The sequence below is a fragment of the bacterium genome (assembly GCA_016786595.1).
Lineage (GTDB): Bacteria > Bdellovibrionota_C > UBA2361 > SZUA-149 > JAEUWB01 > JAEUWB01.
The window spans coordinates 1-45,650 of the sequence record JAEUWB010000028.1; the positions used below are offsets into that span (position 1 = coordinate 1).

Consider the following 45,650-nt stretch of genomic DNA (forward strand, 5'->3'; position numbering starts at 1 on the left):
ACTCAACCGCATTCATAACTTAAGCCCCAGGTCCAAATACACGGGCCAGGTTTTTAAGCGAACGTGAGATCTATAACAGAAAGCCGTGCGGGTAAAAATGATAAAAGTTTAATTTTAGTTGAATAAATTATCGAATCACACATGGACTTAATAGGAATATCGTGAACTAACTGTTGCTATTCGGCTGATTCAATTTATATTTTGCAGTATACAATAGTATTCAAATAGTAAATTATAAATATTAAATTATATGACAGATTTTATATTCAAAACTGACGATCAAACCCTCAAAGACCTATCTTCAAGCGTGCAGAGATTCTCAGAAAGCACAATCAAAGGTGGTCAGTTTAAGCGAGAAGAATTTCAAGCGATGGCCAGCCTCGGACTTACTGGGGCAAGTATTACTGAAAATCATGATGGTTCCGATCTATCAGCTTTAGCAATCGCAACTATCATCCAAGAGTTGGCACGCGTAGACTTAGGCCCTGCAATTTATTTGTCAGTGCATCTGATGGTTGCAAAATTAATCGAACGCGGAGATGTCCACGGAAAACATGCACAGACAATTTCTGCAATGGCACGTGGTGAGTTACTTGGTACCTTTTGCTTAACTGAGGCTCAAGCTGGATCAGATGCGCGTGCGCTCCAAACCCAAGCAAGCAAAAGCGGGAATGACTGGGTTTTACGTGGAGAGAAGATTTATATCACCAGCGCTGGATTTGCCGATATTTACCTTGTCTTTGCAAAAACAGCCGGCGGGATTTCCGCTTTCGTCGTCGAGAAAAACTCTCCAGGAATATCATTCGGACCACCCGAGAAAAAGATGGGTTGCGAGGGGTCACCAATTGCGGTTGTGACATTCGAAGAATGTCGCATTCCAGATTCAGCGCTCCTCGGAGAATTAGATCAAGGCTTTAAGCTAGCAATGACTGGATTAAATGGTGGGCGTATTAATATTGCAGCTGCAGCTTGTGGGGTTGCAGCAAGTGCAATTGAAATCGCTCGCAAGCACCTACTCGAACGTAAGCAATTTGGTAAAGCATTAGCCGAGTTTCAGGGATTGCAATTTATGCTCGCTGAAATGCTAACTAAGCAACGCGCTGCAGTCCTACTAACTCGCGATGCCGCGCAAGCACTCGATCGCAATGAACGCGCTAACACTCCTGCGGGGATGGCTAAATATTTCGCTTCAGATGCGGCGATGTCGATTACAACTGATGCCGTGCAATTACTTGGTGGCGCTGGATATCTAGCAGATTACAAAGTTGAAAAACTAATGCGCGATGCCAAAATGCTACAAATCGTAGAAGGTACAAATCAAGTACAACGGATGCTAATCGCGCGCGAAGCCTTAGATTTTTAAGTCAAAAAGGGAGGCAAGTTTCCCTGCCTCCGGCACTCAGTCTAATTGTGATTGAATTCAATCAATTCGGTACCCACGCCCGCTTTGTTAATTTCCAGTATTTTGCCGACACCGGGAGCGTAATATTTTGTCTCAACACTCTCGGGATCAAGTGGCGTAAAATCCTTTGTAACCAAGCATGTTCCCTGACAGGTCGCGCCTGGAGTAATCTCACTGCCAGTAATACTTAAAACTTTAGCTACATCTTCTGCGTCAGTATATTTGATTTCTTGACGATAGGTTTGACCAACCACGGGACTGCGGTACATCAATATACCGGGCAATGCTCTGTAAGCTCTGACCACGATCCGCTGTATTCAGCTTCAAGCAGCAACGCGAGTTCTAGTCCAGGGGAAAGTTCGTGAGCTCGCTCCGGTCCACGGCGTTTTTCTTCAGGCGTTCGATAGCCGCGCACTATGTTCGATTGCTCAACCTGCTCTTCTGCAAAGGCTCCTAGTGGGAAAAAACATGAAAAGAAAAAGTATCCAAGTAAAATTTGGAATCTACAATTCACTGCACGTTTACTTATGAACTAAGCGTTCACGCCAGTTGAGGTAGCCCTGAGGATTTGTCCACTGCGAACGTCCCCAATTCGTATCGAGGCAATAACTGAAAATCCTTTCACCGTAATTTGAAAATTGCGGCGAAAGATTTCCAAGCGCTACCTGAGTTCCATCAACTGCAAAACGAGGATTGCTCGTCATGTAAGGGACCATACAGCGCAATCTACGGATAAGTTGAAAGTCTCCCCGCACGAACTTACCGATATTTTTCTTGGTTTCTTCAAAAGCCATTGAGGCTAAATCCATAATTTGCGGCACATCCAGTGGAACAAAGGGCGGAATCACGACACTGCCTGCCCCATGTTTACGGTAATTCTGTAGCGCTTGCACCGCAAGATTTAGGATTTCTTTCGGTGTGGTTTCTCGTCCAACCCCAGAGCAAAGATGAAAAAATTCTTCGGGGTTACCGTCCCTGGCACTCAGCTTGGTGATACCATCTGCAACATAATCAACTGGAACAACGTCAAAGGGCGTATGCGGGATACCCGGGACCACGTTCAGCAAACCTTGAACGAGCAACCGCGCAGGAATATAGATCACATTAAATGCCGAAGTCTCACCAGTAACACTGTCTCCGACAATCATGCTCGGGCGATAAATTTTTAATTTCAAATACTCCCGCGCTGCAAGTACGTGCTCTTCCGCACGGGCTTTGGATTCTTCGTAGCCATTACGAAAAAGCCCTTTCAAGTAGAGATAGGAAGGTTGCACAGTATCTTTAGTATCCCCTGCAACATAAGCTGTGGAAATATGATGAAAAGCAATGCGCGAACCTTGAAGCTCTGCAGCATTTTTTGCCAAGTCAATGACGTGGTCTGTGCCAGCAACGTTTGTTTTCCATGCTGCATGGAGCGTTTGCGCAAGCGAAGTTGAAGCCGCGCAGTGAAAAATCTCCCTCGTTTCTCGAGCTAAATCTGCAAATTGCGACTCTGACAAACCAAAGCGGTTACGCGATAAATCGCCTTCAATAATCCGAATGCGCCCTTTCCATTGTCGGGTGTCGGCTGACCGCATCGCCGATTGCAATATTGTCTCGACTCGCTTTACAGCGGGTTCACGCTTTGAAGACCGCACCAGCAATGCAAATTCTTGGTCCGGGCGTGAGACAAGTAGCCTACCGATGAGCTCTCGCCCTAAAAATCCAGTTGAACCAGTAAAAAAAATCATAATGCGATATCTACTTAGGAGTTGGCCCTTGATATGGCTCACTTGGTTCTTCGCCGAGATAGCGCTCGTTCCAGGGTTTGGTTTCTTGTTGTCCGAGAATTGATTCTTCTGTTTGCTTTCGTCGAAGCTCATCAATCTCGATCTGCTCCGCTGTTGGGCCTTGTGGGCTTCTCACGACAATCACGCGGGGCTTAGGACTCGAACAAGCTAAACAAAAAAAGACTAGGATTAGGGGAAAAATAATTTTATGCATTTGGCCTCTATGAACAAACTATGCATTAAGTTAGTGTGCAAATCAATATACTAAATGAATCGAGCATGATGATGAAATTTCTTAAAACATTTTGGCTCTTGTTCCTGATTTTAACTGCATTTTCCTGTCATAGACAGTATCAACTTCCCCCGGAGGAAAGCATTCTAATTGACCACAATTTTCAACCGATGCAAAGCAATCGAGACGAATCTGAGTTTAAATTTATGTATGCCGGCAAAGTATATGGAGTAAAGCCGCAGGCGCATTACGAACTTCGCGGGTTGATCGTCACTACAAATAACATTTATGCCTTTGATGACATATATCATGACGAAACTTCAGTTGACCTCAAAGATATCTGTGTCGTGTGGGGAACAAATCTACGTGAAAAATTATATAAGGGAATAGAATTTTGGAGTGAACCCTGGACTTGTAATTGGAAAACGAAGGACGACGATTTATACGCTGAATTTCGCGGAGATATGATTTCTAATAATCACCTGCTTGCAAGCGACCCTGCAGTTCAAGAAAAAATTCGCTCACTAGGTTTCGGCGATCAAGTTAAAGTAACTGGGAAACTTGTTGACTATTATCCTGCCGGACAACCTGACAGAGCTAGAAAGTCGAGCTTAATTCGCACCGATGAGGGTAACGGCGCATGTGAGGTATTTTTTGTAGAAAATATTGAAATTTTAAAAGCCCCAAATGAGATCTGGAGAAAACTTTTTAAACTCGGTCAGTGGGGATCAATCGCCACACTACTTGCAATTGTCGCACTATTTATAAAAAATCCAGGATAGCTTACTGCCAAATCCGCTGGTAAACGCTCCACTTGCCCTCAGAAAATAATGGCAAGAGGCGCTCTGTATATTTACGGTCTTTAGTATCGAGCATAGCTTTTAATTTCTGCCGATCTCTTTGTTTTACGAGTACATACTCTGGGTGTGAAGCAACAGTTTCAGAAATAATTTCGTCAAAAGAAGATTCCAAGACATAGCTATTTTGCAAGTGCACCGAGGCGGGCGATCCGAAAGGGAAATTGAGCTCTATGCGCCCACCAGGTGAGTTTTTCGCTGCATATTCATGGATACGAAGCATCGCTGTTTCTAGCGATGCAGCAGAATTCAGATGGGGTAGAGCTAAAAGCGAGAAAATCAATAAGGCGCTAACGCTTGAAGATGCAAAATAAAAAAATTGCCGTCGGCTTAAGTGTTCTAAGCTCAGCGCCAAAAGGACAGCTAACGCTGGTATTCCGGGCAATACGTAGGCAATTAAAATATTTCGCGAAAACGTAAAAAAACATAGCGGCACAATTGCGCAAATAACACAAAAAGTGATGAAGGGGGGCTGCGCCCTTAACTGTTGCAATAATTGTAGAGATAAAACACTGCCCCACTTCGGCATGCTTTGTATTAATTTAATTCCCGCAATCAATCCCCAGGGAAGTGAAGCAATTAAAGCATAAAGCCAAATTGTGCCATACCAATGCGGATGTCCCGTGCCATAGCGGTCACCATATTGGGAGTTTAAAAAACGCCCTAAGTTCTCTTGTAAGATAAAATATTTCACGGCCCCATGAAATCGCAGTTCTAAGAGAGTAAACCAGGGAATAATAATTAGTCCGGCAGTTAGACTTAGAAGTGGCCAGTGTATTCGTCTGAGAACCGAGTAATCAGACCGTATAAAAAACCAAAGCCCCAAGATCATCATTAGTAGTGCGGCAATCAAAGGTCCCTTAGTTAAAAAACCCAAGCCCGTAAATAATCCGAGCAAGGCACTAAGAGTTTTTTCAAGATGACTTGGAGTTTTAATTTGTAGCAAAGTAAAGAGGATCAAACTCGCGCTAAAATAAAAGAATGTTAGCAACATATCAATTTGGCAAGCGCGGCTAAATCCATAGAATAATCCCATTGAAGATAAGATTATCACGCTACGCATTGCAGTTTGCCGATCGCAATAAGACTTAACAGTCACAAAGGTAACCAATAGCGTAAGCGCTGTAACTAAAATACTTGGTAGGCGGCTTGTAAAATTCGAGAATCCAAAGGCTTCATAGTAGAATGAGTTCAGCCAGAAAAAAAGCGGTGGCTTTGCTAAAAAAGGCTCAACTTTGCCGTGTGGTGAAATGATCTGCGGAAGCACATAGTCATTACTCTCAGACATCAATTTTGAAACGAGCGCATAGCGACTTTCACTCGGGTCGAGCAAGGGCCAAAGTGCAGCGATAATTAGATGGCTAATAAAAATAGCAACTAATAATAGTGCAAGATTATAATTACGAAAAAATTTAATGGGCCCTAGTAACAAAAGTTCACCGGAGTTGATTCAAGCATAAAGTTATTGATTGATAGCTCTACGATAACTGTTCATCAGACGCCACTCAGGAGATTTGTATTCAAAGTAGCTGTAGCGATGAAAAATATCAGACTTCAATCTGTAGTTTTGCACTTAAGTTGCAATTAAACGTGAGAGATAACGCGCGATTACATCGATCTCGATATTTACAAAGTCACCAAGCCGTAGCTCAGACAATGTTGTTTCTCGGAAAGTATGTGGAATAATATAAACGGAAAAACGATCTGTGCCGACATTTCCAATCGTCAAACTAATCCCATCGATTGCAATTGATCCTTTAGTGGCGACATACTTTGCGTGGCTATGAGGAAGGCTAAAGACCAACTCCGTGGTGTGATTCGCTAAATCTTTGCGTTCAAGCAATTGCGATAATAGATCGACATGCCCAAGCACAAAGTGGCCATGTAAACCATCGCCTAGCTTCAATGCCAATTCAAGATTTACTCGATCTCCCGCTTTGAGCCTGGCCAGTGTGGTGAGACGTAAAGTTTCCTCTCCAAGATCAAAGGACACATAGCAATCGCTGACTTCAATTACAGTCAGACAAACACCGGAAATTGCAATTGAGTCGCCAAGCTTACAATTTCCGACAAATAAATCAGCACGAACCTCCAACCTACCCTGTCGCTGAGTAACTACTTCGCCAACACCTTGAATAATTCCTGAAAACATTAGTCCTGAACCCATCCCTGCTCTACAGTTTTTTGCAGACAAATAAAAGCGATCTGACAAAAAATGCACACAAATTTTGGATAATTTCGCTTAAAGCAGTCCAGATCAGACAAATCATGACGTTCGATTGTTGGCACGGAGATTGCTTAGTCATAGTTGTTCCTAGGCAAAAATAAGAGAATCTATTAAGAGAAAAAGAATGCAAGCAATCCTCAGTCAGCTCTACTCAAAATTTGGAATACTGCTCCTGACTCTCCTGCTAAGTTCGAACTTAGCCTCTGCAACCCCTTCACCAATAGCGATCACCGAGCAAAACCTTACACAATTTCGACTGATTCGGGACCTTGCTCCATTTTACACTTGCTTTGATGAATCCCTATCACTGTCAACACTAGGATCAATTAATAGTCTACCACTTAGCGCTGGCAAAGTCTGGAAAATAGTATCGATCTCAAGCCTAGAGAAGAAAAAACGTGAGCTTGAAAAGAAACTCAAAAAATATAACAAAAACAAGCGCCGCAATAAAAAGAAAATAAAATCTACCAAGAAAGATATTGCAAACATCAAAACTCAGCTTGCCAGCGCCAAACTTTACATTAATCAATGCACACGAAGCTCTGGACCAGAATTTTCTGGAGACCCGAACAACATTGCCCCGTATCACGAAATTCTTACAGCCAATGAAGTCGATCACCTCTTAAGAAAGGCAGCCTTCGGTGGCACAGCAGAGTTAAGGCAAATAGGTCTCAATCAGGGCTTAACTCCATTGGTCAATGCTTTAGTTGATGGCGTAATGAGCACTGCAGAGCGCGAAGCCTTGCAAAATCAACTGGCGTTTTGGGTTGCCCAAGGTTGGTATTACGACGAAGGCGACCCTGAATATGCCAATATTCGCATTTGGACAACTCACGCAGCTCAGTGGGGACAAATCTATGCGGCCGTTTATTCTCGTGAGCCCTTGCGCGAACTCATGACACTAATACTTAGTGCGCATTTTGCAGTGAATCTTGATCGCGTTGATTTCTCATATAGTCGCTACGGACATCTTGGCATTGAAAAATATTGGTCTGTGATTCGCAATCAGTCATTGGGTAATTTTCGCGAACTTGCTTGGGCCATGTTTTACGACCCAGCCATGAACGTTTGGCTTGATAACAAAGATAACCACGCCGGAAATCCAAATCAGAACTTTGCACGTGAGCTACTTGAATTATTTATTCTCGGCGCAATCGACCCAGTTTCAAAGTTACCCAACTACGACGAGCGCAGCATTGTCCCAGCGACAGCATTTGTGAGCGGATTTTACGAAGATATAGCTTTCGACCCACTCTATGGAAAAATGGTGATGGGCATTAACTATGAAAATTTAATCCACGACCAGAGTATTTACGAAATATTCCCCGGGGTGGCTGGCGCCTGGGCGAATCAGAGTTTCACCCCACGGGGTTTTCTGGATCACGTCCTCTTCAACCATCCAGGCTCGAAGCGCTACATCGCGGAACGCATCGCTGGTCAATTACTCTACCCAGGCTTACCAGAAACTGTCGTGGGACCACTCAGTGAAACATTAAAAAACTCAAACTACGATCTCAAGGCCCTACTTAAACAAACGCTCAAATCAAGCGCAATGTTTTCCACCGCGGCAAAAGATCCCTGCATCACTTCGCCACTAATTCAGTTTATTAGCTTAGCTCGCAGACTCTACCCGCAACAGTTGGCACAAACCGGGGAGAACTTAGATAAATCTCGTTGGCTCTTACAAGGTTTAGTCGAAATGGCTGGCCAGGCTGGACAATACCTTTTCGAGCCACCTTCGGTTTTTGCCTGGAAAGGTAGTTGTAATATCAATCGCGCTGGATCGATCTCACGCGGAGAAGGTTGGATTAGTTCACAAAAAGTTCTCAACCGCTCACGCGCCTGCGGCGAGATGATCGATTCCCTCAACTGGTATGATGCAGACCTCAGACAAACCCTCGGCCTGACGCTAAATATGTCCCCACTAGAAGTAGTCAGGAAAGTTGCCACTACGGTTTATGGCATTAGCTTATTACCCCAAGAAGAGGCGCAGTTAACGCGCTATTTAACAATCTGGGTTAACGATCAAGGACAAGAAGAGCCGCTCGATTTAATGCTCGATGAGGAATGGTACATCAGGAGCAAGATCGCTCGATTGGTTTGTCTACTTGGAGAATTGAAGGAGAGTAATTTAAGATAATGGCAGCATATAAGACTTTGCAAAAAAATCTCCCGATGCTTTCTCGGAGAAGCTTCCTCCAAGCTTCAAGTGCTCTTACGCTCGGAGCAGCACTTTGCCCACGCTTACTCCTGGCACAAAGTAACGGTGGGGGCACTGGCAAGAATGTCATTGTGATCAACCTCTATGGTGGGATCGATGGTGTTGGAGCATTCCCCTTCTATGAAGGGCAGAATGCAAATTTACTGCGTGATGTCCTACGACCGACCTTGCATACCCCACTCGATCAGATTATCCCCCACGTTGGACAAAATGGGCTGGCAAATAAAATCGGCTTTCACCCGGCTTGGCAAGAGTTGACTAATGTTGCCTCAACACGATCCGCAATTATTCAAGCATACGGGATACCGGGCGACCCAGGTCGCAGTCATGATACTTGTCAGGTACTAATGAGTTTAGGCGCCACTCAAATTCAAGGTGCCGAAATGGTGGGCTTCTTGGCCCGCTTAATGGACTCACAAGATTGGGAATCACTACAATACTGGGCGCTGATGACTGAAAACCCATCTGATACGAATACCCAGAAAAAACCACCACTGATAGTCAGCGATATGGCAAATTTTTCGTTACCACGCGTTGGTTGGGAAAGCGAACAAGAAACCTTACATGCATTAAGAGTGGCACGTGCCCTTGTTGAAGTACGGACACCGCAGAATTCAGTTCAAACAAACTATCGTGATGGCTTGCGTTTAATGCATGATACAGTTGCAGTCGTGCGTGATGAAATCTACTCACAACTTGTCGGCAACAATAGCGCAGGTGACTACCTGGGTAACTGGGGAGTTGGCGCCAGTTTAAGGGATGCTGCAAAAATTATTAAATCTAAAGCTGGGTCACCGCGTGCTAATCAAGACACACTCATTCTACTTGGACAAGGCGGCCATGATACGCATAGTGATCAAATTCAATCCCTACCTGATAATATTGGCTTCCTGGCGCACAATCTTGCGGTTTTCTATCGCGATCTAGAACTGATCGGGGCACTGAATGATACAGTAATCGTTCTCTATTCAGAGTTTGGACGCACTTGCTACGAGAATGGCACTCCAAACACACAAACTGTGGGGACCGACCATGGACACGGTAGCAACACGATTGTGCTGGGTGGACCAGTGCGATCAGGAGTTTACGGCGATGCCCCCAGTAGTCAGGAACTGACAGATTCGAACTATAACGCACTTCGCCCGAAAATAGATTTTCGTGATGTCTTTTCTGAAATCTTTGCCTGGATGGGTATCGATGCTAGACGGGTCTTCGACGACCCGAATTTTAATCCCTCGAGAATTGGTTTTTTAGTCTGATCTGATGTGTCTAGATCTGTTGGAATCCTAGAAAAACTGCTTGAATTTATTCGATAATAGTCCGAGAATCTATTAAGGATTTTTCGCAACGCGATTCGTCGCAAGGCATCTACTCTCTATAATATATGAAGCAGAGATAGCTGTTCTTCGGATAAGACAATATAGGTTTTATAAAGGTTGTTATGCAAAAAGTAGTTCAAAGTGTAGCACTAAGCTTCATAATTTTTTTACATTTTTTTATTCTCACTTCCTCAGCAACTGCTGCAAGCTACGATAAAGGCATTGTTTTTTCGAGCGGGAAAACTAGCTGTGCCAATTCAAGCTCTGGTACTGCAGTACGTGTTTGGCTACTAAAAAAAGTTAGTAGCTCAAAATACTACGACAAAGATTCTGCTCTTAAAGCACTCAAGAAAAGCAAGAAATATAAAAGCAAAGAGAAAACAAAACTTACAAAAGATATTAAAAAAGCCAACAAGCTTTGCAAGCTACCACCAATTATAAATCTAACGACTGTCAGCGCTCCAGAAGGGGCTGTACGTAATTTAAGCGCAGCTGAACTTGTAAAAAATCCCGCTGGCGTAGCGTTTTCGGTTATTCAACATCCTGCCAATGGAGAACTGAACCCTGCAGGAAATCTCGTAGTCTGGAACGCAAATCATAGCATCGGATCTGCTCAGGGAATTATTGCTGCCAGTAATCAATATGGAACTTCGCACTTAGCAATTCTCTTTAGCACTGGCTATCAGGAGAATTCTGCTGGACGCACTTTACGCCCTTATCATGATCAACTAACACCTAGCGAGGCTGCTCATCTTTCACGCGCACTTTTTAATGATCCTGGAGTTGACACGGCGCTCATCACTCAAGGTTTAAATACGACAATTGAAGCTGGTACAAATCAAAGCCATGGGGGAACTGCGATATCAAATCCAACATGCGATCCCACCCAAATTGAAAATGCTGCCCTTACAAGTGCCGCACGTTATTTTGGCTCGTACTGCGATGGCAACCATCGCTGTTTCAGAGACTTCTGGGATACTCGTATCAATCGCTCACTATGGACTCAAGAAGCGGTGCGTGCTTATTTTCTTTATAAATTTCGTTACGGCTGCAATCCACTTAAAGAAACAATGGCCTTATTCTGGCATGAGCATTTTTCAACTAGCGTTTTAGAGGCAAATTCGGATCGTCATCGACATCAATGGATTAAAAGCCACATTGATAAGTTCTACCAGTACTCTTTCGATTTCAGAACGTTATTAAGTTCAATGCATGGAGATGGCTTAATGCTCAAGTGGCTTGATAATGAAAACAATTACATGCAATTTACAAGCAACAAACGTGTACATAAAGCGAATGAAAATTATGCCCGTGAAGTAATGGAGCTATTTACAATGGGCACGACCGACGTTGTAACCAACCAAGCGAACTATAATGATTTACATATCAAGAAACTTGCTGAAGCTTTGACCGGATGGCAAACAAAAGTAGCTCGGCAAACATCAAAAGAATCCTGTGAGTGCCCATGCCCCGGTGGAGATATTAATGCTTGCGATACGGCCTGTCGCGCAAATCCTGGACTATTAACAAATTGCGCAGTTGACGTCTATGATGTTCATGAGCCGTTTTTTGAAGATAAGCGTTGGATGCCAGGGCCGAGCAATGGAATCTTAATGACAAACATCACGTTATTCGAAGGCCTGTTGTCGCTAAATCCAATCCCCTATGGATCATCAAATACTCACAACATGACAATTCCTCCAGAATACGCCAAAGATACTGTTACAAACGCGCTCCTTGCACATCCAGCAACCGCCAGATACTTAGCGCAAAAACTATATGCGCGCTTTATCAATGCTAAGATTACAGCAGAGGATCTCGGCAATATCGAAGAACTTGCGCAGATGATTCGCGAAGACAACTATGATATTACTCGTGCTGTCCAAACAATCTTTAAATCTGAAGCTTTCTTCCATTTTAAATCAACTGGCGCTAAATCTCCCCTAGAATCTTTTATTGGAACCTTACGACGCTTTAATTTACCGCTCGATATCTCTAATGCTGTCTGGGATCCAAACAATCCAAATAGCACAAAAATCGATCTAGTGGGTTCTATCGGATGGTGGATGAACCAAATTGGTCATCAACCTGGCACGCCTCCTTCAGTATTTGGCTTCAACGAACGAGGAGCGATTCATGGCAATAAGGTTCTAGATGGAACTAAGTTTATCAACATGGGCACAATGCTGAACCAGCGCAATGCCTTAGTAGAATACTTGACCTATATCACAGAAAAACCTCAATTATGGAATTTTGATTGGAACGATTTCTTACCTGAAGATACTTTACAACGTAATGACCCAGAGATCGTCGTTGATCGAATGGTTAATCTATCTGGGCTAACGTTAAACACGGCGCAAAAGCAAGAGCTTGTCAAATATCTTACAAGCATAAAAGTCGCTCCACAGGACCCAGCTCAAGCATACCCCTGGAATCCTTATGACCCAGTTTATGTTAAGACCAAGTTATCAGGATTAATTTCTATACTAGCTGAGCTTGACGCCTCTCGGGTATACTAAAGTAAAAAGACTGGAGAAAACCATGGCAAACAATATAACTCGCCGCTCATTTCTAAAAACTTCTAGTCTTGGGGCGGCAGGGCTGGCACTCAGCCCCTTTCTTCGACCCTTAGTTAGCGTTGCTGCTGGGTCTTGCCAAACTGCAGGCAATGGCAAAATTGCGTTAATGATCAACTGCCTAGGTGGCTATGATGGCTACTTTAAGCATGGCGTGGTCTCAGGCCCCGCTCAGCCAATCTTTCAATCACGACGGCCCACACTTTACAACACTGCCGATTTGAGAGTTCACCATGGAGGACAATCAGGTAATATTATCGGCGTGCACAAACACTATGACCGGCTGTTAGCTCAAGTGCCTGCAAATCAAATGCGCATCTTATTAAATTGCGGAATCACTCAAAACTATAGTCGTTCGCACGACGAAGCTCAGACGATGTGGAGTCTAGCATCAACAAACACTACTCAGTATGATTCCGGTTGGCAGGGACGCTTGATCGATCTATGCGGCCAAGACTCATTCCAGCTTTTTGGTTTATTCGGATCTGCGGGAAGAATTGACTTTAACACAACAGACATTAGTCCAATCGTTGGATATAACCCAAACAGCTTGGTAACCAAAGATCGCTGGGGAACGGGCTTTCATTGTCACTTCTGCGCCCCAAACTCCTTAGATCCTAACGATCGTTGGTTTGGCCCATTTGAGGATGAATATCACGCCCGAGAAGTTTTAAAGAAAGTAAATCAGTTATCAAACGATACCAGTCAAACTGCAAATGCATATGTACGTACTAAAGATGCTGTGGAATCAACAGTAAATACGATTAAAAACGAGGTAAATATTATTAACCTCGCAGGTGAGTATCGCACACAATCTCAGATTGATACTAACTACAATGGTGGACTCGATCCCTTTCAACTCTCTTGTCAATTTGCCGCTAAGATCGCCAAATGGATTGCCAGCAAGCCTGACAGGAATAGTAAATCGCATATTTTGCAAATCGGCCAAGGTGGCTATGACACGCACTCATATCAGCCAGGAACTTTACAAAACCTACTCACAATTCAGGCCGCTGGCCTAGCTGGATTTTGGGCTGATATTAAAGCAGCGGGACTACAGAATCGTGTTGTTGTTTTTATTTATTCAGAGTTTGGCCGTTCTGTTAACCAAAATGGAACTCCCGACGGATCGGTTGGCTCAGAACACGGCATTACCAATCATTTAATGGCCTTTGGTGGCAACGTTGCAGGTGGTGTAACTGGAATTCATTCTTCAACCAACGATTTACAGAATCTAGAATATATTCCTCCCGTAACTAGTCTTTACGATCCACTTGGCGACATTGTCTCCTGGCTTGGTTTCGACAAGACGCTAGTCTTCAATGAAAATCTACCAAGTAATGGCTATGTGAGGTTGTTTACTTAAGTGTCTGCAATAGCTCTAGCGCATTCGCTTAGGCTTGAACTTATACTTAATCTTATCCTTCCCCTTTTCCTTTCCCTTTTCCAATTAGGTGTGGACTCTATTCAGGACGGGACACAGGAGAGGACAAAAAGAGGAAGGTTAAGGAGAAGAATTAAGGTTAAGGAGAAGTATAAGTTCAAGCCTAAGACGAATCGGTTATAGATCAAAGCAAATTCCCCTAGTCACACACTAATCCAGTTGACAAAGCAATTAATAATCCGCAAGACTTTGCGAAAAGTAATTCGCTTGAAAAAAATTATTCACTTCACATTAATTCTAAGTCTTGCCAGTGCCCTTCTCTTCTGGCGCCTTGATGCTACGCCATTTCGTGTCAGCGACGAGAGCTTACATGTTAAAGCTGCGCAGAGTATTTTCCAGGGAGGTTCTTGGTTAATTCCAACCGTTGACGGCAAGCCGTATTTAAATAAGCCACCTTTAAAAATGTGGATCACGCAAATTCCGCTTAACATTTTAGGTGAATCGACCTTTAGTTACCGAGTAGTTGATGCCGTTTTTGGAATTGGGACGATTTTACTAACTTGGTATGCCGGAATATTAATTTTCAACTCAAGTCTAGTTGGCCTGATTGCTGGGTGCGCGTTACTAGGCTGTCGCTATTTTTTACTATATCACTGCGCAAGGAACGCAGTGCAGGATAGCGCCCTAACTTTTTTCATCACAGCTGCGATGCTAGCAGGGTATCAAGCAATTGTTTTACGCGAGAAAAAGATCGCTCTACTTTTCTGGATCTTCCATGGAGTCTTTCTCGCAGCAGGTGTCTTGACCAAGAGTGTTGCAGGTTTTTTGCCATTTTTTCTCGTTGTTGGCTTTACTCTCTGTTACCGCACACTTTGGCATAAGTGGGAGAGAAAAACTCTGCGGCGCATGTTCGAGCATTTAGCCTTAAGTTATTTTCTCGTTGGCATAGTTCTCGGCACTTACCTACTAGCTCTCGTTAATGCCCTGCCAAATGCACTAGATCAGATGTTGAGTAATGAGGTCGTCAAACGGTTTGAACAAGGACTGCATAACTCAGGGGATTTCTTCTTTTACTTGAAAGGGCTTTTTTACTATAGCGCGGGACCGCAGCCGGTTTTACTGGCACTGGCACTGCTAACTGGGGGATATTTATTTTTAAAAACAAGAAGTAAACAGCTTGGCTTTACATTATTTTGGGGCATCGCTCCGCTTGTGATTTATAGCCTGATGGATTCACGCATGCCCTGGTATATTGTTCCAACTTTTCCAGCACTAGCTTTACTGATTGGCTACACGGTAAAGCATCTTTTAGCTTTAATTTCGGCCTCAAATTCTTCGATTGAAGCTAAGTTTTCAGCCCACGCACTAGTTAGTGTCCTGGTCGCAATGCTAGTAGTGCATCAATATGCACAGATCATCACTGAAATCGGGCTTCCGCCTCGTCCGCATTTGCCCAACTATCAATTGAATAAATTCGTGCAGCCAAAAGAGCTCTATAAAATCCTCCCCTATCTCGGCACGGGTAATTTTGTTTCTCACGCAATTCCAATGCAAAGTGTTGCTACTGAATTAGCAAAGATAAATACGGCAAGCGCGCAGAGTCCCGCTCCGATCTTGACTTACTTACCTGAGAAGCTCGCGCAGCATGAAAGTATTTACTTTGAGATGTTAAAGCCAAGACCAAGGGAGCTTACTCAAATAAAAGACCTAAACAATCAGCGTTATTCTGCCCTAGTTGTCCCAAGTAAAAATTTAAATGAAGTGCTTGAGTTAACGCCAACCAAGCCTCTGGGCTATTTACCACTACCCCCCGAGAATCGTTTCTCTCAGTTTGATTGGCACCGACGCCTAACTCCACTAGTAGTGCTCTTCTGGGCGCCGGGAGGCAAACAACAATCTGTCTTCGATTTTACCGAGCTTGAGCTAAAATCTCTTTACGGACTTCACCCACCGGAGAAAACAAAGCAGGGGTTTAGCTTTCAGCGCTCAAAGGGGGCGCGTAGCGCATTCACTGTAACGCTAGATTACGTCTTTTCCCAACATGGTGGCGAGCTAGAGCTTAGTCTTGGATTAATTTCAGCTTTAAAAACCGGTCAGGTATTAGAACTTAGCTTGCGGTTAAATGACCAAGATTTGGGTAAAGTTGCTCCGACATCCAAGCAAGTTTCTGCTTTTAAATTCCTGGCTCCAGCTCCGATGTTTAACTCGGGAGTAAATCTCTTAACCGTAGAATACTCGTTCTGGGATGGAGCTGAGATCAGCCCTAGTCAAAATTTAATAATTTGGGATTCGGTTACATTCAAGCCCTCCTTCCTCAAATAGCTAGGAGTATTTGTTATTTAGACGCCACGTCGCCGCTAAATAACTCGTCACCTACTCGAGATGACAAAGCCGTCAATCTGATTAAGAGCACATCTTCTCCCCCTAAGCCCATAACATCAGTAGGGGTTTAAGGTTTTTATGAAGCAATTTTTAATTCTATTTCTTGTCTTAGTTTTTTCGACAAACATTTCTTTGGCTGCTACCAATGCCTGCGGCGTAAAGCCGATTAAAGATGAAACCGGACGAATTGCTGCACCCGGCCAACACAAAAAAGATTCCTGTTACGACCTACTTCAAGGCTCAAAGGTATGGGAAAAATGCGCTGGTGCCCCTGGCGGAGATACCGCTCAGTATAACTGCTGTGTGGCAAGTTGCATAAACATTTGCGGCGAAATAACGACCGGAGACATTGTCCTTACCTGCCAAAATGCCTGCATGTGCTTTACTGACGAGGGCACAGTTGATGTAACTGCAGAAACAGGCAATTTAATCGATTTAATTGAAGAATTGGGGCTATAATTCCGCACGATTTCCGCAATAAAATAACGGTTTAGTTCAAACTAATCCCGACCGATATAGCTAACTGAGAGTAGGTTTTTAGAGGTTAGCATATGGACACGTCATTTCCGATAGAATCGATCGACGGCAAACCACTAATTCATTTAGTGGGTGACCTGGATACGAATGAATCATCACAAAAGCTCAAGGAAGTGATCGGATCAGTCGAAACTACCAATCAGACTGCTTTTTACACATTCGACCTGAGCGCAGTGGGCATCATTGATACAGGTGCAATTGGAACACTGCTTTGCTTAAGTCAAAAGTGTCGCAGCAAGGGGGGGCTGGTCTGCCTTAAAGGTGCAAACGGCTACGTAAAACAGCTACTGCAGATGCTTAAGCTCGAAACATTTTTTGCGATTGAAGAATAATTTTGAGGAATAATTTTGTGGCAATTAAATTTCGCTTAAAAGGACTGGCTGAAACCTTTATCGACACACTCAAATGCCCATGCTGTGGCTGTGTTGCCAGCGAGAATGGTGACCAGCAATTTCGCACCGATCTTAGTAAGGTGACAACGGTCGGTATCGTTGTAGTCGTGCAATGTTTAAAGTGCTCTGAGATTTTTGTTCCGGGCAATCAACGCCGGGGCATTGTTAACTCTAAGGAATTACATACTGCTGTCGAAGTCGACTGTAAACGTACTGGCGAGAAAGTAATTACCTCAGTTGATGCTGTCGTAGCAGAAGCTGAAAGGCTTAATGCCCAGCGTCACAATCAAGTCCATTAATTCTTTTATTTTCGGTTGAAGACTGCGTTAAGGAAATTTTCTCTGGGATTCCTTTCATTCAGAGTCGAAAGATGCCTGTAAGCGGAAAACAAACCAAATCGGCTGAGTCAGTCCAACAGTCTCAAACTAATAGAACTATAATTTACTACTGCAAGTCAGAGACGGTTAGACCCATGTCACGCAGCGTTGCGGAGAGGCCCTTCTTGTCGATAGTTTTAAGCACACGGGCTGAAACTTTAATCGATACCCACTTACCTGTTTCAGAATCAAATAATCTACGCGGACGTAAATTTACTTCCCAAACTTTCTTGCGCTTATTGTTAGCGTGACTAACTTTATTGCCAACTTGGCGACGCTTTGATGTGACTGAACAAATTCTGCTCATAGGAAAACTCTTTTCTATAAAATTATATCTTCATGGGTCCCAATTCAGATCATGAAATCAGGGCCAAGCTCAAATTACGAGAGGGTGCATTTAAAGACTAAACTAGGGAAAAAATCAACAATTATGAATAAATGCGCAGAAAAGCTGGCTTTTTGCCAACTTCCCTGCGCAACATATTTCTACATTATGTGTGTTTCCTCAAGCAAACTGCATGCGTAGCCAAAACACTTTTTACTCTAATCACTGACAGCAACTCTAAGTTTACTCTCAGAGCTACTTACTGGAATACCAGAACTTTCCAAGATCAATTTTCTAACCTCTGCATAAATGTCTGGATTATCTTGCAGAAACTTTTTACTGTTTTCACGACCTTGTCCGAGACGCTCATTCTTAAAAGAATACCAAGCACCGATCTTATCAATCACACCCTTCTCTGCTCCGATATCAACTAGCTCGCCAGCTTGAGAAATACCTTCATTATAAATGATATCGAATTCAACTTCTTTAAACGGTGCGGCAACCTTATTTTTCACAATCTTTACACGAGTTCTATTGCCCATGACTTCTTCCCCATCCTTCACAGCGCCGATACGACGGATATCCATGCGCACTGAAGAGTAAAATTTCAGCGCATTGCCGCCAGCAGTAGTCTCCGGCGAGCCAAACATCACCCCAATCTTCATGCGAATCTGGTTAATAAAAATAACTGTAGTATTTGTGCGTGAAACAGCTCCCGTCAGTTTGCGCAGTGCTTGACTCATCAAGCGCGCCTGTAACCCAGGCAGTTGATCGCCCATTTCGCCGTCCAATTCAGCCTGTGGAACTAACGCCGCTACAGAGTCAATCACAACGAGATCGACACTATTAGAGCGCACTAACGTTTCTGTAATATTTAGTGCCTGCTCACCTGAATCAGGTTGACTAATTAAAAGCTTGGTTGTGTCAACTCCGAGCCGCTGCGCATAATTAAGATCGAGCGCATGTTCCGCATCAACAAATACAACGGTGCCGCCACGCTTTTGCGTTTCAGCTGCGATATGTAGCGTTAAAGTTGTTTTACCCGAAGACTCTGGACCATAAATTTCGACCACGCGACCACGTGGAATGCCGCCAATTCCAAGCGCAATATCAAGTCCGATACTTCCTGTAGGAATAGCCTCAATTGGTTCATGCGTTTTTCCCTCATTCAGGCGCATAATCGCACCTTCACCATAATCTTTACGTAGCGTCGACAATGCAGCTTCTAGGGCCTTCTGTTTTTCGCTATCAACACGAGATAATTGAGCAGTTTTTTGTAGCATCGCCTTTGGGGCAACTGGCTTTTCCGTTACTACCTTTTCTGTTGCCACTCTCTCTGGCACTGCTTTGATGATCTTAGCTTTTTCAGCATTTGCTTTTTCTGTGTTTGTATTTTCCATTATCTTTTCCATATATGCAGTTACATCCTATTCTCTAAGTTTATATCTATATATTCGTCCGTTTGCGATCTACATTTCACGCAGTAGTCCAATCATTTTTCCACGGATCTCAACATTATCGACAATAATCGGACTCATCGTGGGGTTGTGTGGTAATAGCGAAATCTTACCACCTTTGAGGCGACGAAAGGTTTTCAGTGTTGCGCAGCCATCATCAAGTACCGCAACTACAATATCTCCATCGTTGGCATTCTGCTGCTTGCGAATTACCACGATATCTCCATCCATAATATGCGCATCAATCATCGAATCCCCGGCAACTTGTAGGCAGTAAACTTCTCCGCGAGTAGTAATAAACTGGGGTGGAACATCGACTGTCACATTGCGGTCTTCGATTGCCTCAATCGGGGACCCGGCCGCAATCACGCCAGCAAGTGGCACGCTCCAGGGACTCTGCTCAACGGTGATTTCATCGCGCTCAACAAGTAAAATTGAGCCGTCTTCGCCGCGGCGAATAAATCCCTTGTCCTCAAGGCGTGTTAGGTGAAAATGCGCAGTTGACGGGGATTTAACCCCGATTGCTTGGGAAATATCTTTTAGTGTTGGACCAAATCCGTGTTCTGCAATAAAACCTCGGAGGTATTCCAAAGTGCGACGTTGCACAGGAGCAAGCGAATGGCTGCGATAGGCGGTTTCTAGTTGCGAATTACTGTGGTGCGAATTTGATTTATTATTTGTTGTCATAAGCATTATTAACTCTTTATACGATATATATAGCATATGGAAAATTTATCGAAAGAAAAATCTTCATTAATTATAAAAATCAAGGAATCTCAGCATGTTACATCAATTATATTGAACGATCCGGATAAGCTAAATGCCATGGGAGAGGCTATGGCCGAACAATTTAGTGAGGCCATCCAGCAAGTCAGACAAGATCAAACCTGTCGGGTCCTAGTAATTAAGGGCTCTGGAAAGGCGTTCTCTGCTGGTGGCGATCTAGACATGTTGCAACATAAGACCACTCTCACTCCACAAGAAAACCAAGTTGGGATGTTAAAATTTTATCGTAGTTTTCTTGCGCTATTACAAGTTGAAATTCCTGTAGTTGCGGCAATTAATGGACACGCGGTTGGTGCTGGACTCTGCGTTGCAGTTGCTTGCGATATGCGCATTGCTTCAACCGCAGCAAAACTTGGATTTAATTTTGTGCGCCTTGGACTTCATCCTGGCATGGGCATCACGCACACACTGCCAAATCTAATCGGCCCTGCGCATGCTGCTGAGTTACTCTACACGGGTCGGATTATTTCCGCAGCAGAAGCGCAACGCATTGGCTTAGTTAATCATATTGTGGATGCAGAAAAATTCGATGAAGCAGCTTTGGGAATCGCTAACGAAATTGCAACGGCTGGCCCGCATGCCGTGCGCGACCTTAAGCATTCACTCAAGCAAATGGCTTCGCGCACATTGAATGAGTGTTTGGCGCGAGAAGCTGAAGCTCAATCAAAAAGTTACGCGGGACAAGAATTCAAAACAGGCTTGGCGGCGATTCGCGAAAAGCGCGACCCACAGTTCTAAACTTTAGCGGGTAGTGGCACTGCACTAACAACAGCAAGCAAGCTATTGACGCTCTCTCAAGAAATAAATTGTCGACACGGCAGTTACAATCAACAAGGCTTCGGTGATCCAAAACTCATGCCACAAATTGTGCTCAAGTGCGATTTGTGCAAGCCGCACAGTCAAAATCGCAACAAGTATACACGCTAAAAATGCTAATTTCTTCGTACCCATAGAACTACCTATTTGTAGTCAAAAAATATTTTTTTGTCCCCTGACTTGACTTTCCCCTGGAAACAGAGCTACTACTTTAACGTGTTTAAACGCAAACTTAGTTAAACTAAAGTTTGGTTAAAGCTGTTTTTCTGCTGGTATTTTAGGTGGATAAGACAGTGGCAGCGAATAAAATGCAGTTGTTGGGCATAAAGCGCTGTACAAACTGTTTAGATTAGATTAAGTTAGTTGAAACAGTGTGGATATTTAGGAACCTTCAGTTTTGAATGACAAAAATTAGCCACAAGCAACTTGTTAGTAGTGATTACAATCAATCAAGTTTAATCAACTTGGTTAGAAACTAATCGCGAGAGTGGCTGTCGTTTGAAGTTGAGGGTTTTTTATTTCCTGTGATCTTTGAAAGTAGATTATTGAGGAGGGCTAGTTTCGAATATGTCTACCGCAACACGTGTTCGTCCAGGAAGTTTCGAAGAAAGTGAAGATTCATCAGTCTCCTATCGTATTAAGCCAGAAAGAAATCTATTAGCAGCAGTTTTAGCTCGAGCAATTTGCGATGCCTTTGGTTCAGCGCAATGCGACAGACACGTAGTACGGTCTGCGCGGCAATGGCTCTTTGGCAAACTGACTCCTACCCGTGCGTTTAGTTTTGCTTGGGTGGCACAGCATTTAGATCTCGATCCGGCCCAACTACAGGTGACCCTAAAGGGCTATGAAGGTAACCCAGAAATGGTTGAAGAACGCTTGAGTTTACTTAGGTAATAGTTGCAAGCTTCTGACTACCAGTCGCAGACAACCGGCGTTAAGTCCTACTTAACGCCGGTTGTTTTTTATGCGCTCTGCTATTTCTTTCTCTTCAGTTATATCGCCATCATTCAGGGATTGTTGCCACTTTACTTTCAAACCCGCGACATTTCCAACTCATCCTACTCAATCATCAGCCTGCTGGGGATTGTAACTTGGGTTTTTGGAGGACCTGTAACGCAAAACCTGGCGCATCGATACTTCTCAGTAAGAAGTTTGATGCTTGCTGCCGGGATTTGTTATGTGATTTCAATTGCTGGACTATCGATTTCTTCCGCACCCTCATTATTGGGTTTGTTTTTTGCAATTTCGATGTTTAGCTTTGCAGCCGCCGTATCGCTGATTGACACAGAAACTCTCCATAGCGACAAAACTGTTCCTTATGAAAAAATCCGACTTTGGGGTTCGCTTGGATTTATCGTTACAGCGTTTGGAACAGGCATGAGTGCTGGGCAGCTTGGCGCGACGATTGCCACGCAGCTTGGCATGCTCATCCCGGCTGTGTGTTTTTTAATTCTCGTCTATCAAAATCGAGCTCTATTCCCCGATCTTGCACGCTATAAGTTTATGCCGACTCAACGTCAGCATTGGGCTTGGAGAGCGCTGCCGCAGCAATACTTTTTAATTTTGGCAATCGTCTTTTTGAATTGGGTCTCACATCAAACACTTTACATCTACCTATCGATTCATCTCAGCGACTTAGGCTGGTCCGCACGAGGCATCACTCAAGCTTGGATGCTGGGAGTATGTTCTGAATTGGTGATGTTTCTACTGCTACCAAAGATTTTTCAGCATGTTTCTTTTCGCGCATGTATTATTTTATCGATGTTAATTACCTGTATCCGTTGGACCGCATTTTCGCTCTCTACCGATACGAACATAATTTTATTACTTCAGGTTTTACATGCTTTTACTTTCAGCATGTTTTATATCAGCTCAGTAAAATTAAGTTATCGAATTTTGCCGCCAGAATTTCGCGACCGCGGACAAGGCTACTTAACGGCGGCAGGTTCTGGGGCAGGCTCAGTTGTGGCGCGCCTCTTGTTAGCAGTTTGGACAATTTATCATCCAGACAACTTACACGTGCAATTCTTGTTTTTTATTTCGGCGGTAGTAGCAGTAATCGGCTCATGCATGGCGTTAGCATTGCGGGAACACTTACCGAATTGATCGATCCCGGGTCCGGCATTGAATTACGGGGTTGGCAGTAGGTACAGGGTCACGGCCATTAAGATAAGGAAAGCAGGTAAGTCCTCGTCATTTCGAGCGAAACGAAGTGCAGTCGAGAAATCTCCAAATTTCTCCAGTAAATGCAGTTGGGGATCTTTCGACTTGCTCTTGCTGGACACACTCACGATGACTAAAAAATCCTTATCTTAATAGCCGTGGGTACAGGGTTACTTTCAGCGACTGCGGCAATCAACAAATCATTGATATTTCAAACACTTATCTGTTCCCACTAAATGAATTAGCAGCAACTTTAAGGAATCAGCGCTGCCCTAAGCGGCATCCTAAGATCGGTTCTAAAATATCTAAGGTCTATCTAGAATGCGAAAAACATGTCTTTTTGTTGCATGCTTCGTCTTTGCGTTTCAAGCACACGCAGACACGCCCGCATCATCTGGTCACGTTGGATCTTCCAGTAGCAACTCCTCAAGCTCATCTTCTGCCTCAACCAGCTCAACCTCAGGTCAACCTGATCCATGTGATGAGTTTCACAACAACAACTGCTGCGAGGAATTATCAACCGAAGTAGGCGCAGGCAAAGAAGAACCCGTGGTCTCTTTATTTTGCGAAGAAAATCGCGAATTATTTAATGAATGTTGCGGATCTAGTTCCAGTAGTTCGGCTTCCAGCAGTTCTGCAAGCTCATCAACAAGTTCTAGCACTTCAAGCACAAGCTCAACTGGATCAGGCTCAAGTTCCTCAACGTCAAGCAGCTCTTCTTCAGGTAGCACCTCTTCTACCTCTTCAAGCACATCAACAAGCTCAGGAAGCACAAGCTCCGGGTCAACTAGTTCTGGTTCAACCAGTTCGGGCTCGACTAGCTCCGGAAGCACTAGTTCAAGTGGCAGTACTTCATCAAGTGGGTCTACATCTTCTGGCGGGACAAGCACCTCGACATCCTCGGGCGGATCTATCGAAGCGTTAAGACCTTGTGATGGTCACGATTTTCGCTTGTTAAAGACTACCCTAGATCTACCAATTAGTTCCGAAATCATTAGTGGTTCAATTCAGGGCAAAGTTAAGGTCTCGGCCTGCTATTGTATTGATCAAGGCGCTAGTGGCTGCTCAAATTGTCCTCCAAACGATGTGCGCCCGCTCTGCCAGCAAGGTTATCAAACCGCCCGTTCGAATCTCGAATCTATCGTTAGCACCCATTTCGTTGCACCAGAAACTAGCCACGACCTTGCTACTGCTTACGATGGTACCTGGGTTTCACCACTCGTTAGAGTTTATACCCTAGCGTGGGATACAACTACAGTTCCAAATGGGAATTACACAGTCTACGGCGAAGCAAGGTTTGCAAATGGCCCACTTTTACGTAGTCGAAACTCAATCAAGGTAGCTGTTGCAAATATCTCAAACGACACGAGCTGGATACCAAATGCACCTTGCAAAAAAGTTACTCTCAAAGTTACGGGCATTAACGGCGAAAAATTCCCTGATGGCGAGCAACAAATTTGTTACGACGAAAATACGCGCTTCTTCTACCCCGAGGTGTGTAAACCTAAAGACGACGCAGAACCATGTCGCGCATTTAAGGAATCACCAACTGACTCCATGCTCGACCGCGTCACCAGATTCGATTCAATTAACCCAGCCTCAGGAATTTGTATTACTCTTGGCGGTTCACCCCGTGAAGTTGAATTTAATTGGCCCGGCGCAGCTGGCGCTGTGCTTGTCCAGGGCGAACAATGCGTTTTTCTCGAGGAAAATATCAACGCCGAGCATACATACTTTGGAAGTTCTGGATTTTATTTAATCCATCGCGAAAGACTTTCTACTAAACGCGGGCTTCCGTCTGCAGGCGCAGGCATTCCACTGCCTGAAACTGGAAGTTTTTGCGAAGCCGGTGACCCTCGCTGCGAAATCCCTGAAGTTTGTAAAAACGGCACAAATCCTCAGCGCTGCTTTTTTAGGCAACCCGACCCAAACTGCTTAAATCAGCACGAACGGGTCGGCACTTGTCAGAAAATTAGCGATTGGAGCGAAGTTCGCTACGAGCCAGGTGAATTTGTGCATACCTACAATGAGCGCTCTTATCCATCTGGAGCCCCCTTTCCTAGCACCTGTTGGGCAGAAGTCAGCGTGACCTGCACGGGAACGCCAGACCCAATTCGATCCTGGCATGGGCCAGCTCCGACTCAAGAATGCCAAACTGCAATTATTAATCGTGACCGCAGTCAGTGCAATCAATGTAAAACTGCCTGCCTCAGCGAATGCAGAAACAGTGAGTATGGATCCTGCACACACGAATACCTCGGATTTGGTGAAATGTGTGGAACATGTGAGTATCAATGTGAATGGAGCTATGCAGCGTGTTTAAATTAATTAAAAAATTTAAAGGTTTTACGCAGCTAGTATTAATTACAACACTGCTCTCACCTGCTGCTTTAGCCCAAGATTTGCTGCTACCTGGGTCGACCGAGAAAATACGCGACCAAGGCTGGACAGGGACGTGCTATGCTCACGCAGCAAGCGAGTTATTAGATGCCTGGTATGCAGAGCGACTCAGACCAAGCTTAACGGCCCCCTACGTGGTTGCCTTCTATTACAATCGCCTCATCGAGTTAGAAACTATCAGCGCGAAAGAAATCTATTCTCCAATGGATAATGCATCTGCCCGTTTCTTGGATGGCGGGGTTGTGGATTATGCCATAAAGGCAACTTTAAAACCGCTGCCGGGAGCCGCAACAGCAGTTGGTATGTGTCGCGAAGAAAAATTTCCGATCAGCGAGTCAACATTCTCAAACCTCTTTATTTACACGGCACTAGTTCAACCGATCATTAACGATCTCGTGACGATTCGTAAGAACGGCGACAGAAAACTAACTTCTGCTGCTGCGCGATTAAAAATCGAAGAGATTTTCAACCGCCTACGCGATACTGTGGTCAACGGCGACATGTCGCAGTGCCGCGCGTGGTGCAAAACTAAAATGCTTAGCCTCGGAATGAGCGGTGATGACTGCTGGCAGCTTTGCCATGACTTAAAAACTTATTTTACTTCTACCAATAGTGGCCCTGACGGATTTGACATGGCAAAAGTTGACCGCTGGGTAAAACTTGTGATCGACCATCCAAGCAGCATGCGTGAAACATATAACTATCATGGCGCGATTAAGAAATATGTAAAAAATAACGCATGGAATTCAGAACCTGTGTTTTCCCGCCGTCGAATCTTATCTACCGCACACGAAGCAGTAATCCGCGAGGAGTGTAAACCTTTTCTTGCCCCGGACCCGGGGAGTCCTCAATACTTTCCGCAGCTTTTCTATACTGGCTCTGCCACATACCCTTCAGATCGAGCTTGGGGCAAGAAGCTAGAGAGCTTTCTTGATTGGTCATTGAAGTATCGCCAGCCAGTCGCCATTGGAATTGTAACCGAAGGATTAATTGAACCTGCGGGTGCGCCGAATTTAGGACTACATGGATTTCATGCTGTCGTTGTCATTGGTCGCACAAAAATCAATGGTGAAAAATATTATATTGTCAAAAATTCCTGGGGACCAGGGTGGCTGCCAGAAACAAAAGGTATTCTCGCTAAGCGTGTTATGAAAAATGGCAAACCCGTTGGAGGACTTTTTGCGCTACCTGCCTCGACTTTAGATGACATTGTAAAAATTAGAGAAGAAGAGACTCCTACGCGCGGTTCCAAATCATATAACTCTGCTCGGATTGATTCGGCAGATTCACTAAGTAAAATTTATTTTAAATCTGACGAGTATGGCGGACGTGGAGATGGTGGGCCAAATACTCCGACACGCACAGGCGCTAATCCTACAAATGACGTCGGTTCTGAACTAGGCAAAGAATACTAGTCTATCTCCGGCTAACTACTGTCATCTCGCCTTCGACTCAAGCTCAAGCCGACATGCCTCCTGTCACACTGAAAAGTCCAGCACTTATTTCTTGGCGCGGGGGACGGGCGTTGCTGCAATGCAGCAACTGACTCGCAGCTTCCTCTCTGCTCGCCCTGCTCGCACGGGGTTCGAGTCCCGGGCTTACATTACTCACCAAAATTTGGAGCGGGGGACGGGACTCGAACCCGCGGCGTCAAGCTTGGGAAGCTTGCATTCTACCACTGAATTACCCCCGCGCTACCAGGCGGTTTATTGTTATTCCCCTAGATAGTCAACCTCCCAGAAAGAACTGTTATAAATGAATTGGGCCAAGTAGAACTTGGAATAAATTTAACTGCCCTCTGACCCTCTTGAAGAGCAATAACTTAATGTTTTGATAATTTGTCATTTTATTAGATACATCTAACAATCTCATTAGATACAACTCACAAATCGCAATATAAGCTATAACTATATATAAATATTAAGTTTATTTAGAATCGACGTGGTTTACTTTTCCCGTAAAAATGTGACTACAGAGACAATTTATTAATATCCCTCTATCCCATAGTTGTAGTCTGCTGGATTGGAGGCTTTGTTGCTTTGGTCATTAAGAGAAAGTAACTCTATACATCTATGCCACATTTCATTTTAGAGTGTTCACAATCATTTGCAAAATTAAAATGCTCGATAACTGTTGAAATCAGAGAACTTGATAAAAAGAGCTATGTAAAGAGTTTCGGTGGGAAGGCTCACGCAATAAAGTAAGACTGAACACCTAAGTTAGTAAAGTAACTATGACTGACGATAACGAAGATAATCCATGGGATACTGTCGACAAAATATTTGAATTTTCACTTCGTTACGAGCAAGAAGGAAAACCTACACCAGAAGTAGTCGAAGTTGCTAAATCGATTAGCTCTGATGAAGACGAATATTGGGGAATAATTTGTGCCCTACGTCATCGATCCACAGATGACGATTTTAATTATGTAAAAAGCCTCATTCAATCATCTATCGATAAAGAGCGTGAGATAGGAGCAGATATTTTAGGTATTTTTGGTTCGCCCAAACCAATCCGCCATGACGAATGTGTAGATTTATTAGTGCCATTACTAGACGATCTATCATCTGACGTCGTAGACGCTGCTTTAATGTCTCTGGGCCATCTCAGCGACATTAAAGCAATGGACAAAGTTCTTACATTTATAAATGATCCAGATCCCGGAAGAAGGCAATCTGTATCACATGCTATCGGCTCTCTCGAGGATCAACGAGCTATTAACAGCTTAATAATTTTAACTCGAGATGAAAACCGTGATGTTAGAAATTGGGCAACTTTTCATTTAGGATTCTATTCGTCTGAACACGAAGCTTTCAAAAATAAAAATACTCCTGAAGTACAACAAGCACTTTTGGACCGTACTACTGAAGAAGATGAAGAAATACGTGGAGAAGCAATCCTAGGCTTAGCTTCGAGAAAGCATCCGTTGGCTCGAGAGTTAATTTTGAAGGAATTACAAACTGATGAAATTATGACGTACGCTTTTGAGGCTGCTGAAGAGCTCGGTGACACAACTCTCATACCCGCATTAGAAGCATACCGGGCAAGACATACCCCTGAGCAATTGAGCGGTTACTACGTTGATTGCTTGGGCAACGCGATCAAGGCGCTGAAGGAACAAGAAGAAATTCAGAAAAAGTAACTCAACACACTAACAAAGCAAAAATTAAATTACTCATAGACGAACTAGATCTAATTGCTCCTAAAGAAGCCGCGAAAGTCCAAATTCGCATATTTGGTAGCGAAGGTGAAATCTCAGACATGCGTAGGAATACGAACGGTTACTTGAGTGGCACACTAGAAATCCTGGAAAGCGCTACAAGTTACGAACCTGGTAATACTTTAAAAGTTAACGAAGATTTACCTCGACTGCTCTAAACATGTCATTATCAAGCGTCAACTTATTACGCGCAGGATCCACTGCAACCATATCTGGCACAGAAACAGATGAAGCAAGAAGACTAAAAGTAATTACGGACAAAACATTTAGTTTCATACAGTATCTCCTTCAAATTGGCTCGGTTACAGCCCAGTTTGAATGAATGTGGAGAATTATAGAATTATAAGGTGCTAATTCACCGGGTTATTTATTAGCAAATTAAGTGCCTAATGGAGATGTATCATCCTTCTAGACCCAATATATTGAGAGTGCTATTTCTGAAGCCATGTCACGAATCAATTCAACCCTCAACACCTCATCCAAAGATTTTAAAGATAACTTAAAATCTTACGGCGCCCTGTCCGAAGAATTACAAAGTAAACTACAAACCGCACGCTCCCCGGAAACGACAAAAGACCTCGAACGACTCGCTTCACGCAATAAAAAAACAACCTTCGAAAGAGTCTCACTCCTAGTTGACCCAGGCACAGACATTTTGGAATTAAATCCTTTTGCTGGCGCCGATATGTATGAAGGCCTTCCTCCAGGTTCGGGCATCTACACTTGCATCGGCACAGTTGGCGGTCAAACTTCAATGATCGTCGCCAATAATCCATCCGTCAAAGGCGGCACCTACTTCCCCACTACGATCAAAAAACATCTACGCGCTCAAGAAATCGCCTTAGAAAATCATCTGCCCTGCTTTTACCTCGTCGATAGCGGCGGAGCATTTCTCCCACTACAAGCTGAAGTCTTTCCTGACCGCTATCACTTCGGAAGAATTTTTTACCATCAGGCTCAAATGAGCTCACGTGGCATTCCACAAATCTCAGTCGTGCTTGGATCTTGCACTGCAGGTGGTGCTTATGTGCCAGCCATGAGCGAGCAAACCGTAATGGTCAAAGGTAACGGCACTATTTTCCTTGGCGGCCCCCCACTCGTTAAAGCTGCAACTGGCGAAGAAATCTCTGCAGAAGCACTCGGTGGAGCAGAAGTGCACACTAAAATCAGTGGTGTTTCCGATTACATGGCTGAAACCGAAGAAGAAGCGCTGACAATCGCTAGGCGCGCCGCACGAAGCTTTGGCCACAAAACCACGCAGTATTTGGCCCCCGACAGAAGCCCGACTGCCCCTGCTTACGACCCACAGGAACTTTATGGAATTGTTGGAGCTGACATTAAAAGAAGTTTTTCTGCACTCGAGGTACTCGCACGACTACTCGATGAGTCACGCTTTGATGAATTTAAACCCGATTACGCGACAACCATTAAGTGCGGCTTCGGTCACATCGAGGGATTCCTAGTCGGGGTTGTGATCAACGACGGAATCTTATTTAGCGAGTCAGCACTAAAAGCTACGCACTTCATTGAGTTATGTAACGAACGCGGCGTGCCCTTGATTTTTATGCACAACATCGCCGGCTTTATGGTTGGTAAAGATGCCGAACATGGCGGCATTGCCAAGCACGGAGCAAAGATGGTTACTGCAGTAGCCACTTCTTGGGTTCCAAAGCTTAGCTTAATCATCGGCGGTTCTTTCGGTGCCGGCAATTATGCCATGTGCGGTAGAGCCTATGAACCCCGCTTTCTATTTAGTTGGCCAAACTCCAGAATCTCCGTGATGGGCGGACAACAGGCTGCAAACGTGCTGGCAACGGTGCGGTCAGACAAAGAAACTCCGGAGAGCGAGTTTAAAGCACAGATTGTTAAGAAATACGAAACCGAAGGTAGCCCTTATTACGCCTCGGCACGGTTATGGGATGATGGAATTATCGATCCCTTAATGACAAGGCATACACTGGCGCTGGCGCTTGGAGCTTGTAGAGTTGAGCCAGAAAATAAAGGCAGGTTTGGGGTGTTTCGAATGTAACTTATTTACTTAGGCTCCGGCTTGAACCTGAACTTATCCTTTTTAAACTTAACCTTACCCTTCTTGTCCACACAGGTTAGTAGTAAGCAAGAAGGGAAAGGGGCAGGATAAGGTTAAGTATAAGTTCAAGCCTAAGGAAATTTAGAGATAGTAATGTCTGCAAAAACCATTCAAAAAATCCTCGTTGCAAATCGTGGCGAAATCGCCCGAAGAATTTTTCATAGCTGCAGAAAGCTAGGGAAACAAACTGTTGCGATTTATACGCGTGGCGAAGAGCAAGCACTACATGTGCTCGAAGCCGACGAGAGTTTTTTAATTCCAAGTGACTCCTATCTTGATGAGGCTACGATTATAGAAATCGCCAAACAAGCCAAGGTCGACGCGATTCACCCGGGCTATGGATTTCTTGCCGAAAAGGCCTCATTTGCTGAAAAGATTGAAAAGGTAGGAATTATTTATCTTGGCCCAACGCCTGAAAGTATTGAAACGCTAGGCAGTAAGGACCGCGCACGCGCACTGGCTAGCAAATTAAAAATTTCTCTCCCTTCTGGGCTTGAAGGATCGGTGAGAGATCTAGAAAAAGGCGCTGCGAAACTAGCACTACCTTTGATGATTAAAGCCGCAGCTGGTGGCGGTGGTCGCGGCATGCGCATCGTGCAGGATCTAAAAACTTTGCCTCAACTTTTGGAATCAGCAGCACGCGAAGCTGAGTCGAGTTTTGGCGATGGAACACTGCTGCTTGAACGCTATATTCCAAGCGCCAGACATATCGAAGTACAGCTTGTCGGAGACGGCAAGGGAAACGTGATTCATCTTTATGAGCGAGAATGTTCGCTGCAGCGACGTTACCAAAAAGTGATCGAAGAAGCGCCGGCGGCGAATTTGCCTGAAAAAATGCGTGAACAAATTTTTCAAGCTGCTTGCAAGCTTGGATCAGAAGTTAAGCTTAGAAGCTTGGCTACTGTAGAATTTTTGGTAGCGACCCAAGACAACGGGCAAGCTGAATGGTTCTTCTTGGAGTGCAACACTCGTATTCAGGTTGAGCACCCAGTTACAGAATCAATTACTGGACTAGATTTAGTAGAAATCCAGATTTATATCGCAGAGACAGGTAACTTACCGATCAAACAAGACCAAGTCACAAGCACTGGGCATGCAATCGAAGCGCGGCTTTGTGCGGAGATCCCAGAATTAAACTTTCAGCCTGGCACGGGAGTCGTCAACGATCTCTATTTTCCAGAAGATGACTATCTCAGGATTGATCATGCCTTAGCTGTCGGGCTTAGTGTCACAACGCGCTTTGACTCACTCTTAGCTAAAGTTATCACTTACGCGGAAACTCGCCCCGCAGCATTAGAAAAACTAAGCGCAGCATTACGCGCGACTGTAATTTCTGGAATTGGCACAAACACACTGTTTCTCTTAGCGCTAGTGGAAACATTAGGCACTGGGAAAAAACAAATCCACACGACTTTCATCGAAAAGGAATTTTCTTACGAGTCAAATTCAGTTGAAATCGGCTTAGCCGCATTTGTAGCTGCACCTTACATCGTGCAGTCATTGCATAATGAATCAAAAAATTCTGCAATTTTCCCAAAGATCTTTCCAGAGCGAACATTTGTAGTGGCAAGCAAAACGCTTGTTAGCCCGACGCGCTATCAAGTCAAACTCCAGGACATTAAGTCCAACAGTGCGCTGGTGAGCATTAATGGCAGGAATTATCCGCTGACGATAAAAGACATCGAATACTCTTCAAGCAGAGACCTGGGGGCTACGACTCTGCTACAATTATCTGCTCCGAGTTTAGATTTTGGGACACTTGACGTTTTAGCTTCGACAACAAACTTTGAATATTGGTCGCTTGACCTAGAAGGCTCAATTGCAGTTTTGGGCAATACTCTACAAATCTCTCAAGCTTTTACTGACAAGTCCAAGCAAAACTTAAATCACGAAATTCACTCCCCGCTGCCTGGAAAAATTGTTGCTGTGCGCGCACAAGCTGGCGATAAAGTCGCCAGTGGCACCCCACTGATTGTGCTTGAATCAATGAAAATTGAGCATCTACTGCTTGCCCCCCGCGATATTACAGTTGGCGAGATCTTTGTTTCGCCCGGGGATCAGGTTGAGGCGAATAAACTTTTAGTGAGATTTTAGATTTTTAGATCATGCACTGCTCTAGGGACAAACAGGCAGGAAAAATTCCCTTCTAGGAAGCAGCGCCCAATCGCGGACTGAGTCGATTACGGTTTCGTAATCGACTCCGAAACTTTAACCACAAAGTATGCGATCAGGCCGTAAAGAATGGTTGAGATCGCAATCACAAACTCGCCCATCAGAAAGGTCACTGAAGTTTTGCCAGAAAAATTAATCTGCAAAACATCGTGAAAAAAAGCATACACTGGGTAGTCGATATATTGATAAACAAATTGAAGCCCTGGATAATGCCCACCGACTTCCTTAAAAACATCCGTCAGCTGGCCAAGCACCACGCAAGCATTAGCCACAATGAAATGTGTAAGGCCGACTGCATCAGCAACAACCGTAGCGACGTGTCTGGGTTTATTTTTCACTTAAAATTACTCTCGATTTGTTTATTCTAACCCAGCTTTGGCTCTGTGTGAAGCGGAATATTGTGAAGTAGCATATTATATTGCTTAAGCCTTATACTTGATCCTTGAACTTAGGCTTGAACATGTGCTTATCCTTAGCTCTCCAAGTAATAAATTTAAGAATCAGGCTGAGCGATACAAGGACAACTGTGACCACAGAAAGCAACCAAATTGAAACCCGCGTGCAAGAAATCGGCAAAGCTATTTTCTCTTACGCCCAATCGCAAACCCCCTCAGTCTTTAATGCTGAGTTTTATACCGGCAAGCTCATCGGCTGGGCGATGGAAGATGAGGAATTTAAAATCAACCTCTTTCGCTTCGTTGACGTGCTACCCACTCTTCGAGATTCAAGCGCAATCATCCGCCACGCTCAAGAATATTTTAAGCCAGTCGCCCACCGTATCCCCGGTCTTTTACGCTGGGGACTTGATATCAATCCTGATTCACTAGCGGCAAAGCTTAGTGCGCAACTTGTCAAATCACAAATCAAAGGCATGGCTGAACGCTTTATCCTCGGCGAAACGCCAGAAGAATCCCTGAGTGCGTTGCGAAAAATTAGGAAAGCCGGCATGGCTTTTACCGTTGATTTACTTGGCGAAGCAACGCTAAGCGAAGAAGAATCAGAAGAATATTTTAACCGCTACCTAACTTTACTTGAAACACTCGCTGAGCATGTCCCAAGCTGGCCCGAGGCAAAGTCGTTAATCCCCGGACACTTCGGTGAAGAAACGGCGATTAACGTTTCAGTTAAACTCTCCGCACTCTATTCGCAATCTGGGCCTTTAAATTACGAAGAAAGTCTAAACTATCTCTCCGACAGACTCGGGCGCATTATGCGTAAAGCTAGTGAAATTGGCGCTTACGTGTTTGTCGACATGGAAGATACAAAATTCACTGACCTAACAATTGACGTCGTCAAGAAAACTCTCTCAACAGGCGAGCTGAGCACTTATGCTCGCGCAGGTTTTGTGCTCCAAGCATACTTAAAACGCACTGAAGCTGACGTGCGTGGAATTATTGACTGGGCAAAAAAACGGGGCACTACAATTGGCGTGCGCTTGGTTAAGGGCGCTTACTGGGATACAGAAAAAATGCTCGCCGAGCAAAACGGCTGGGAGCCTCCTGTCTTCGAAGAAAAATCTGCAACCGATGCAAACTATGAAAAGCTCACTGGACTTTTACTTTCCAACACCGAAGTAATCTTTCCTGCGTTTGCTTCACATAACATTCGTTCGCTTTCCGTTGCTGCAGCAACGGCAGAAGTCTTAGGAGTGCCAAAAACTAAGTTTGAATTACAGTCACTCTACGGCATGGCCGAGCCGATCAAAGAAGCTTTTCTTAAGCAAGGTTATTTGATCCGCGAATATGCACCCATCGGCAAACTGATCCCAGGCATGGGATACTTAGTGCGACGCTTACTAGAGAATACCTCCAACGAAGGATTTTTACGTCTCGGGTTTCATGAACATGAAAAAGCTGAGGTGCTACTAAAAAAGCCCGACCCGAAAAAAACTGATTACCTGCAGCCAAAATTTGCAGAATTTGAAAATGTCCCGGCAATTGACTTTTCTCTATCCACAGAGCGGATAAAACTTCAAAACGCAATCACTGCACTCCAGACTACGATCGCTAAAAAACCCATACAAATTCACCCGATCCTTGGAGGAAAAGATTTAAAATCAGACAAAGTTATTAATTCAACCGCTCCAGATCATATCAAGCAAGTTGTCGCTCATGCCCATCTTGCTAATCGTAACCAGGCCGAAGAAGCAATTAAACGTCTCCAATCTTTTTTCCCGAGCTGGCGCAAAACTCCAGTTGAAGAGCGCGCTCAAATCCTCGAACGTACTGCTGAGATTATCAGCAATAAACGCGCAGAATTCATGGCGATTACCATTCTCGAAGCTGGAAAACCTTGGGTCGAAGCGGATAAGGACATTGCTGAAGCAATCGACTTTTTACGTTTCTACGCTAAGGAGGCGCGCAAACTTTTCACACCTGAACGCCTTGGACATTACCCAGCAGAACTCAACCACTACCTCCAAGAACCTCGCGGAGTGACTGTGGTGATTGGACCTTGGAACTTCCCTGTCGCGATTCCCTGCGGGATGTTTGCCGCGGCGCTTGTTACTGGAAATACTGCGCTACTTAAGCCCTCACAACATACCCCCTGGTGCGCAGAAGCAATCTTTAGGGCCTTCCTCGAAGCGGGTCTTCCGCCTGAAGCTGCGGCATTTATGCCTTGCTCTGGGGCTGAAGTTGGGTCGCTGATGGTTACACATCAAGATGTTACGACAATGGTATTTACGGGTTCGCGTGAAGTTGGACTAGAAATTATCGAAAAGGCAAGTCATGTTTCTCGTGGACAAAATCACATCAAGCGCGTGATTGCTGAACTTGGCGGCAAAAATGCGATGATTGTCGATGAGGATGCAGATCTTGACGAGGCTATTAAAGGCGTAATCTATTCTGCCTTTGGCTATGTTGGTCAAAAGTGTAGCGCTTGCTCACGCGTCTATGTCGTGGGCTCAGCTTATGATGAATTTATTGATCGCATTTCCCAAGCCCTGACTAGTTTAGTTGTTGGCCCGGCAAGCGATCCCGGAACATTCATCGGCCCGGTGATTAGCAGTGAAGCACAAGCGCGCATTAACGCTATAATTGAGAGTGCAAAGAAAGATTGTAAATTAGTCGCCCAGCTCAAACTCCCACAAACGCTTACGAGCACGGGCTCATACGTCGCTCCAGCAATTTTCACGGACATTCCCGCTGGGCATCAATTGCTTACCGAAGAAATTTTTGGACCAGTGCTTGCTGTCGCTAAAGCTAAAAGCTTTACTGTGGCAATTGATCTAGCAAATAACTCCGACTACGCCTTAACTGGGGCAGTCTTTAGCCGTAGCCCACAAAATCTCCAGTATGCACGCGAAGAATTCCGCGTAGGAAATCTCTACATCAATCGCCATTCGACAGGAGCACTGGTTTATCGCCAACCTTTTGGTGGCTTCAAAATGTCAGGAGTAGGCTCAAAAGCTGGTGGCCCGGATTATCTCGCTCAGTTTACCGTGCCCCGGGCAATTTCTGAAAACACCATGCGCCGTGGCTTTGCACCGGTTGAGTAGGTTACTTTTTTCGCGCAAAAGAAAGCTAAGTTGAGCGTTGGCTTGAACGTATCCTTGAACTTCCCCTACTCAGAACCGCACTCAGCAATTTTGCTTTTTAGAGCGCTTCACCTTTTGATGTAGCAATCAAAAGCCTCACATATGGCACAGAAAGGGTAAGCTTAAGTAGAAGTTCGAGCCGAAGTTCAATTAGCTACTACAACCCCCCAAAATCTCTACACTTTCTCAGCAAATTACCCTCCAACATAACTCTCAAGCAAATCCGAATAAATTCCGACAATTAAAGGGAGGTAAGAGTTTCTCGTAGGAAGAAAATTTAATGGCGTTTGAGGATGACGAAAAAATTATTCGTGTCGGTGATTCCTTTCAGGATTCATTTAACCGTATTCGTCTGCTCATCGAAGCTGGCGAAGATCCACAAGCAATCTATCAAGCTGTTGCTTCCTCGGCGGCAAGTTTGCCGGGAGTAACAAGTGTCAGTATTTTCCTTCCCGAAGAAGCCAAGGACGATTTCCTCAGGACTTCAGTCGTTGCGCAAAGTGGCAAATTCGAAATCCCTCCTCCAAGTTCGGCACTCTTTAAAAATCCTGAAGATACGCTTGCGGTTAACGCGCAACATCCAATTCAATATTTTGACATTGTCAATACAGGTTCTCCTGTCGGGTCACTTGCAGTAGCATTAGAAAAAAATGTTAGCACAGAGACCTTAAGTAACTTATCAATTCTTGCCCACCTCTGCAGTAGCTCTTTTCAAGCCCAGCGCTTGAATTCAACACTACATCACTACATGGATCGTTTAGACGTGTTGAATCAGTTCATGCAATTACTAATTTCACATCCTGGCCTACACCGCACAGTTAAACTAATCGCGCGCGAAGTTGCCTTTCGCGTTGGAGCAGATTCGGCAATTTGTCTACTGAACTCAGGCGATAATGAAAATTTTGAACCCGTAGGCATTTACGGTCAAAAACCAGAAATGCTTCCACGGTCATTCTCTATGAGTCACCCACTCTTAGGCTATGCCCTAAAGACTGGGCGAATTCTTTCTGTTCCTGACATTAGCACGCAGACTCACTACGGCTTGTCTTTTCTCGGCGATATTGGCGTTGTCTCAGCCTGCTGCGCGCGCGTAGAATTCCGTGGCACTTTACTTGCTGCACTTATTGTAGGCTTTAAGCAACCGCGACGTTTAAGTGAGAGAGACTCGACACTTTTTGACGAATTTAGCCGCGGCGCGGCAATTGCAATTGCTAACGCTCAAGCACAAGAACGCCTCACAACTTACGCCGAAAAACTTGAATCATTAGTACAAGAACGCACCGCAGATTTGGCCGTGCAGATGGGACGGGTTGAAGAAGAGAGTCGTGCCAAGAGTCATTTTGTCGCAAACGTCAGCCACGAATTTAGAACTCCGCTTACAGCAATTATTGGCTATTCGACAGTTCTAGCCGATGGTGTCTTTGGTCCAGTTACAGACAAGCAGCGCGATGCTTTGCTTTCAATTGGGCGCTCCAGTCAACATCTGAAGGAACTAATTGATGATATTTTAAACATTGCACGAATTGAATCGGGCAAAGAAGATCCTAAGCCGGCGCGCATTGAATTGCAGAAAATTCTTGAACAAAGCCACAAACTGATGGTGCAATCAGCGCAAGGTAAAGGGATCACGCTTGAGCCGCTTGTTCTCGACCAGGGCCTGAGCAAAGAAGCACTCTGGATTGACCCGCGTCACATTCGACAGATCTTAATTAACTTCCTATCTAATGCAATTAAATATACCCCAAGCGGCGGTATCGTTCGCGTTGAAGCTCAAATTATGAGCGATAAAATTCGTATCGGTGTGCGCGATACGGGCGTTGGAATCCCACGGAATCAGGTCGAAAAAATCTTTTCACGTTTTGAACGTGGTACTGATAGCTATAGTGAAAAGCAAACTGGAACCGGACTTGGACTAGCGTTGACAAAACGCCTCGTTGAAATAAACGGTGGAACAATCGGCTTTGAAAGTGAAGTCAATCGCGGTTCATTCTTCTGGGCGCTTGTGCCCCGCGCAGCAGATCAAGAAGATGCGGTAAATCAACCCGCCGTACAAGCGGTAGTTGAAAGTGGTATCCAAGAAAAACTAGCAGGCTTAAGTATTCTCGTTGTCGATGACAATGAACTAACCTGCGAAGTGCTCAAAACTATTATTCATAACGCTGGTGGCACGGCACACACTGCATTCTCTGTCGGAGAAGCACGGCGTTTAGTTGATGATACTCCGGTCGATATCGCTCTGGTCGATCTAGCAATGCCCGGAGAAAGCGGCCTTAACCTAATTGATTACATTCGCACGCACACAGCTCCACAAACCAATACTTTACCAGTAATTGTAGTCAGTGCCTGCGCTTTTCCAACCGACCAAGAAAAAGCAGTCGAGCATGGAGCTTCACTCTTTATTCCAAAACCATTTCAGCCGCATGATATCGTTACTGCGATTCGCGATCAGGTAACTTCCAACGTACTTACCAACTCAGGAAAATTTAAAATTAGTTTATGAGCGACAGACAAACCCCAACAGCACAAATTCTACTCTCACTTGGACAAGCGTTCGAACGCACTAGCAGCTATCCCGTTGGCTCTGAGATGCTTAAAAAATTGGAACAGGCGGTTGTGAACCGTCGCGCAACACTAGCAGATTTTACCGACGCTATTCTACTTGAACCGCTTTTCACGATCCGCATGCTAAAAGAAGCAGTCCTTGCTGGTCAGAGTTGGCCAGAAGATTCAATCGAACTGTTGAGTTTTGTGACAAGAAAGCTTGGGCCTCAGGGCGTGCTCACACTTTGCCAAAATGCAACTGAAACAAAGCGCTTTACTACAATCCTTAGCCGCGCGGCACTAATGATTGATTTACGTAAACTTACTCGCTTGCAGGCCCTCATCGCCGAAGAAACCTTGAAGCGCAGTGGCAATTTTCCAACTCCACAAATTACGCACGAAGTGATTTACCTAGTCAGTATCATGATGAATGCGCCTGCACTTTTAGTGCACTTCTATTACCCTCAGGTAATCGATGCAGCGGCCCGCAGATCGCGCCTACATAGCCATGCGCTCACCCAGGCAATCAGCGAAGCCTTAGGTATCAGCATTGAAGAGTTACTGCAGACAACTTTGAACTCAATTAATTTGCCCAAAACGTGCATAGAAATTTGCCTCGATGCCTTTGAAGGAGCTGTCACGCGCACAGCTGAAACACCCTACCAAACAATCATCCCGGCCTTACATACGGCCCAACTTGTAGCTTCAATGTTCATGATTGATGAATCTTCTGATAGCTTAGAAAGTTCAGCCCGCGTTGGAGCAATATTGGGCTGGGCCAGTGAGGAAACGCTGACTGAGATCATGCGTAAAATCCCTGAAGTTGAACGCATTTTACAATTACGGGAACTTCCAGCATTACCTTCTCAGCCCTCTCGTTTCCAGCCGAAAGAAGAAAAACAAGTTCCCAATACTCCGCCTGCGGAACTTGAACCGTATCTTAACGAGTTGCAGCAAGCCGTGCGCAATATGGAATCAACAAGCTCGATTATTAGTACGGTCATGGAAGCCCTGGCCGAAGGTCTTAATTTCGATCGCGTAATCTTAATGCTTAGCGACGAATCTGGCTCCGAACTGCGCGGACATATGAGTTTGGGCAGGAAAATGAACTTGAATCCTAAAACCCTGAAACGCTCAATGAAGGTCTGCCTACTGTCTAGTGATTCACAGCAAGATCAGCAAAAGCAGAGCTTACCATTCATCGACGAACCACTCTTTAGCGATGCAGCATGTTTCGTTACAATTCCCGTTGGTGGGTCACCGCTTGAACCAAGTGGCGTAATTTATGCTGACATTGTTCAAGCTGCAGAACTGAATCCGACACAAGTAATTGATCAACGTAAAAAAGATTCGATTCGAATGCTTTCCGAATTAGTAACACAAGCGGTAACAAGAAAAGATCAGGAGCGTAAAAGACTGATATGAAACTGATATGCTGCGATGATGACCCAATTATCAGGGAGTTGCTTTCGAGCACTCTGAGCGACCTCGCTCATGACGTTAAAACTGTGGCCACTGGTCGCGATGCTTTAGCTGCCCTCGATGGCTCGGTTAAAAGCAACCCCGAGGAACAAGTTTGCGTGATCCTCGATCTAAATATGCCCGAGATGAGTGGCTGGGATGTGCTCGAAATGATTCGTCAAGGCAAGAACACTAAACATGTCCCGGTGATTATTCTCTCTTGCCAAGATGGGCTTGAAGATCTGCTGAATGGCTATAAACTTGGCGCTGATTTTTATATTACTAAGCCTTTCACTAAAGAGTCTCTAGCTCAAGGATTAGAACTCGTAGCGAAGTTTAACCGAAAAGCAGAAAGTGATAAGTCTTAGAGCAATTCACGATTCTATCTAGCGCATGGTGGAACGCATTACCCCTTCCCCTCCAGTACAAGCTAGAGTTTAAACAACATATATTTTGGGCACTCAGTCTAAATAACTTGACTTTGGGCAGCTCTTTATGGCCCTCTGGTTGTTCTTAAGAAAGGCTAGAGGGAATTTTGTTTAGTTTTTTAGATCTACCACTTGTTGTTGAAGCCAAATCGGGGCTGATGAACTCAATGTCCTCTGGTTCAGGGCATACGTTTCTTGTTTCAATTTTTGTCCTTTTATTACTTGGTGGAATTGGGTTTCCAATCCCCGAAGACCTCCCCCTACTACTTGCGGGAGTTGCACTTTCACAACATGTTACTGATCTATGGACAACATTTCTAGTTTGCTACGTTGGCGTGATGGTTGGCGACCAAGCTATGTATTTCATGGGCTATCGTTTTGGCACAAAGCTCCTTTCAGCAAGCGCACGTTCTGATTTCTTCCCGGCACTGACCGAGGATAAGCTCAACGAAATTCGCGAGGGCCTACGACGCAAACGTCTGTTATATATTTTTATTGGGCGTCATCTCTTCCCAATTCGCAGCGTAACTTTTCTCTCGGCCGGTGCCCTACGAGTGCCTTTTTTTGAGTTTCTGCTAGCCGACGGCCTTGCCGCCTTAGTAAGTGTTTCGATCATGCTGGGAATTGGCTACTTTTTGGGAGGTTTTGTTCCTGCTGAAACTGTCGAGCATTTTGCCCATGAGGCGCACATTTGGGTAGGTTGGATCACTGCAATTCTCGTTGTCGGTGGGGTGGGATATAAAGTTTATCACCACTATAAGGTCCTCAACAAAAAATAGACTGCATTGCTCTATTCCCTTAGGCTTGAACTTACCCTTACCCTTGAACCTACCCTCACCCTCATTGTCCCGTCCTGAAATTTGTCTGCAGATAATTGAAAAATGCAAAAAGGCAAGGATCAGGTAAAGTATAAGTTCAAGCCTAAGCAACTGAGCAGTCAGTTATCGACAATTGAGTCACAGCTGGATAAATTTAAGATCTAACTCTAATGCATCGAGCGGGCAGGACAGCCGATAATTAGCTCCTGAAGTGCCTTACCAAAAGCTAAACGCAACGATGTTGCGGCAGTTTCAACAATTCCCTGGGCGGAACGGATCACCGCTTCATACTCTAGTGAATTTGTAACTCCAACATGATAAATCATCGCTTGTCGAGCTTCAAACTGCTCAACCAGCTGTTCTACAGTAGGCAACCAAATAAAACTTTGACGCAGTTCTTTAGGAGTAAGCCCCTGTGGATCGACTAAAATCGAAACGCGCTCAATTTCATTACGTAGTGAGATTTCATCACCAATTTCTGGGTTCCAAACTAACCCTACTCGGTCAAGCTCGACAGATATGCGGATGAACTCGTTGTTCCTAGTTTCCAAAGCCCCTCTCAGATTACATATTGAACTTCAGCACTTTGCACTTTCAGTATCGTCAAGATTTTAACAAAGCAAAAGAGTTTATTTCTAGAATGAGTACTCGAAATTGCCCTTTAACCCAGCAGCCCACCTACGCTAAAGCTCCGGCACCACAAGAATATTTGAAGAAAATATCTAAAGAAATGCTCCAGGGAAGCTCTGTATTAAAATGAAATACTCCTGATTCCCGCTTTTTTGACCTTTCACTGGCGAAGCAAAGGCCGGAGAACATGTCTTACCAAGCGCATGAACATAATCGCTGACTAAACGTGTTGCCAATAACTGATGCGCTGGATCTTTCACAACTCCACCCTTCTCGATATATTCGGGCCCAAGCTCAAATTGCGGTTTTACTAACGCAAGAATTTTAGCCTCTACCCTTTCTAAAGCATTAAAAATGAAGCTTAGGGTTTGTCTTAAACTTATAAAACTTAAATCAACGACAACAAGAGTCGGGGGTCCTGAGCTAAACAATTGATCAGTAAGGTCCTTAACGTGAAACTCTTCGCGAGCACAAACACGTATATCGTTACGAATCCGATCGACAAGCTGATGCTTCCCAACATCAAGCGCATACACAAAGCTTGCTCCATGTTGCAGTAAGCAGTCAGTAAATCCCCCCGTAGAAGAACCGATATCGAGGCAGATTTTTCCATGAACATTTATTTGGAAATGCTGCAGCGCAGCTTCGAGTTTATCACCCCCACGGCTAACATATTTAAGTGGCTGATTACGCAGTCGTATTTGCGCATGGCAGTCAACAAAGGTCCCAGCTTTATCAACCGGAACTTCGTTAACGAGGACCTCTCCAGCCATGATTAAGGCTTGAGCTTTTTTCTCACAACTAGCAAGTCCAGCCTCAACCACAAGCTTGTCGATTCTTTGTTTAGGCGAAGCCATCAGGGCTAATGCAGTACATGCTTACGTTTAAGTTTACGATTGATTTTCAGCTTGATTTAAATTCACTGCTGCTGTTTGTGCCTTAGGCATTTGCTTCATTGCATACCAATTTCTAAGCAGCTTCATGGCTTCTTCAAGCTGAGGATCTTCCTTAAAAAGCTTATCCAGGTTTGCTTCCATTGCTAGTCGCGACCCAATTGGCAATACCGTACTGCCTGTCATCTCGCGTTCAATATTTTCACCCTTGCCTTGTTGCTGTGGGTTTTTAATTGCTCCGGGCAATTCACCTTCACTGCGAGGGAAAAATTTAACTTCGTCTTCTTCGAGTAATTCTTCTTGGTCGGAAAGGAAGCGGCGCGCAGGGACGACCACATCGGGAGTAATTCCTCGTGCCTGAATCGAACGACCGTTACGTGTATAATAAAGCGCAGTAGTTAGCCTTAGCGCCGAACCGTTATCCATGGGCAATACCGTTTGCACCGAACCCTTACCAAAAGATTGAGTGCCGACAACAAGTGCAAGCTTAGCATCCTGCAAAGCCCCGGCTAAGATTTCAGCTGCCGAAGCAGAGCCACCGTTGATTAATACAACAATTGGTAGCTGTGGTTCATTCTTGTCGTCCTGAGCATAAAATTTTTGCTTCTGTGATTCGAGGCGACCATCAGTATAGACGACCAGGCCTTCTTTCAGGAAAATGTCTGCAGTTTCGACAGCCTGCGAGAGCAATCCACCCGGGTCATTACGCAAATCAATTACTAGCCCCTTGAGTTGTCGATCCGCCCCCTTACCATTTAATTTCTCGATCGCTTCTCGCAACTCCTTGCCTGATTCTTCTTGGAATTGGGCAAGTCGAACATAACCAAAGCCTTGCTCAAGCATGCGTGAACGTACGCTCTGAACGCGAATCACATCACGTAAAATTGTAATCGGAATTAACTCAGGCTTGTTTTCGCGGTGAACAGTTAAAGTAATAGGTGAGCCCTTTGGCCCGCGCATTTTTTTCACAGCGTCGATCAAAGTCATGTTTTTTGTAAATTCATCGCCAACTTTAATAATCTGATCACCAGCTTGAACGCCGGCAGTTTCGGCAGGAGAACCTTCGATTGGAGCAATTACTGTTAAGATCCCATCTTTAACGTTAATCTCAATTCCTAGTCCGCCAAATTCACCTTTAGTCTCAACTTGCAATTCATTGAAACTTTCTTGATCCATGTAACTGCTATGCGGATCGAGACTTTGCAGCATGCCCTTAACAGCCCCCTCTGCAAGGTCTTTCATGTTAACCTCGTTAACATAATTCTTGCGGACTAGTGCGACAACGTCAGCAAAAAGCTTAAGCTCCTCATATGCGCTCCCGAGCACGCTTTCCTTGGCAGCGACCTGATGCACGAAGGCAGGAACTAAAATGATCGAGCACATTGCACTGATTAAAAGTACTAAAAAAGATTTTCGTGACATGGTTACCTGCTTTTCTCGTCGCATGAAGGCTGCTTAATATGCTCAACTAACTACTTGAGATTTTTTTCCCGGATTCGACTACGACTTGGACATTTGCACTTTTATCGCATGCGCCAACTGTTCTACTCACAGATGCTCCGGGTTTAATTGTTGCGCTATAAGTTTGGCGGAATGAACGCTTGCCAGATTTATCGAAACCTTCAACTGCGTAGCGCACAGAAAAAGCATTATCCTTGTCTGCATTCGATAGTGTCGCCACGCAACGTCCCTTCTGTACGGAAATCCCTCCGGTAATTGCGCCTGGCTCTTCTCCCGGAGCATCAGGTGTTAGAGCATTAAACACTCCACCTTTGGAGGAAATCGTTCCCATCCCCGCAACTACTCCTGGTTGAACTTTCAGCTCATCTTTCTTTTCATCTTTTTTATCGGCAGTTTCAGCAGTAGCCTCGCCTTCCGTTGTCGCTGCAGCAGCTTCTTGCTCTTTGGCCTGCGCAGCAAGTTGCTCGGGTCGCGGCGGTTGCTGAGGGGCCGGCGATTTTCCAGGTTTTGCCTGGGCTAATACACTTCCACAAAAAAATATGCTTGCTGATAGTGCCAAAATTCTTAGAGCGCTCATATTCTCCATCAAAATCTAAAATCAAAAATTTACAAACGAAGCATTGCTTTATAGACCGACATTTTCGCCCTAAAAAGCCGATAACGCAAGATCTTGCTATTTAAAGTGATCAAATCCCAGCGAACCGCTTCCGCCAAGGGTTTTTACCCAGTCAGTAGCAGCCAGAATCAAGCCGTTTTGCCCTCTTACGTATAAGCCAA

Annotated in this window: 39 protein-coding genes and 1 tRNA gene; 23 read left to right on the plus strand and 17 right to left on the minus strand. The window is 44.6% G+C overall.

Features of this window, described 5'->3' with window-relative positions; translation table 11 throughout:
- Positions 1 to 250 precede the first annotated feature (250 nt).
- Positions 251 to 1,363, plus strand: coding sequence for an acyl-CoA dehydrogenase family protein (locus JNK13_04535; GenBank protein ID MBL7662003.1), 1,113 nt, complete (start codon positions 251 to 253; stop codon positions 1,361 to 1,363).
- 41 nt (positions 1,364 to 1,404) lie between these two features.
- Here JNK13_04535 and JNK13_04540 read toward each other — a convergent pair whose 3' ends face one another.
- Genes JNK13_04540 through JNK13_04555 form a run of 4 tightly spaced genes read right to left on the minus strand, consistent with a single transcriptional unit; the run spans position 1,405 to position 3,385 of the window.
- Positions 1,405 to 1,671, minus strand: a complete 267-nt coding sequence (locus JNK13_04540) for a hypothetical protein (GenBank protein ID MBL7662004.1) — start codon at positions 1,669 to 1,671, stop codon at positions 1,405 to 1,407.
- The gene (locus tag JNK13_04545; protein ID MBL7662005.1) at positions 1,671 to 1,916 is read right to left on the minus strand and encodes a hypothetical protein; all 246 of its coding nucleotides are present in this window, start codon (positions 1,914 to 1,916) and stop codon (positions 1,671 to 1,673) included. Before JNK13_04545 ends, JNK13_04540 begins: the two co-directional genes overlap by 1 nt.
- 7 nt (positions 1,917 to 1,923) lie before the next feature.
- On the minus strand, positions 1,924 to 3,132 hold the full coding sequence (locus JNK13_04550; protein ID MBL7662006.1) for an SDR family oxidoreductase: 1,209 nt from the start codon (positions 3,130 to 3,132) through the stop codon (positions 1,924 to 1,926).
- Positions 3,133 to 3,142: 10 nt separating this feature from the next.
- Positions 3,143 to 3,385, minus strand: coding sequence for a hypothetical protein (locus tag JNK13_04555; protein ID MBL7662007.1), 243 nt, complete (start codon positions 3,383 to 3,385; stop codon positions 3,143 to 3,145).
- Positions 3,386 to 3,420: 35 nt separating this feature from the next.
- On the opposite strand from JNK13_04555, the gene JNK13_04560 reads away from it, so the two are divergent.
- A complete protein-coding gene (locus JNK13_04560; GenBank protein ID MBL7662008.1) occupies positions 3,421 to 4,185 on the plus strand; it encodes a hypothetical protein in 765 nt (254 codons plus the stop codon).
- Position 4,186: 1 nt separating this feature from the next.
- On the opposite strand, the gene JNK13_04565 is transcribed toward JNK13_04560, so the two are convergent.
- Positions 4,187 to 5,692, minus strand: a complete 1,506-nt coding sequence (locus JNK13_04565) for a glycosyltransferase family 39 protein (protein ID MBL7662009.1) — start codon at positions 5,690 to 5,692, stop codon at positions 4,187 to 4,189.
- Between the two features lie 141 nt (positions 5,693 to 5,833).
- Entirely contained in the window at positions 5,834 to 6,412 is a 579-nt protein-coding gene (locus JNK13_04570; GenBank protein MBL7662010.1) for a riboflavin synthase, read from the minus strand.
- A gap of 199 nt (positions 6,413 to 6,611) precedes the next feature.
- On the opposite strand from JNK13_04570, the gene JNK13_04575 reads away from it, so the two are divergent.
- From JNK13_04575 to JNK13_04610, 8 genes are all read left to right on the plus strand, one after another.
- The gene (locus JNK13_04575) at positions 6,612 to 8,627 is read left to right on the plus strand and encodes a DUF1800 family protein (GenBank protein MBL7662011.1); all 2,016 of its coding nucleotides are present in this window, start codon (positions 6,612 to 6,614) and stop codon (positions 8,625 to 8,627) included.
- Positions 8,627 to 9,967 carry a DUF1501 domain-containing protein gene (locus JNK13_04580; GenBank protein ID MBL7662012.1) on the plus strand — a complete coding sequence of 447 codons (1,341 nt, stop codon included), beginning with the start codon at positions 8,627 to 8,629 and terminating at the stop codon, positions 9,965 to 9,967. Before JNK13_04575 ends, JNK13_04580 begins: the two co-directional genes overlap by 1 nt.
- Before the next feature lie 182 nt (positions 9,968 to 10,149).
- Positions 10,150 to 12,546: a DUF1800 family protein gene (locus tag JNK13_04585; GenBank protein ID MBL7662013.1), complete on the plus strand. Its 2,397-nt coding sequence runs from the start codon at positions 10,150 to 10,152 to the stop codon at positions 12,544 to 12,546.
- 22 nt (positions 12,547 to 12,568) lie between these two features.
- Positions 12,569 to 13,969, plus strand: coding sequence for a DUF1501 domain-containing protein (locus JNK13_04590; GenBank protein MBL7662014.1), 1,401 nt, complete (start codon positions 12,569 to 12,571; stop codon positions 13,967 to 13,969).
- 285 nt (positions 13,970 to 14,254) lie between these two features.
- A complete protein-coding gene (locus tag JNK13_04595; GenBank protein MBL7662015.1) occupies positions 14,255 to 16,309 on the plus strand; it encodes a glycosyltransferase family 39 protein in 2,055 nt (684 codons plus the stop codon).
- 138 nt (positions 16,310 to 16,447) lie between these two features.
- Positions 16,448 to 16,828 (plus strand): hypothetical protein, encoded by a 381-nt coding sequence (locus JNK13_04600; protein ID MBL7662016.1) that lies wholly within the window; start codon positions 16,448 to 16,450, stop codon positions 16,826 to 16,828.
- A gap of 92 nt (positions 16,829 to 16,920) precedes the next feature.
- Positions 16,921 to 17,238, plus strand: coding sequence for an STAS domain-containing protein (locus JNK13_04605; GenBank protein ID MBL7662017.1), 318 nt, complete (start codon positions 16,921 to 16,923; stop codon positions 17,236 to 17,238).
- A gap of 17 nt (positions 17,239 to 17,255) precedes the next feature.
- Complete coding sequence (locus tag JNK13_04610; GenBank protein MBL7662018.1) at positions 17,256 to 17,597, plus strand: hypothetical protein; 342 nt, start codon at positions 17,256 to 17,258, stop codon at positions 17,595 to 17,597.
- A gap of 145 nt (positions 17,598 to 17,742) precedes the next feature.
- On the opposite strand, the gene rpmB is transcribed toward JNK13_04610, so the two are convergent.
- The 3 genes from rpmB to lexA form a co-directional block, all read right to left on the minus strand.
- Complete coding sequence (gene rpmB / locus JNK13_04615) at positions 17,743 to 17,982, minus strand: 50S ribosomal protein L28 (protein MBL7662019.1); 240 nt, start codon at positions 17,980 to 17,982, stop codon at positions 17,743 to 17,745.
- 236 nt (positions 17,983 to 18,218) lie between these two features.
- On the minus strand, positions 18,219 to 19,283 hold the full coding sequence (gene recA, locus JNK13_04620; protein MBL7662020.1) for a recombinase RecA: 1,065 nt from the start codon (positions 19,281 to 19,283) through the stop codon (positions 18,219 to 18,221).
- 186 nt (positions 19,284 to 19,469) lie between these two features.
- Positions 19,470 to 20,144, minus strand: coding sequence for a transcriptional repressor LexA (gene lexA, locus JNK13_04625; protein ID MBL7662021.1), 675 nt, complete (start codon positions 20,142 to 20,144; stop codon positions 19,470 to 19,472).
- A 36-nt stretch (positions 20,145 to 20,180) separates the two neighbouring features.
- Here lexA and JNK13_04630 point away from each other — a divergent pair, with 36 nt between their 5' ends.
- A complete protein-coding gene (locus JNK13_04630) occupies positions 20,181 to 20,981 on the plus strand; it encodes an enoyl-CoA hydratase/isomerase family protein (GenBank protein MBL7662022.1) in 801 nt (266 codons plus the stop codon).
- Between the two features lie 42 nt (positions 20,982 to 21,023).
- Here JNK13_04630 and JNK13_04635 read toward each other — a convergent pair whose 3' ends face one another.
- Positions 21,024 to 21,194, minus strand: coding sequence for a hypothetical protein (locus tag JNK13_04635; GenBank protein ID MBL7662023.1), 171 nt, complete (start codon positions 21,192 to 21,194; stop codon positions 21,024 to 21,026).
- Positions 21,195 to 21,626: 432 nt separating this feature from the next.
- Here JNK13_04635 and JNK13_04640 point away from each other — a divergent pair, with 432 nt between their 5' ends.
- On the plus strand, positions 21,627 to 21,953 hold the full coding sequence (locus JNK13_04640; GenBank protein ID MBL7662024.1) for a hypothetical protein: 327 nt from the start codon (positions 21,627 to 21,629) through the stop codon (positions 21,951 to 21,953).
- Positions 21,954 to 21,956: 3 nt separating this feature from the next.
- Positions 21,957 to 23,165 (plus strand): MFS transporter, encoded by a 1,209-nt coding sequence (locus tag JNK13_04645; GenBank protein MBL7662025.1) that lies wholly within the window; start codon positions 21,957 to 21,959, stop codon positions 23,163 to 23,165.
- A 545-nt stretch (positions 23,166 to 23,710) separates the two neighbouring features.
- Here the strand turns inward: JNK13_04645 and JNK13_04650 are convergent.
- Complete coding sequence (locus JNK13_04650) at positions 23,711 to 24,112, minus strand: hypothetical protein (GenBank protein MBL7662026.1); 402 nt, start codon at positions 24,110 to 24,112, stop codon at positions 23,711 to 23,713.
- Between the two features lie 61 nt (positions 24,113 to 24,173).
- Between JNK13_04650 and JNK13_04655 the strand changes: the two genes are divergently transcribed.
- Positions 24,174 to 25,550, plus strand: coding sequence for a hypothetical protein (locus tag JNK13_04655; protein ID MBL7662027.1), 1,377 nt, complete (start codon positions 24,174 to 24,176; stop codon positions 25,548 to 25,550).
- Entirely contained in the window at positions 25,538 to 27,037 is a 1,500-nt protein-coding gene (locus tag JNK13_04660) for a hypothetical protein (GenBank protein MBL7662028.1), read from the plus strand. Before JNK13_04655 ends, JNK13_04660 begins: the two co-directional genes overlap by 13 nt.
- A 203-nt stretch (positions 27,038 to 27,240) precedes the next feature.
- On the opposite strand, the gene JNK13_04665 is transcribed toward JNK13_04660, so the two are convergent.
- Positions 27,241 to 27,315: transfer RNA gene (locus JNK13_04665), tRNA-Gly, on the minus strand.
- Positions 27,316 to 27,855: 540 nt separating this feature from the next.
- On the opposite strand from JNK13_04665, the gene JNK13_04670 reads away from it, so the two are divergent.
- From JNK13_04670 to JNK13_04680, 3 genes are all read left to right on the plus strand, one after another.
- Positions 27,856 to 28,764 carry a HEAT repeat domain-containing protein gene (locus JNK13_04670; protein ID MBL7662029.1) on the plus strand — a complete coding sequence of 303 codons (909 nt, stop codon included), beginning with the start codon at positions 27,856 to 27,858 and terminating at the stop codon, positions 28,762 to 28,764.
- A 523-nt stretch (positions 28,765 to 29,287) separates the two neighbouring features.
- Entirely contained in the window at positions 29,288 to 30,871 is a 1,584-nt protein-coding gene (locus tag JNK13_04675) for a methylcrotonoyl-CoA carboxylase (protein ID MBL7662030.1), read from the plus strand.
- 153 nt (positions 30,872 to 31,024) lie between these two features.
- Complete coding sequence (locus tag JNK13_04680; GenBank protein MBL7662031.1) at positions 31,025 to 33,025, plus strand: hypothetical protein; 2,001 nt, start codon at positions 31,025 to 31,027, stop codon at positions 33,023 to 33,025.
- An 86-nt stretch (positions 33,026 to 33,111) separates the two neighbouring features.
- Here JNK13_04680 and JNK13_04685 read toward each other — a convergent pair whose 3' ends face one another.
- Entirely contained in the window at positions 33,112 to 33,441 is a 330-nt protein-coding gene (locus tag JNK13_04685) for a hypothetical protein (GenBank protein MBL7662032.1), read from the minus strand.
- A gap of 188 nt (positions 33,442 to 33,629) precedes the next feature.
- On the opposite strand from JNK13_04685, the gene JNK13_04690 reads away from it, so the two are divergent.
- The 5 genes from JNK13_04690 to JNK13_04710 all read left to right on the plus strand — a co-directional run bounded on the left by JNK13_04690 (position 33,630) and on the right by JNK13_04710 (position 41,850).
- On the plus strand, positions 33,630 to 36,602 hold the full coding sequence (locus tag JNK13_04690) for a proline dehydrogenase family protein (protein ID MBL7662033.1): 2,973 nt from the start codon (positions 33,630 to 33,632) through the stop codon (positions 36,600 to 36,602).
- Between the two features lie 319 nt (positions 36,603 to 36,921).
- Positions 36,922 to 39,141: a response regulator gene (locus JNK13_04695; GenBank protein MBL7662034.1), complete on the plus strand. Its 2,220-nt coding sequence runs from the start codon at positions 36,922 to 36,924 to the stop codon at positions 39,139 to 39,141.
- Positions 39,138 to 40,607 (plus strand): hypothetical protein, encoded by a 1,470-nt coding sequence (locus tag JNK13_04700; GenBank protein ID MBL7662035.1) that lies wholly within the window; start codon positions 39,138 to 39,140, stop codon positions 40,605 to 40,607. The genes JNK13_04695 and JNK13_04700 overlap by 4 nt, the downstream gene beginning before the upstream one ends.
- Positions 40,604 to 41,011, plus strand: coding sequence for a response regulator (locus JNK13_04705; GenBank protein ID MBL7662036.1), 408 nt, complete (start codon positions 40,604 to 40,606; stop codon positions 41,009 to 41,011). Before JNK13_04700 ends, JNK13_04705 begins: the two co-directional genes overlap by 4 nt.
- 167 nt (positions 41,012 to 41,178) lie before the next feature.
- A complete protein-coding gene (locus tag JNK13_04710) occupies positions 41,179 to 41,850 on the plus strand; it encodes a DedA family protein (protein ID MBL7662037.1) in 672 nt (223 codons plus the stop codon).
- 206 nt (positions 41,851 to 42,056) lie between these two features.
- Here the strand turns inward: JNK13_04710 and JNK13_04715 are convergent, their stop codons facing one another.
- From JNK13_04715 to JNK13_04730, 4 genes are all read right to left on the minus strand, one after another.
- On the minus strand, positions 42,057 to 42,440 hold the full coding sequence (locus JNK13_04715) for a hypothetical protein (protein MBL7662038.1): 384 nt from the start codon (positions 42,438 to 42,440) through the stop codon (positions 42,057 to 42,059).
- 171 nt (positions 42,441 to 42,611) lie between these two features.
- Entirely contained in the window at positions 42,612 to 43,376 is a 765-nt protein-coding gene (locus JNK13_04720; GenBank protein ID MBL7662039.1) for a TlyA family RNA methyltransferase, read from the minus strand.
- A 33-nt stretch (positions 43,377 to 43,409) separates the two neighbouring features.
- Positions 43,410 to 44,834, minus strand: coding sequence for a S41 family peptidase (locus tag JNK13_04725; protein ID MBL7662040.1), 1,425 nt, complete (start codon positions 44,832 to 44,834; stop codon positions 43,410 to 43,412).
- A 46-nt stretch (positions 44,835 to 44,880) separates the two neighbouring features.
- Positions 44,881 to 45,450, minus strand: coding sequence for a hypothetical protein (locus JNK13_04730; protein MBL7662041.1), 570 nt, complete (start codon positions 45,448 to 45,450; stop codon positions 44,881 to 44,883).
- Positions 45,451 to 45,650 lie beyond the last annotated feature (200 nt).

Coding starts and splice junctions, on each gene's coding strand:
- JNK13_04630 (MBL7662022.1), top strand. CDS start 20,181: ATGGAAAATTTATCGAAAGAAAAATCTTCATTAATTATAAAAATCAAG.
- JNK13_04670 (MBL7662029.1), top strand. CDS start 27,856: ATGACTGACGATAACGAAGATAATCCATGGGATACTGTCGACAAAATA.
- JNK13_04725 (MBL7662040.1), bottom strand. CDS start 44,834: ATGTCACGAAAATCTTTTTTAGTACTTTTAATCAGTGCAATGTGCTCG.
- JNK13_04540 (MBL7662004.1), bottom strand. CDS start 1,671: ATGTACCGCAGTCCCGTGGTTGGTCAAACCTATCGTCAAGAAATCAAA.
- lexA (MBL7662021.1), bottom strand. CDS start 20,144: ATGACAACAAATAATAAATCAAATTCGCACCACAGTAATTCGCAACTA.
- JNK13_04700 (MBL7662035.1), top strand. CDS start 39,138: ATGAGCGACAGACAAACCCCAACAGCACAAATTCTACTCTCACTTGGA.
- JNK13_04695 (MBL7662034.1), top strand. CDS start 36,922: ATGGCGTTTGAGGATGACGAAAAAATTATTCGTGTCGGTGATTCCTTT.
- JNK13_04580 (MBL7662012.1), top strand. CDS start 8,627: ATGGCAGCATATAAGACTTTGCAAAAAAATCTCCCGATGCTTTCTCGG.
- JNK13_04680 (MBL7662031.1), top strand. CDS start 31,025: ATGTCTGCAAAAACCATTCAAAAAATCCTCGTTGCAAATCGTGGCGAA.
- JNK13_04535 (MBL7662003.1), top strand. CDS start 251: ATGACAGATTTTATATTCAAAACTGACGATCAAACCCTCAAAGACCTA.
- JNK13_04720 (MBL7662039.1), bottom strand. CDS start 43,376: ATGGCTTCGCCTAAACAAAGAATCGACAAGCTTGTGGTTGAGGCTGGA.
- JNK13_04600 (MBL7662016.1), top strand. CDS start 16,448: ATGAAGCAATTTTTAATTCTATTTCTTGTCTTAGTTTTTTCGACAAAC.
- JNK13_04555 (MBL7662007.1), bottom strand. CDS start 3,385: ATGCATAAAATTATTTTTCCCCTAATCCTAGTCTTTTTTTGTTTAGCT.
- JNK13_04590 (MBL7662014.1), top strand. CDS start 12,569: ATGGCAAACAATATAACTCGCCGCTCATTTCTAAAAACTTCTAGTCTT.
- JNK13_04640 (MBL7662024.1), top strand. CDS start 21,627: ATGTCTACCGCAACACGTGTTCGTCCAGGAAGTTTCGAAGAAAGTGAA.
- JNK13_04550 (MBL7662006.1), bottom strand. CDS start 3,132: ATGATTTTTTTTACTGGTTCAACTGGATTTTTAGGGCGAGAGCTCATC.
- JNK13_04730 (MBL7662041.1), bottom strand. CDS start 45,450: ATGAGCGCTCTAAGAATTTTGGCACTATCAGCAAGCATATTTTTTTGT.
- recA (MBL7662020.1), bottom strand. CDS start 19,283: ATGCTACAAAAAACTGCTCAATTATCTCGTGTTGATAGCGAAAAACAG.
- JNK13_04575 (MBL7662011.1), top strand. CDS start 6,612: ATGCAAGCAATCCTCAGTCAGCTCTACTCAAAATTTGGAATACTGCTC.
- JNK13_04585 (MBL7662013.1), top strand. CDS start 10,150: ATGCAAAAAGTAGTTCAAAGTGTAGCACTAAGCTTCATAATTTTTTTA.
- JNK13_04605 (MBL7662017.1), top strand. CDS start 16,921: ATGGACACGTCATTTCCGATAGAATCGATCGACGGCAAACCACTAATT.
- JNK13_04635 (MBL7662023.1), bottom strand. CDS start 21,194: ATGGGTACGAAGAAATTAGCATTTTTAGCGTGTATACTTGTTGCGATT.
- JNK13_04705 (MBL7662036.1), top strand. CDS start 40,604: ATGAAACTGATATGCTGCGATGATGACCCAATTATCAGGGAGTTGCTT.
- JNK13_04675 (MBL7662030.1), top strand. CDS start 29,288: ATGTCACGAATCAATTCAACCCTCAACACCTCATCCAAAGATTTTAAA.
- rpmB (MBL7662019.1), bottom strand. CDS start 17,982: ATGAGCAGAATTTGTTCAGTCACATCAAAGCGTCGCCAAGTTGGCAAT.
- JNK13_04570 (MBL7662010.1), bottom strand. CDS start 6,412: ATGTTTTCAGGAATTATTCAAGGTGTTGGCGAAGTAGTTACTCAGCGA.